Here is a 40,430-nt window from a genome sequence, read left to right as displayed (position 1 = left end):
GGCGCAGGCGGCCCCGCCCCGATCGGCGGAGGCGGCCCAGTCGGCGGGCCGGCGCCAGCAGTCGACCCGGCCCCGGTCGGAGCAGTACCGGTGGGTGGGCCAGCCCCAGCAGGCGGCCCGGTTGCAGCCGGTGGCCAGGCCCCAGCAGGTGGCCCGGCCCCGGTCGGCGGCCAGGCCCCAACAGGCGGGCCAGCCCCGGTCGGCGGCCCAGCGCCAGTAGGTGGCCCAGCCCCGGTGAGCGGCCCAGCGCCAACGGGTGGACCAGCCCCAGCAGGCGGGCCAACCCCGGCCGGCGGGCCGGCTCCTGTCGGCGCACCCGGTGCAGTGGGTGGCCCGGCGCCTGTCGGTGCGACCGGGCCTACTGGCGCGCCCGGGCCGGTAGGCGCACCCAGCACTACGGAGGCATCCGGCGGAAACCCGCCGCCGCACGCCGGTACCACTTCACCCACCGCAGCGCCGACCCCGGTCAGTGCCCCCGCATCCGCACCCACGGGCTCCCCCGCCTCCGCGCCCGAGGGCTCGCCGGCGCCCGCGCCCACCGGATCCCCAGCGCACGCGTCCCCAGGGTCCCCAGCGCCGGGGACCGTGGGCACCCCCACGCCGGCTCCGGTCGGCGCCACCGCGCCCGGCTTGGACACCTCCGGCACCCCCACGCCCGTTCCCGCAGGTCAGACGGCACCCACGCCCGTCCCTGCCGGCAACACCGCAGCACCCCCGGCCCCGGCCGGCAACAACCCTGCGCTCTCAGCCCCGGTCGGCAACAGCGCTCCCCCGGCCGCCAACACGGCACCCACGACCGCGCCCACCCCGGCGGTCCCGCCCGTCGCTGCCCCTCAGGGCCTGCCCGGCTTCGACACCACGGTCGCCGCGCCGTCCGTCGTCACCGCCCCGGCCGACGTGCAGACACCCGCACCCCAGACCTCCTCCGCGCCGGCGCCCGGCACCGTCCAAACGCCACCTCCGGGCCCGGTCGCGGCCCCACCCTCCACAGGCCCGGCCGGCTCGACCACCGCGACCCCGCAAACCCAGACGCCGGCCCCGCTCGACACCCACACCGCGCCGGCCACCACCACCGACCGGAGCACCGCACCACCGCCGGCCGCGATCCAACCGCCCACCAGCCTCTCGGTGAACGCCCCCACATCCCTCGCATCCACGTCACCAACCGCTCCCGGGACGCAGCAGCCCGCGACCCAGCAGCCCGGCGACACGACCGCTGCGACCTCCCGCCCCTCCCCGGCCGACCTGCCCAAGCTCGACACCACGGTCCCGCCGGCGACCGCGGACGTCTCGCCGCTGACCGAGTCCGACCTCGCCGTCGACCTCAGCGACTTCACGGTCTCGCCGGTGGACGCCGAGACCCGGGCAGCCACCGAGGAGAGCCTGGCCCAGACCCGCCCGGCGCCCGCTCCCGACCAGGATGTGCGCATGCCGGGTCAGGGTCCGGCACGGGTGCCGGACCCGGTTTCCGAGCAGGACATCAAGGACCTGCGCACGCAGCAGGCCACCCCGGTGCGGGTCGCCGACACCGCCGCCTACGACGTCGTTGAGCTCGCCCCCGGCGCGCCGGGCCTGCCAGAGGTGGTCGCCCAGTCGTACCAGGCGGCGGAGCTGGACGTGCCGGTCGACGCCGCACCCCGGCCGCAGGTGGGCCACATCGACGGGCTGATCCGCTACGACCACCGAGTCCTGACCACCCCCGACGGGCGCCGGGTGCAGGATTTCACCGTCAAGCTGCACCTCGCGCCGGTGAGCCCGATGACTGACGCCCAGATCAAGCTCGTCCAGGACCGGGTGAAGGCCGGTGTGGCGGCCCTGTACAACCGTGGCTTCAGCATCGGCCCCCGCGGGGACCAGCTCAACGCCAACGTCGAGTTCGTCGGTCCGGCCGATGCGCACGCCGTTGTCGCCCTGCACGACGCTTCGGTCGACGCGGTGCCACCGCCGACCACGCAGACGGTCTGGTCGACCGGCGACAGCGCGATCGAGCTGGCCCACGAGGTCGGCCACTTCTACGCTCTCACCGACGAGTACGCCGACACCGACCTGACCGGCCCGGACGGTCAGGAGATCAAGCGGGTCTTCCACACCGGCCCGGACGCGGCCCGGGTGCACCACGACAACTCGCTCATGGCGACGACCCGGGAGACGGCTGCGCCGGAGGTCCTGCAGCGGCACGTCGATCAGATCGGGCAGACCAGTGAGACAGTGCTCTCCGCCGACCGCGGGGACCTGCCGCCGGCCGTCGCACCCCGGGGTGATACCCGGGACGACTCGGCGCTGGGGACCCGGCCCGCCCCGCAGCCGCCGTTCCGGCCCGTACGGGTGCCCGGCGGCCGGAACAGCGCCTTCGAGGATCTGCTCGGCACCCGTACGCCGGTTGACGCGAGCACCTACCGGGACACCTCCCGGGAGCTGATCGAGCAGCGGGCCGACCTCGCCTTCGTGGTCAACATGATCCTGCCGGTCGGTGAGGTCAACCGGCTCGCGGAGGTCATCGCGGCCGTCCGGCCCCCGGAGACCGCCGGAGACGTCAAGGTCGCCTTCGTGCTGGGCGTCAACTCGATGGACAAGAAGGCGTCCAGACAGCTCAAGCAGGCGGTGGCGGAGGCCCTGGAGATCGCCCGGACGCTCGACGTGCCGATCGCCGTCAACGGGTACGCGGTCGGCGACAACGGCAAGGGCAAGTTCCCGCACGGCCGGGTCCGCAACGCCGTGCTGACCGACCCGGACAACGTCGCCGTCGTGGAGGCGTTCGCCGGCGCGGGCACGTACCCGTACCTCTCGATCCAGGACTTCGACACCGGGGCCCGGACCGTCGCCGACGGTTCGCACGTCTTCGCCGAGGTCCAGCGGATCACCTCGGCCGACCCCGACGGCCGGCTGACCGTCAGCGGCCGGGAGTCGCCTGCCAGCGAGGATTCCCTGTCCGAGGACGAGTCGCCGCCGGACCGGCTCAAGGACACGATGCCGCTGCCCGCCGTGGACCTGCGGACCCCGTCCCGCCCGCTGATGTTCAGCGGCGGCTACCGGGTTGATCCCGACGACGTCGCCACCCTGCGGGCCGACACGGTCCGCCGGATCTCCGCCCACGAGGCAGATTTCAAGCCGGGCAAGAAGATCAAGAACCCGAGCGACTGGGAGACCGAGCGGCAGCGGGATCCGGCGGCGTTCTACGACAACCGGCGGGCCCTGGCCGAGTCGGACGCGTTCCTGGACGACTTCGTGTCCGCCGTGCGGGAGGACATGGAGACCCGCGACCGGCAGGCCGACATCCACGCGATGCTGCCGTACACGCCGGAGCCGAACCTCTTCGTGGACGCCCTGGTGGTGCTCGGCGACGACAACGTGCGCTTCGGCGACACCGGCGCGGAGTTCCCGCAGCTGGCCGAGGGGCTGATGCGGGCGTACCGCAACGAGCTGAACCACGACTATGCCGCGGCGGAGGTGTCCGACGCGACGCGCTCCGCGCAGCTCCGGACGGACTCGCAGAACAACCGGCACCCGCTGCGGGGTTCGGCGTTCCAGAGCTCGTTCAGCGCGACCGCCGTGCCGACCGACCTGTCCCGGCTGGCCGCCGAGTTCGCCGTCACCGGCCGGCTGCCGCAGACGCACACCGTCCTCGGCGCGAGCGTCCAGAAGCGCTTGTTCGCCCCGGTGGGCAAGGATCTCGCCGACACGTCCGCCCAGCTGGAGCGGTACCGCGACGCCGCCCTGGCCGAGTCCGGTGAGCCGCGGTCCACGCCGTACCAGGCCACGTGGGCGCCGGCCGCCGCGCCGAAACCTCCGGCGGACCCGGAGGCGACGCCCGAGCCGACCGGGTGGCCGGGGCTCACCCCCGAGCAGCGCATTCAGCTCGGCGGCGAGCCGCACAACAAGCTGGCCACCACGGTCTCGCTGGAGACGCCCGGCGGACCGGCTTTCGGCCTGGATCCCGACGACCGCCTGGTCGACGCGCATCTGTACGCCATGTCGAGCACCCCCGCCCGGATCCAGGACGAGTTCGACCACGCGGCGGAAGTCGTGGCGACGCTGTCCCACCAGTGGTTCACCGGCCAGCCCGCCGGCACGCTCGCCCCCGGCTCGCTCTACGACGTCGTCTCCCGGCAGGTGCCCGGCACCGGCACGGCCGAGGAGTTCCGCGGTCAGGTCCTCGGGCAGCGCACCGGTGAGGCCAACCTGCGGGTCATCGCCCGGCAGCGCCAGCAGACGCCGTACTACGGCGGTGACTTCGCGCTGGCCGCGGTCGTCCCGCCGACCGCCGGCACGCGGCGGACGCCGGTCACCGACGCCGATCGCGGCCGGATCACCGGCGCGCACAACGCCGTGGCGCAAGCGGTGGCCTACGCGGCCGGCCTCGAGCTGACCGTGCACACCCCGGACGGGGAATCGCAGACGTTCACGCCGGTCGGCAAGCCCGCCCCGCAGAAGCTGGCCGTCACCCGGACCATCGACGCCAACGGCAACGTCAGCTACGCGCCGGGCCGTCCCGCCGCGCCCACGCTCACGTCTTTCCCCGCCTCGACGGGCCCCCGCCGGGACCCCCGCGCGACGCCGCAGCCGGCCCGGGTCGCCGCGGGCCTGATGTACGCCACCCCCACCGACCGAGCCACCCGGGAAACCGCCACCTCCCCGGTGTACGCGGGCCGCACCGACCGCTACCACGTCTTCAGCCACGGCAACCCGCGCGAGCTGGAAGTCGGCTCGAGCCGGGTCACGCCCGCGCAGCTGGCCGCCACGATCCGCGCCGATCCCACCTGGGACGGCCGCCCGGTCGTACTCATCGCCTGTGACACCGGTGTGGACCGCATCGACGGATTCGCCGCCCAGCTCGCCCGGGAACTGCCCGGCGTCCCGGTCATCGCCCCCGCCGGCATCGTCTGGGCCGGCAACCTCGGGCACGCCCTGGTCACCCCGTCCGACGCGCTGGGTCCCGACGGCGAGCCCCGCTACGCCTCCCCGGCGCCGGACAGCCGGTTCATCCAGTTCGAGACGTCGGCCGCGGCGCCCGACCAGGTCATCACCACCGACCTGCCGTTCGTGCTGGATGCCGCGACCCCGCTGGGCGGCTTCGACGCGGACCATCTCGGCGCCGCCGTCGACCAGCTCGCGCTCCAGGCCGGCGAGGTCGCCGACACCATCGCCGCCGAGGCCCGGCCCGCGGTGGACACGATCGCGCCGGCGCTGGCCGACGTGGTTACCGCCGCCGACGCCCAGGTGCTCGCCACGGAGCTGCATCAGGACGCCCGGAACCTGCACGACGACCTCACCGAGGCCCGGGCCGTCAACACCGAACGGGCCGACGACGCACCGCAGCTCGCCCGGGCCGCGCGCGACGCCGGCCGGCTGGCCCCCGACAACAGCACCGGCCGGGCGTACCGGGACCTGGCCACGCACGCCGAGCAGCAGGTGCGGGCCGCCGACGGCCCGGTGCGGGCCGCCCTCGCCGACGCCTCCGCGCACGCTCCGGCCGTCCGTGGTTTCCGGGACTCCGCCGCCCGGGCCGAGGCCGTCGCCCAGCAGGCAGCCGCCGACCTGGACCAGCTGCGCGGCTACCACGACGAGCTCGTGGCGCTGCGCGACGAGAGCCGACAGTGGTCGGACCAGGCCGCCGAGGCCGCCCGGGACGCGGCGGCGGCACGCCTGCTGCCGCCGGGCACCGACCAGCAGATCCAGATCGCCGACGCCTTCCTGCGCTCGTTCCAGGCTCTGCAGGAGATCGGCCGACGACAGGTCCGGACCGACGCGCTGAACCGCCGGATCGACGCGCTGGGCGACCTGCCGGCCACGGTCGGCGCCGTACGGGCCGACGTCCGGGACGCCGGGACGCTGATCGCCGACGCCGCGGCCCGGGAGCCGGCGGCGCTGGCCGCCCACTCCGCCGCGATCGAGCGGCTGAACGCGGCCGACGACCGGCTGCGCCGCACCGAGGAGCTGCTCAACGACGTCTACGACCGGGCCGACCAGCTCGGCATCCCGCCGGCTGCGCCGCAGCCCACGGCCACCGTGGACAGCGACTCGGACGACGACCTGGAACCGCCCGCGGACCTGCTCACCGAAGTCGACCTCGACGCCGACCCGCCGGCGGACCTGCTGGTGGAGGCCGGGCCGACGCTGCGCCCGTTCCGGCCCATGGCCCCGCTCCCGGCGATCGCCGAGGACATCGAGCTGGACGAGCTGGACCCGGCCGGTCCGGCCGATTCGATCATCGGCGTGGCGATCAGCACCGAGGGCGACGTCGCGATGCCGGCCGCCATGGCGCCGCCGAACCTGCGCGACAACCTCCAGGGCTACCTGCGGGACAGCCGGACGCTGGGGGCCGCCGAGCAGACCCGCGCGACCGAGGGCGGCGACCTCACCGACGGGCTGCGCCTGCTGGGCGTGCCGTCGTCGGTCCTCACCGAACTGCGGGCCGACGTGCGCAACGACGTCGACCAGTTCCTCCGCGCCGGGCGGCCGTACCCGGTCACGGTCGGCGGGCGACCCGCCGAGCTGGTCGTGACCGCCCGGCTGGACTGGGACGGGCTGCGGACCGAGCGGGCCGCCACCGACGCCGTCAAGGCCGGCGGCAAGGACGACAGCACCTTCACCCATTCCGTCCGGCACACGCGGGACCTGCACGTGGAGCCCCGGGCTACGGTCACCGCGATGCCGCCGCTGGCCGCCGGGCTCGGCGCGACCGTGCCGACCGTGCCGCTGACCACCGCCGCCACCTCGTACCGGGCCGACTTCAGCACGGTGACCACCGTCAAGCTGGACAACCAGGCCGAGGTCACGGTGCCGATCGTCTTCACCGCCACGCTGCGGGACGCCGACGGGCGGCCGGTCGATCCGCGTCCGGCGGACCAGCGCGACGCCGGGCCGGGCACGGTGACCGCGACCGGTGTCGTGCCGCTGCGGGTGCCCACGCAGCTCACCGACCCGGGGCCGCTGTTCGGCCCGGCACCGCGGAAGCTGGCGGCCCCGCTGCCCACCCGGTTCGGGGTAGAGAGCGTGACCAGCACGCCCGATCCGGAGGCCGGCAGCTACTTCGACCAGGTCGACCGGATGCTGCGGGAGGACGGCCTGGGCGACCTCACCCGGGTCGGCGCTCCCGGACGGTCGGTGCTCCAGCGCTTCCTTTCCGACGGCAACCTCTCCGCCAAGCTGGTGCAGGCGGCCACCCACGACCCGGACGACCCGGACACCGGCTGGATCACCTCCGAGCCGCTGACCCGGGCGCACGAGAGCGCGTGGCGGCGGATCTTCCCCGGCCGCGACCGGGCCCTGCAGCTGCGCCTGGTCGCCCGCCAGGTCCAGGTCGTCGAGACGGTGGCGGCCGCCGAGCACAGCGACGTCACCAAGATGTCCGGTGCGGACACCGACAGCACCACGGCCGACCGTCCCTGGACCGTCTGGGGGATGGCCGGTGGCGGCACCGACGTGGCGCCGGTCTCTTTCCTGGTCGGTCCGCGGGTGTCGGTCTCCCGCAAAGGCCCGAACACGCAGAGCTTCACCGACGGGATCCACGCCCGGGACACCCTCGAGACGACCGGCCCGGCGGTCCGCTACCGGACCGTCTACGACCTTCAGGTACGCCCGCTGGGCCGGCCCGCCCGCACCCTGGCCGGCCCGGTGGAGACGATGCAGTGGACGGCCTCGGACCGGGTGAAGGAGACCGCGCTCGATCCCGGCGCGGCTCCGTGGTCGGGGCGCACGGGGACCGCCCGGACCCACTTCGCGCCGGAGCACATCGAGCAGGGCCGGTCGTTCGGTGGCGCGTACGTGCAGGACCTGAACGGCGGCGACAAGCTGTACCGCGCGGTGGCCGACGCTCTGCGCAGCGTGCCGGGACACCGCGGCTTCAGCTTCCAGAAGGACACGTTCGTCAAGCAGTTCGGCGACGAGACCCTGGCCGACGGGCTGAGCGCCGGGGTGCAGGCGATCCTCGCCCGGGACGCGACGGCGCGTACCCGGCTCTCCGATCGGCAGCTGCGTTTCCTGCTGGACCGGATCGTCGGGCCGGGCCTGGAGATCCCGCTGATGAAGAACGGCGTGCTGCACGACTACAGCACCGTCGTGACGGTCACCGGCGAGCTGTCCGACCTCTCCGACGGCGAGCTGCGGGACAACGGCGAGCAGCGGACCGCGGACAAGCGCACCCGTAAGTCCGCCTTCACCGGCGGTCAGGAGCGCAGCCGCACCGGCGAACTCAGCATCGAAGGCCGGGTGCTCGGCCCCGTCGGCCGGGCGATCTCCACCGTGCTCGGCGGCCCGCGCGTCAGCCACACCTCGGTACGCGGCCACGACCTCACCGTCTCCAAGGCCCACGGCACAGACGTCCGGCACGCGCCCGGCCTGACCGTCGAGGGGAAGCTCGCCGACGTACCGATGCGCGAGTTCGCCGGCACCCTCACGGTCCGGGCCACCAGCCAGTCCAGCGTGCGGCCGAACCAGAACTTCCGGCACCTGGTGCCCGGATCGCCGGGACGCGGCACCCCGGCGCTGATCTCCGGCTCGGTGGTGCCGCCCACCGAGCACAAACTCGAGCTACGGCTGCTGGTGCCCGAGCACCGGGTGAGCCACGCCCCACCCGCGGCGGCCCGGGCGCCGCAACCGCGGGACCAGGAGTGGATGGCGTACGCGCCACCGCTGAGCACCCTCTCCGGCGGCTTCCCGCACGAGCTGGACGGCAGCCGGATCGAGACCTTCCTGGGCGCCGGTCACCTGCGCGACGCGGTCAAGGAGACCCTGGTCCGCGCCGCCGACGACCCGATCTTCGGCTTCCCGGACGGTCCCATCTCCGGCACCGTCGGCAACAGCCTCTCGCCCGAGCGGCTGTCGAACGATCCCGAGCTGTTCAGCACTGCCCTGTCGATCGACCACCTGTCGTACGGCCGCCGCGCCTCCGACGTGACAGCCGGGGTGAAGGTCCGGCTCCGGCCGACCAACCCCCGGATCCTGCCCGCCTCGGAGTTCGAACGGGTCAAGGACGTGCTCGCCGGCGGCTCGGGGAGCAGCGCCAAGCGGGGCAGCGCATGGGAGGCCAGCGCCTCCGTCACGGGTGTCGCCTCGATCGCCGGCATGGCGCAGGACCACGGTGCCTCCAGCACCACCCCGGGCGGCGTGATCATCGCGACCGTCACGCCGTGGCAGCGCACCTGGGGCAGCGTCCGGGAGCAGAGCGTCGCGGGCGTCTCCAAGGTCAAGGTCAGCGGCCGGCCGGAACGCCGGGTGCTGGTGCAGCTCGACGTGGACGCGGAGATCGTCGCCGAGGCCCGTCGCACCGGCAACCTCGACATCCTGGGTGTGCTGCCCGGCGAGCCGGTGCGCCGGGCCGGCCAGCGGCTGACCCTGCCCGACTCGATGCTGATGTGGCTCACCGAGGACCAGGTCCACCGGATCCAGGAACAGGACCTGGCCCGGGGCCGCCGGCAGGCCGAGGTCGAGCTGCAACAGCTGCACGCCGGCCAGGCCGAGGGCCAGCGCGACCGGCACGACGCCCAGCGCGCCGGGCTCGACGCGCAGCACCGCCTCGCATCCGCTCCCGCCGACGTGCGGCAACGCGAGCACGACGACCTGCGGGGGCGGCAGGAGGCCGAACGCCAGGCCATGCTCGACCGGCAGGCCACCGAGCGCCGCCTGGTCACGGACGCGCACACCGAGCGGGCCGCCGCGCTGGACCGATCGCGGCCACCGGTCATCACGCCGCCGGCCACCACCGAGTCACCCGCACCGCCGCTCGGTACGGGCCGCAAGCCCTCACTGGGCATCGGCGGCGTCAGCTCCACCCTGGATCTCAGCAATCGGGTCGGCGCGGTACGCCGGGCCGTCGCCGAGGTCATCGGTGGCAGCCGCGGCGAGCAGGTGGCCGCGGCGCTGCTCCCGGAGTCGGCCGCGGACCAGCCGCATGACAACGTCCGCGCGCTGAACTCGTTCCTGTCCGGGGCACACCACCATGCCAACGCCGCGCTCAACGGTGGGCGCAGTGTGCCGCTGCGGCTGGAGGGGAGGTTCGGCGGGCACACGTACCAGGCAACGCTGAGCGCCGCGATCCTGGGCGATCCGCTGTTCACCGGCCTCGAGCACGTGGACGAGCTGCAGGTCGGCGACAAGACCACGGTGACGGTGACCGAGACCGACTCCCGGGGGCGCACGCTCGGCGCGATCTCGGTGAACCTGCGGGCTCAGGGCACCAACACCGACAGCCAGACAGCGGCGGAGAAGGCGCGGGACACCGGCCACGGCGCGACCTCCGAGACCGTCGGCGGCGGTTACGTGGCCACCGCCAACCTGGGTGTGCGCAGCACCGACGACGTCAGCAAGGACGCGCTCACCTACAGCCAGTCGCTGACCGTCAAGGGACCGGTGGCGACGTACACCGCGGACCTCGCCCTGGACCTCACGGTCACCGGCGACGCCCTGCCTGCGGCCGGCGCCGTGGTCCATGACCAGCGGCCGGTGACCCTGCGCCTGCACCCGAGCCCAGCGCGGATCGAGGGGCCGGCCGGGGTCGCCCAGCCGCCCACCCCGGTGCCGGCCGCCGAGCTCCCCGACGACGCCCGGGCCCGGTGGCGGACCGCCGACGGCCACGACTCGCTGCCGGAGCCCGGCCGGTACGCGGTGGAACACGTCTGGGCCGACGTCGCCGACCTGCACCGCGCCGCCGAGCAGGCGCTGACCGCGTCCGGCGCGACCGTCGACGAGTCCACCCGGGCGGCGCTGCGCGACACGGTGAGCGGCATCGACCTCAAGGCCGCCCATCCGGCCATGCTGAGCACCGGCTTCCCGGTGCCGCTCAACCGCAAGCTGGGCCGCGACCTGGTGCTGGAGGCCCGGCTGGTGGCCCGGCCGCGGTTCGCCGGCGCGGACGCCGACGTCACGATCGCCGGCTCGGTCAAGGACGCCCGGTCCAGCACGGTGACCCAGAAGAGCGGTCACACGTACGCCGTGAAGATGAGCGGGCCGGTGCTGGCGGCGGGCGCGGGTCACCCGGGCGGCGCCGGCAAGATCGGTGACCGCAACGAGTTCGGTGCGGTCTCCGGGTCGACCGTCTACGAGCAGCAGCTGTACGCCACCGACCCGGATCGCCGGCTCAGCAGCACCGCGACGACCGACACCACCGAGCACACCGTGCGCCCGACCGAGCAGACCGACCCGGACGCCCGGCTGACCCAGAGCCTGGCCTACTCCGTGGAGTACCGGTTCGTCGCCCGGACGCTCTCTGCCACCGGCGGCGAGCCCACCCCGGTCGCCGGCACCGAGGTACGCGTGGCGGACGCGATCGCGATCCGGATGAGCGACGCAGCGGCACGCGAACGCACCGGCACGGATCTGCCGGCACCGCTGCGGCAGAGCGCGGTGGACGTCGCCGAGCACGGCGAGACCGTGTCCGCAGCGGTCAGGCGGCGCGACGGCCTGCGCGCCCAGCCGTCGCCGGACGCCGGCCTGCTCGCCGCCGCGGAACAGGCGGTGAACACTGCGGAGACCGCCTGGTGGACCGCCCGGCACGCGCACGATGAGCAGCTGGACGCGTACCGCCGGGATCTGCCGGCCCCCGGCCGGCCCGCGACCGAACCGGTCAGCCCGCCGCCGCCGCTGTCAGAGGTGCCCCCCGCCGCGGTCGCGAAGTCGACGGCCGAGACCCCGACCGTCGGCGACCCGATCGACGTCACCACCGGCCGGATGATCTACACCGAGACCGACCTGCGGCTGCCCGGCCTGACCCTGGCCCGGACCCACCGCTCCGACTACCGCTGGGGCCGGTCCTTCGGCCCGACCTGGGCGTCCACGCTGGACCAGCGCATCATCACCGACGAGCGGCAGGCGTATTTCCTGGCCGCGGACGGGTCGATCAGCACCTACCCGTTGCCCGCCGAGGGCAGGGAGGCGCTGCCGGTCCTCGGCGGCGGAGGCCCGCTGCGCCGTTTGGCCGGGGGCGGCTGGCTGCTGGCCGGGCGGGACGCGATGCTGCTGTTCGCGCCGGGCGGCGACGGTGCGGACGCCTGGCTGTCCGACATCGCGACGGCGGACATCCGGTGGCAGCTCCGGCGGGCCGACGACGGTACGCCGGACCTGCTGCTGTCCTCATCCGGCAGCAGGGTCGAGCTCGACACCGCCGACGGCCTGGTCCTCGGTGCCCGGGTGGTCCTGGGCGACGCCGCCGCCCGGCCGGTCGAACTGCCGACGTTCCGCTACGACAACCGCCGTCACCTGGTGGGGATCCGCAACTCCTCCGGCCTCGAGACGCTGCTGCGCTACGACGAGGCCGGGCGGATCGTGCGGTGGGAGGACCGCAACGGCGAGTGGTTCCGGTACGCCTACGACTCGGCGGGCCGCTGCGTCAGCACCGACGGCAGCGGCGGATACCTGCGCTACTCGTTCCGCTACGACCCCGGCAGCACGACCGTCACGAACTCGCTGGGCCACCCCACCCGGTACGAGCTCAACGAGCGTCTCCAGGTGACCGCGATCGTCGACCCGCTGGGGGCGACCACCCGCCAGGAATGGGACGCGGCCAACCGGCTGCTCTCCCGGACCGACCCGCTCGGCCGGGTCACCCGGTACGGCTACGACTCGCGGCAACGACCGCTGTCGCTGACCCGCCCGGACGGCAGCCGGTTCACGGTGACCTACGCCGACGACGGCCGGGCCGTGGCGCTGGTCGGGCCGGACGGCGTGGCGCGGACCCTCCCCGAGCGCACGGCCGCCCCGGTCGGGTCCTCGGACGGCACAACGACCGAATTCGGCTGGACGGATGAGGGCGATCTCGCATGGCGCACCCGTCCGGACGGCTCCGAACAGTCATGGCACTACGACGGCGAAGGGAACTTGGTGGAAGTCATCGATCCAGGAGGAAGGGCGGTGAAACTCGAGTACGGGCCCTTCGATCTGCCCACAGCGCGGATCGACGAGATGGGTCACCGGACCGAGTTCACCTACGACACGGAGCTGCGGCTCAGCACGGTCGTCAACCCGGCCGGGCAGGTCTGGAGCTACGCGTACGACCCGGCGGGGCGGCTGTGCGAGCAGACCGACTTCGACGGCCGTACCCAGCGCTACCGGCACGACGCGGCGGGTCAGCTGGTCGCGTACACCGACGCGGCCGGCACCACCACCCACTACCGCTACGACGCGCTGGGCCGGGTCGTCGAGCGCCGGGTCGGTGACCGGGTCACCCGGCTCGGGTACGACGCCGCCGGACTCGTCGAGAGCGTGGCCGGCCCGGACGCGACGGTGCGCTTCGAGCGCGACGCCGAGGGCCGGGTGACCGCCGAGACGATCAACGGCCGCACCGTCCGGACCAGCTACGACGGCGCCCGGGTCGCGGCCCGCACCACGCCGTCCGGCCGCCGCAGCCGGTGGACCTACGACGCCCAGGGCCGCCCGGAGAGCCTGGCGACCGGCGCCCACCTGCTGCGCTTCGAGCACGACGCGGCGGGCCGGGAGATCAGCCGGGCCATCGGTGACCTGGTCGCGCTGCGGCAGAGCTTCGACGCGGCCGGCCGGCTCGCGGTGCAGCACATCGCCGACGCCACCGAGCAGGGTTTCAGCTACGACGCGGCCGACCGGATCACGGCGATCGGTGACCGCTCGTTCAGCACCGACGACACCGGTCGCATCCGTACGGTGACCGGCGCCGCCGGCGAGACCGAGCACTACGAGTACGACGAGGCCGGCAACCTCATCGGCACCGGCCGCGACCGCTGGGAACTCGACGGCACCATGCTGGTCCGGTCGGATGACGCCACCTTCGACTACGACGGCAAGGGCCGCCTGGTCCGCCGGGCCGACACCACCGGCACCTGGGAGTTCACCTGGGACGCCGAGGACCGGATGACCGGGGTGACCACCCCGGACGGCGACCGCTGGCACTACCTCTACGACGGCTTCGGCCGCCGCATCACCAAACGCCGGCTCGGCGCGGACGGCCGGGTCCTGGCGGAGGTCCACTTCGCCTGGTCCGGTGATCTCCTGCTGGAGCAGAGCGACGGCACGACCACCACCACCTGGGACTACCGGCCGGACGGCTCCGCGCCGGTGGCGCAGACCGACGACGACGCGCTGCACGCGGTCATCACCGACACCGTCGGCACCCCGACCCACCTGGTGACGCCGGGCGGCGCCCTGAGCTGGTGGTCCCGAGGTGACCTGTGGGGTCGCAGCCGGCAGACCGGCAGCACCCCGTTGCGCTTCCCGGGCCAGTACCACGACGCCGAGACCGGGCTGCACTACAACCGGTTCCGGTACTACGACCCGGCGACGGCACGCTACGTCAGCCCGGACCCGCTCGGCCTGTCCGGCGGCCCGAACCCGACGGCGTACGTCACCAACCCGCTGACCGTGGCGGACCCGCTCGGCCTGACCAGCTGCAAGCCGGCCCAGCCGGCGCTGGACCCGGTCGCCGCGGCCGGCCCGGTCCCGGACCCGTCGTCGGGACCCACCGACCTGCCGGCCAACGCCAACGCGCCGACGCCGGAGTCGCTCTACGGCATGCCGCAGTGGGTGCAGGTAGCGGTCTACGACACCAACGGCAACTTCCTCCGTTACCGCGACGTACTGCGGGAGACGCCGTCCCCGCCGCCGTTGACCACCCCCGCCGGCCAGATGTCGTCCCTGGCGGACCAATGGTTCGACTCCGTCGCGCCCGCGGGGCAGGCTGCGCTCGCCGACCCCTCTTCGTCCGCGAACGCGAGCCTCCAACAGATCCAGCAACAGATGCAGTCGCTCGCCGGACGGCGGCCACACACCGGGCCGCGGAACGCCGACTTCATCGAACCCCTGGTCGGCATCCGGCGGTACCAGAACGCGATGCGGGGCGGACGGGAAGTCCGGGGCATCGGCAACGAGATCTCCGACGAGCCGGACGGCGGCCGGCGAACCGCCCGGCAGATCGCGCGGTACCTGCGCGGTCGCGGCCCCATCTCGGAGATCGGCAGCGCCGCCGGTCGCGAGTTCGCCACCGTCGTGAACTTCAGCGAACGGGCCCGGGGTTACAACTCCGAGGTCAACACCCTGTCGAACACGCTGCTGTTCATCCACGGCGCGACGACGCCGGAGGCCGCGGCCGCCCAGTGGCGGAACGTCGGCGACTGGTTCCGGCCGGCCCAGGCGGGATATGCCGGCGACGAGTACGCGCCGAACCCGCCGGCCCCGCTGTACCAGAACATGCCTCCGCAGCGGGAGACCGCGCCGAGCCGGACCATGCAACCGATCATCGTGACCGCTGAGCCGGCCGAGCGCAGCGATCGGTCGCGCAGTCCTCGTGAGCGCGAGCGCAGCCATCGCAGCAGCCGGCGCTACCGCAGCCGCGACCGGTACGGCTTCCAGGGATCCCAGACCGGCCCGGCGACCGTCCCGGGCACCGCGACACCGGCCACGAACCAGTTCACCACGCCCCTCGCCGACCAGCTCACGGCCCTGGACGGCAACCCGCAGGCGCAGGCCCAGCTGCTCGACTCGTTCCGGGACCAGCTCTCCCAGAACGTCACGCTCAGCGACGGGTCGACGTTGCAGGTGCTGGCGGCCAACGCGCACGGCACGACCGGCAACACCGATGCCGACCTGCAGACCCTCAACACCGTGGACCGCGGCCACCTGCAGCAGATCCACGGCAGCCGTGACCCCGCCAACACCAACGACTGCATCCCGCTCACCCTGGCCGTCGACTCGTACCGGCAGTCCGGGGCCGTCGTCGGCGTACCGGCACAGACCCAGCCGCTGGCGCTGAGCACGCTGATCCAGCGCTACCCCGGCCGGAACGTCAACGAGCTCAACACCATCACCGGCCTGATGGACGCGCTCGGGGCGATGCCGAACGGCACCACCGGCATCGTCGGCCTGCGGTCCGGCGCGCCGGGCACGGTCGGTCACGTGATCAACGTCGCCAAGGATCAGCGGGGCCGCGTGACGTTCGAGGACGCACAGGTCCCCGGCCTCGCCACGCTGTCGCCGATCGGGCCGGACGGCTCGGTCGTGCTCATCCAGACGAGCGACCCGGCGCCCGCCTCGCCGATCGACACCACCATGACCACCGGCAGCGACGTCGCCAGTGACAGCGACGTCGACATGACCTCGGACCGCGCCGGTGACAGCGACGTCGACATGACGTCCGACCACGACAGCGACGCCGACTCCGACGTCCTCATGGGCAGCATGCCCGAGTTCACGCCGACCCCGGCGACGTTCTCGGACGTGGCGCCCGAGGCGGTGGCGAAGACCACCGAGCAGACCCCGGTCGCCGGCGACCCGATCGACCTCACCACCGGCCGGATGCTGCTCACCCACACCGACGCGACGCTGCCGGGTCTCACGCTGGAGCGGACCTACCGGTCCGACTACCGGTGGGGCCGGTCCTTCGGCCGCTCGTGGGCGTCGACCCTGGACCAGCGGGTCATCATCGACCGCGAGCAGGTGCGGTACCTGGCGGCGGACGGTTCGCTGCTGACGTACCCGCTGCCCGCCGAGGGCGAGACGGCGCTGCCCACGACCGGCAAGGCGCTGCCGCTGCGCCGGCTCGTCGGCGGCGGCTGGTGGCTCAGCGACCCGACGACCGGCCGCTCGCTGCTGTTCGCTCCGGCGAACGACACGGAGTCGCTGCTCAGCGACGTGTCCGAGGCCGGCGTGCGCTGGTCGGTCACCCGGGACCGCCGGGGCACCCCGACCGAACTCCGGTCCTCGGCCGGGGCCACGATCGTGTTCGCCTCGTCCGCCGGGCTGGTGACCATGGTGTCCCTGCCGAACGCGGCCGGCGACCTGATGGCGGCGGCGCAGTTCGGCTACGACAGCGACCTCAACCTGGTCGCGGTCACGAACTCCTCCGGCGAGGCCGAGACGTTCGACTACGCCGGTGGGCGCATCGTGCGCTGGGAGGACCGCAACGGCGAGTGGTACACCTACACCTACGACGAGGCCGGCCGCTGTGTCAGCACCGACGGCAAGGGTGGGTACCTGCGGTACCGGTTCGACTACCTGCCGGGTCGCACCGTCGTGACCGACTCGCTCGGCGCGGTGCGGACCTACGAGCTCAACGACCGCTTCCAGGTGGTCGCGGAGACCGACGCGCTCGGGGCGACGACCCGCAACGAGTGGGACGAGGCCTACCGCCTGCGCTCGCACACCGACGCGCTGGGCCGGGTCACTTCTTATGAGTACGACGCGGACGGACGGCCCACGGTGACCGTCCGGGCCGACGGGAAGCGGTCCACGACCACGTACGACAAGCTCGGGCGGGCGATCAGCTGGACCGGCTTCGACGGCAACACCCGCAACCGCCAGTTCGACGAGAACGGCCTCATGATCGCCGAGGTCGACGCCTCCGGTGAGGTCGTCCGGTTCGAGCAGGCGGCCGAGGACGGCCAGGGCACGGTCATCCACGTCGGCCCCACGGCCTACGTCCGCAATCCGGCACAACTGATCACGTCGATGAAGACCGGCGACAGCGAGACCCGGTACGTCTACGACGCGCTCGGCCGGATCTACAGCGTCGAGAACGAGCGGGGTCTCACCGAGTTCGGCTGGACGCTGGAAGGCGACCTGGCCTGGCGGGAGAACCCGGACGGCACGGTCGAGGAGTTCGTCTACGACGGCGAGGGCAACCTCATCGAGGCGGTCGACGCCACCGGTCGCCGCACGATCCGTGAGTACGGGGCGTTCGACCTGGTCACCGCCGAGATCGACGACGACGGCAAGCGCACCGAATACCGGTACGACACCGAGCTGCGGTTGGTCGCCATCATCAACCCGGCCGGTGAGACGTGGCGGTACACGTACGACCCGAACGGCCGGATGGTCTCCGAGACCGACTTCGGCGGCCGCACCCAGCGGTACGCCTACGACGCGGCCGGTCAGCTGATCGCGCACACCGACGCGGCCGGTGAGGTCACGTCCTACACGTACGACATGCTCGGACAGGTCATCGAGCGCCGCACCGGCGCCGCGGTGACGCAGTATGCGTACGACGCGGCGGGCCGGGTGCTCGGCGCCCGCGACGCGGACTCGGAGATCCGCCTGGAACGCGACGCCGCGGGCCGGGTGATCGCCGAGACGGTCAACGGCAACACGGTGGCCACCACGTACAGCGAACAGCTGGGCGCGGTGACCGCGCGGACCCGACCCTCGGGTGCGGTGACGCAGTGGTCGTACGACGAGTCCGGCCGGCCGGCGGCACTGGCCGCCGGCGGCCAACAGGTCCGGTTCGCCTACGACGGCAACCGGGAGGTGGCCCGCAGCTCGGACGCCGGCCTCTCCCTGCAGCAGGCGTTCGACGAGTTCGGCCGGCTGTCCGCGCAGCGCATCGCCGGGGTCACCGACCGGCGGTTCGACTACGACACCACGGGCCGGCTGACCGCCGTCCAGGACGTGGTGCAGGGCGACCGTAAGGTCCACGAGGAGCAGCCGGGCGACGTCCGGTACGCCTACGACGCGCTGGGCCGGCCGGTCACCCGGTCGGACGCGGCCGGCGACTGGCAGCTCGAGTGGGATCACCTGGATCGGCTCGCCGGGGTCACCACCCCCACGGGGGACCGCTGGCGCTACCGGTACGACGCGTTCGGCCGGCGGATCGCCAAGCAGCGTCTCGGCGCGAAGAACGCGGTGCTCGAGGAGACCGTGTTCGTCTGGTCCGGCAACCTGCTCGTCGAGCAGCACCACCGGACCCGGGCCGGCGTGAGCACCACCGCGTGGGAGTACCACCCGGCGGCGGCGCACCCGATTGCCCAGGTCACCGACGGTACGCTGCACACCGTCGTGACCGACGGGGCCGGCGTCCCGATGGACGTCGTCGGCATCGACGGCACCCGCACCGGCGACGCGGCGGCGATCCCGCTGCGCGTCGGCGGGCGCTACCTCGACGCCGAGACCGGTCTGCAGTACGACCGGTCGCGCTCCTACTACGACGCCGCCGCGGCCCGGTTCCTGCCGGAGCCACGGACGGCGCCGGTTCCCGCACAGCGGTGACCCTCCTGCCCGCCCCGGCCGCCACGGTGGCCGGGGCGGGCAGCCCCCGGACCGACAAGGAAGGAACACCGCATGAACGCCGACGACGCCCGCGCGCGGGCGACCGCCGTGCTGGGTGAGCTCGAGGACCCCGGCCAGCCGCTGGCGCTGGTCGACCAGCCGCCGGGCGAATACCCGTGGTGCTGGGTCTTCGCCTACAACTCCGCCAAGGCCATCCAGACGGGGAGCTTCCTGGACTCGCTGGTGACCGGCCCGCTGGTCGTGCCGAAGAGCGGCGCCGAGCCGTGGGTGGCCCCGTCGAGCCCGCCGCTGGAGCGGTGGCTCAACGAGTACGCCGAGCGCGCGGGCCTGCCCGCGGTGCCGGTCCCCGCGGCACCGAATCCGTTCGCCTGATCGTCCCCGGGACGGGCGGCGGCTGCCGCGGCCCGTCCCGGGTACGAACGGGTGCCGCTGCGAGGGCGCAGGGGCATCCGGGGTCCGACGACTGTGCCCCGCCGCTAGCGCCATGGTCGAATGCGGTGAACGACAGCCGGGAGAGCGCACGCGAGGATGACGATGAGCGAGCAGGACGAGCTGCACGCCGCCCTGCTGACCAGGGCCGGACGGGTGCCGGACGCCGTGCTGGCCGCGGCCCGGCTCCGGCTGGCCGAGACCGGCACAGTGGACGTTCCCGAACCGGTGGTGGAGCTGGAGTTCGCCTTCCGCCCCGCCCTGCCGGATCCGCGCACCTTCCAGCACAACGTGCCGCCGCTGCTCGACCTGGCGGGCCGCGACCTCGGCGACGAGATCGACCGCGCGGCCATCGCGGCAGCGCAGCGCCGGCCGGACGCGGTCGCCCTCTGGCGCGCGTGGCGAATCGCGCCGCAGTGGGCAGCCGGGACTATCCCCCCGGGCCGGGTGTACGTGCTGGAGGCGAACGGGCCGCAGGCGGAGACCACCGCGGCGATGATGCGCGAGCTGAGCGCCGCCGGGCTGGACCTGCCGCAGGTCGAGGTCTACCTGTCGGGCGCCGAGCTGCCCGCGTACACGCTGACGGCCCGCAATTCCGGCGCGCTGCTGTGGCTCGACGGCGCGGCTCCGCCGATCCGGCTGGCCCGGGTCTTCGACGCGATCACCGAAACCGGCGCCCGGTTCCGGCCCGAGCACGAGATCCTGACCGGCGACGACCTGGAACAGGTGGCCGGCTACCTGGAGGCCGGGACGCCGGTGCTGGCCACCACCGGACGGCTGCCCGACGTCGTCGAGCCGGAGCGCGGCGAGGTGGTACCGATGAGCTACCGCACCGACGGGCGCTGGCTGTGGACCGACTCGGTGACCTACTACCTGCGGACGTACGGTCTGGCCCCCGAGCCGGAGCTGCTCGCGGTCGCCCGGACCGCCGGGTTCCTGACGCCCGCGCCCGGCCCGGCCGAACAGCACCGCGCGCTGGCCCTGCTCTTCCAGTCCGCGGCGATCGTCCCGGCCCCGGCGGGCTGACCCCGTGACCACACCGGTGGAGAGCTTCATCCTGCTCGCCGACCCCGAGTGGGAGCCGGCCGAGGCCGGAGCGGAGCCGCCCTTCGCGGCCGTGGTCGGCATGTGGCCGCTCGCCGAGGACGGCAGCGCCGGCGAATTCCGCCCCAACCCGGACTACCGGCCCCGGTACGGTGCCGGGCCCACCGACCCGCTCGACGCGCTGCTGCGGCTCGCGCTGCGCGGCGACGCCGAGATCGACCAGGTGCTGGCCGTGCTGCGCGGCTCGACGGTCGACCTGGCCCTCAACGGCGACGGCCGCCCGCTGGTGCGGCGCGCCGACGACGGAGTGCTGTGCGCGATGGTCGCTACCAGCCCGGCCCAGCGGAAGACGCTCTTCGCTCCCGACTGGCGGAGGGTGACCGCGACCGAGCTGGCCGGCATCCTCACCGACGACACGGACGTGCTGGTCAACTCGGGCAGCCCGGCCGCGCTGCGGCTGAGTGCCGAGCTCATCCGGGCCACTGTGGCATGACCCACCCGTACCGGCTCATCCCGTTCCCCCCGGTCGTGCTGCTGACCGATCCCGCACCGGACGAGGTCGTGGTCGACGACTCCGCGCCGGTCGACGGTTACGACCGCACGCTGCTGGACGCCTTGGACCTGGGCCGCACCACGGGAGTGTGGCGAGCCTGGCGGATCGACCTCGCGGTGGACGGGACGGCCTCAGCCACCCGTGTCTACCTGGTGGAGTCGGCGCAGCCCGCCGAGGAACTGCCGGCACTGGCCGAACGGGCACGGCAGGCAATAGCAGCCAGCGGACACGCCGCCGCGGTCGACGTCCACCAGCCGGAGACGCCGCTGATCCCGTACCGGTGGACGGCCCGGGCGAATTTCGCGCTGCTCTGGGCCGCGGCCCCGGCGATGGGGTTTCGCCACCCCGATCCGGACGGCGCCCACGAGCCGCTCGACGGCGACGAGATGCTGGATGCGCTGGCCTACCTGGAGGGCGCGCCGCTGGTCACGGACACGATGCACACCGACGGAACCTGGATCTGGCCGGCGGCCGCCACGGACCGGCTACGCCGACTGGGCGCACTCCCCGATCCCGCCTTCGCCGCGCACATCCGGGACGCGGGCCGTGACCCGGCGCCGGTCGGCGCGGTGACGCTGCACCGGGCACTGGCCGACCTGGTACGGACCCGGGTGGCACCGCGATGACCATCATGGTGTCGGTGGCCGCGTACCGGGACCCGGAACTGGTGCCGACGGTGCTCGACTGCCTGGCCAAGGCCCGGAACCCGGACGAGCTGCGCATCGTGGTCTGCTGGCAGCACCTGGGCGACGAGGACATCTCCGCGATCGCCGACGACCCTCGGGTCGAGGTGCTCGACTACGACGCGCGGCAGAGCCGGGGGGCCTGCTGGGCCCGAGCCGAGGTGATGCGCCACTACCGCGGCGAGGAATGGTTTCTGCAGGTCGACAGCCACACCCGCTTCGCCGCGGGCTGGGACGCCAAACTGATCGCCACGGCCGCCGCCACCGGAGCCCGGAAACCGATCATCACCTGCTACCCGCCGCAGTACGAACCCGGAGCGGAATACACGGGCAACGGCGAACCGACCGAGATCATCGTGGCGGGCTGGACCTACGACGGCATCCCGTTCCTGTCCCAGCGCAGCCTGGCGGAGAGATCCGGCCGGCCGGTGCCCGCGAACTTCGTGGCCGGCGGCTTCCTCTTCGCGCCGGGCAGCCTCGTCACCGAGGTGCCGTACGACCCGAACATCTACTTCCAGGGCGAGGAACTGACGGTCTCACTGCGGGCGTACACCTGGGATTACGACCTCTTCCACCCGACCGAGGTGCTGGCCTGGCACTACTACATCCGGCCGGAGAGCCCCCGGCACTGGAACGACCACCTCGGCGAGGACGGCGCGCTGACCTGGCACCAACGAGACCGGGCCAGCCGGCGCCGGATCAACAACCTGCTCCGCTACCCCCGGCCCGGGCGGTACGGCATCGGCACGGTACGTACCCTGGCGGACTACCAGGCGTACACGGGCCTGAATTTCGCCCAGCGCACCTGGGCCGACGCCCGGGACGGCCAATGAGTCGTCATCCGGCTGTGTGATGCCGTCGAGCAGCTCCTCTCCCACCCGGTCGGCGTTGAGCGGCACACCGAGCATCGGCGCATGCACAGCGGCATGAGCATGAACCGCCGTGGGTGACGGTCACCCCGGGAGGGTTGACCGGTCGTACGGATGACGGCCCGGCCGGAAACCGTGGGCCTCGACGCCGTGGACAGGCCGGTGCCGACGGCGTCCGGGACGTGGGCGTCGGGCGTACCGCTGCAGACTTCGACGCCGTCGACAAGCGCCCGCACCGGCTGCCCCTCGAAGCCGTTCTTCGTACGCCGGGCGGTGATCTGCACGAACGACACGGCGTGCGGTGCGAGCTCCACTCGCCAGGGCAATGAGTTGTGGCTGCGGTTGGAACTTCATCCGTGAATCGATGGAGTAGCCGACGATCCGGTTCGACCACACATCCTTGATCGCGCACAGGTAGAGCTTGCCCTCGCCGGTGCGGTGCTCGGTGATGTCGGCCAGCCATAACTGGTTCGGCCCGGCGGCGGTGAAGTCCCGCTTCACGAGATCGTCGTGCACCGGCGGGCCCGGCCTACCGCCCTTGCCCCGCCGTCGTTTGCGGCCGAACGCGCTCCACCAACCCATGCCGGAGCAGATCTTCCAAGCGGTGCGCTCGACCATGGCCTGTCCGGCAGCACCGGCCTCATCGGCCAGGAACCGATAGCCGAACTCCGGGTCCGTCACGGTGGGCGTCGAACAACGCGTCCGCCCGATACGCCTCGGCCAGTTCAGCGTCGGTGACCGGCCGGGCCAGCCACCGGTAATAGGGCTGTCGAGCGATATGCAGTACGGGAATCCCGTCGGCGGCGAGCTCGCTCACGAGCGGGTAGAGCCTTTTCCCGGCAGGTTCGCCTGCGATAGATACGCCGCGGCCCGGCGCAGGACCTCGTTCTCCTGCTCGAGCAGCTTGATCCGCTTACGGGCCTCGCGCAGATCGGCCGAGTCGCTACCGCTCACGCCGGGCTTGACAACGTCGCCGGTGTCGGCCTGGCGCAGCCACTTGAACAGTGTCATCGGGTGGACCCCGAAGTCCTTAGCGATCTGCTCGACCGTCACGCCGGGGTCCCGGTCACGAGCGACGCGCACAACGTCGTCGCGGAACTCGCGGGGGTAGGGCTTGGCACAGCAACATCCTTCCAGCTCGCCGTCACGGCAAGCCATCTCAGATGTCACCTATCGGTGCAGCAAACCCCGCCTCCACTCAGCGCACACGACAAGCTGCGGTTGGAAAAAGTGTTCGAAAGTGTCTTCCCCTACGGTGTCGCGTCAGCGTACCCGCAGGAGGAGGAGCGATGCCCGGCAAGCCCGTGCGCCAGACCCGACCCTCCTGGTCCGGCGATGGTCAGATCGCCGGGCCCGACGACGTGCGCCGGCTGCTGAGCGACGCCAACGCCGCCCGGCCCCGTCAGGCAGCATCGTCGCGAACATGACCTCGACCGGATCAAGGTGCCTGACCACGCCACGATCGGCGAGTAGGCGCGTTATCTGCGACAGCCGAGTACTCCGGACCGAGGCGTCCCCGTGACTTCTCCTCAACGATGGGCAGAACATTCTGGCCGCGCCGATTCTTGTCGCACCGGGCAGCTAGTCTCAGCACGTCCATCGAGGGCTCTTGATTCACGGGGGATTTTCGACATGAAGCGCTGGCGTCTGCGCGCGCTCGTCACCGTCCTGGCCGTTGCCGCCGCGGGCACCTTCACCGGCACCCCGGCGACAGCCGCACCGATTCTCGACATCAGTTCGATCAGCTTCGACCGCACCACGGTCGACGTCACCCAACAGCCTGAATCGGTCTATCTGTCGTGGACCGTCATTGACCGGGACGCCCGGGCCCGGCGGATCAACGGCGTGGTCGAGCTGCGCCAGTTCACTGGCGACACGCCGATCGGCCAGCCGCGCACGGTCAGTTACGACTTCGAGCCGGGCCGCGCCCAGGTCGGTGGCTCCGGCACGCCCCAGGAATCCAGCTACGTCTACGAGTTCGTGGTGCCGCGGTATGCGCCGGCGGCCGCGACTGAGTGGCGGGTCACCAAGGTGACCATCGCCGACGACACCGCCCACGCCCGAACGGTGCGTGATCCCGGTCCGGCCACCATGGCCGTCACCCAGCTCGTCGACAGCGAGGCGCCGGCCGTGCAACGGGTCGCCTTCGACGACGGCCAGCCTCGCGGCTTCTACGACGACGGCTCCGGGGTGACGCTGCGCTACCGGGTTCAGATCACCGACGAGACCGCCCTCAAGAACGGCAAGCTCACCATCGCGGGCCCGGGCGGCCGCCGGGCGTCGGCCACGTTCAAGCTGACTCAGACCGCGCCGTACTGGTATTGCAACGGCGCGCAGACGTACACCCCGGCCCTGGCGGACTGCCCCGTCGGGGTCACCGTGCCGTCCGGTTCGCCGTCCGGTTCGTGGCGGGTCACGCGGGTCGAGCTGACCGACAGCTGGGGGCACACCCGGGTCGACACCGCGCCCGAGGGAGCGGCGCCGGTGCACGTCAGCCGCAACGATGTGGTCAGCGCGACGAGCTTTGCGCTGACCGAGCCGCAGGTGAACAACTGGCGCCGCCCGACCACTACGGCGCTTACCTTCACCCCGCACGGCCTGGTAGACGGCCTTGCCTCGGTCGACGTCGATGTGTCCTCGTGCTCGCCGCAGACGCGGACGCCCGAGGTGCGCGCCGACGGCACGGTCGCGATCGAACTGCTCGTCCCGACGGGCAGCGCCGACACCTGCACCATCGACGGGGTCAAGCTGACTGACGGCGCGGGCAACGTCGCGTTTTACGGCACCGCGTACGGCAATGCGAACCTCAGCCTGACCGTCACGCCCCTGCCCGACGAGAAGGCGCCGGTCGTGCTCGGGGCCAGCCTGCCCAAGGCCACCTGGACATCGCAGGAGACCGAGGACGCGTGGGGCGTCAACTTCGACGTCACGGTCGAGGTCGACGACTTCGCTCCCGTCGCGCAGTACGACGCGACCCTCTACGACAGCACGGGCGCCTCGCGCGGCAGCATGTACGGCGGCGTCCAGGAGGACAACGGCACCCTGCACTTGGCCGTCTCCACCGACCGCCTCGAGCCCGGCCAGTACACGATCGGTATCACGCTGATCGACCTGGCCCGCAACACCAGCCGCTGGGGCTACCCCGGCAACAGCAGCACCCCGCTCCCAGACGGTCCGCTGACGCTGACCGTAGTCGCCGACTAAGCCTCCGGCCGGGCCCGGTACGCGACCGGGCCCGGCTGGTTCTGGGCACGAGTGAGTGAGGGTCCCGGATGACCGCTTGTTTCGGCCTCATCCGTCGCTTGTCGATTTCTGTGTGCGCGTGTTGGGGGCCCACCCTGCCCAGGCCGCCCGTAGCACCGCAGTGCTGCAGATCCTGAGCCGTGGTCAGGCGGGGTCGCGGTGGCGAGAGTTCCGTGACTGAAGAAAAGATTGCAGCAGCCGTGGAAGCCTTCGGCGGGTTACTCGGTCTGCTTCGACAGGCAGAGCCGCATGACCGCCGGACTGAGCATCAGAAAGATCGACGACGAGAAATTCGGCTTCTCGATCGTGCCGGACAACACAGGTGGCGAGGTCGCCGTACCCGGAACAAACGCCTACCAGGACCGGCCAGCTGCCGCTGCGCTCGAACACGCCATACTCGACGCCGCCGCGAACGCAACCCGCGCCGGGCAGCTCGTCCTGGATAAGACACCCTCCGGCAAGCCGTTCCCGACGGATTATCCGACTCCAGTGACTCCTTGATGCTGTCGGGATGCTCGCCAGATCGTTACGCCGGTTCGACGGGCAGCCAGAGCTCACAGGTCGCGGTGCTGAAGTCATTCGTCGGCTCAAGCACCGCGACGATCTCCGGGCCTGGCCGCAGACGCCACGGGTTGGACGGGAACCACTCGGCTGCGGCCGTGGCCCAGGTCTTCTGCAGGGTCTGCGGATGCGGCCCCGCGGTCCGGATGACCACCCATCTACCGGCCGGGACGTCGATGATGTCGAGGCCGCCGGGGACCGGCGTACCCGGGGACACGGCGACCCCGTGAAGGTAGGTCAGCTCGCTGCCCTCGGCGTAGTCGGGGTCGAGGTCGTCGCTGACCGCGAGCAGGCCGCTCGGCTCAGTATTGCCGAGGGCCTTCAAACGCAGGTGCTCCTCAGTCGGCAGTGCGGTGATGTGCTGCTGGATGTGCGGGTTGATGCCTTGATGGACCAGCAGGACGCGGGCAGCATGCCCCACGAGCCGGAACCCGGGATGGTCGACGATACGGGTCTCCACGCCTTCGCCCCCTTCGGCGGTCAGACGGAGTGCCAAGATCATCGAGCCTCCGTCGAACATCCACCTTGGTCGCAGCGCACCGGTGGGCACCCGACTAAAGCGGCGCGAAAAATGTCGGGTGATCGAGATCGGCGCCGTCGCACGATGGGGGCATGGATGACACGACTTTGGTATCCCGATTTCTTCGCGACGGCTTCGTAAAGCTGGAGGGCGCCGTCGCGCCGCGCGTGGCAGCGGACTGCGCGCGGCTGCTATGGCGGGAGACGGACTGCGACCCGGACGACCCAGCGACGTGGACGCAGCCTGTGCACTGGGTGCCCGGAATGGCGCAGGGTCCGTTCGCCGCCGCTCCCAACTCCCCGTTCCTCCATCACGCGTACGACCTGCTCGTCGGCACGGGACGCTGGGAGCCGCGCTACTCACTGGGCACGTTCCCGCTGCGCTTCCCGCACGAAAATGAGCCGGACGACGCGGGCTGGCACATCGAGGGCAGCTATCTGCCGGACGGCGAGAGCTGGTACTTCACCAATGTGCGCTCCCGGGGCCGGGCGCTGCTGATGCTGTTCCTGTTCAGCGAGGTCGGTGAGAAGGACGCCCCGACCCGGATCCGGGTCGGCTCCCACCTCGACGTGCCACAGGTGCTGGAGAAATACGGGGAGGACGGAGCCAGCGGGCTGGCCCTGGCGCCCGACCTGATGGCGGCCTCCGACCACCGGCCACTCGCCCTCGCCACCGGATCCCCGGGCGATGTCTTCCTGTGCCATCCGTTCCTGGTGCACGCGGCGCAACCGCACCACGGGGCGCGGCCGCGTTTCATGGCCCAGCCGCCGCTGATGCCGGCCGTGCCGTACGAACTGGAGCGGGCCGACGGCGCGTACTCACCCGTAGAGATCGCGATCCGTCGAGGCCTCGGACAGGACACCCCCGGTCAGGACGGGAATGGTACTCACCCCAGCGCCGATAGGCCCCGCGCCAGCGGGGCTCGGGCTGCTCGCGGTGGCACCCCGCCTGACCGCGGCCAACGCGGTCAAGTTCGTGCGATCCTGGCTGGCCCTTAGCCTCGATCCGTGGGTTGGATCGGTTCGCATTGACTGAAGACTGGGTGCAGATAAGGTGAGAATGCCCTCTGAGCTGGGATAATCGGGTTTGTCTAGGACCCTGATCAGACCGGCTTGGAAGGACACTCTCGGTGCAAGGATCTCATGCCTGGCGTACGGATAGCGCGGTGTTCGACGAGGACAATCTCGTGTCGCACGCGGGTCTGGTTCCGCTGCTGGCGTTGGCCGAACGCACCGGCCTGTCCGAGCTGTTGGACGAGCACGTGCGGTTCGCCTGCGAGCGGGTCAAGTCCGGGGCGGCGAACCCGACACCGAAGCTGACCTCGATCATCGCCGGAATGGCCTGCGGGGCCGACAGCATCGATGACCTCGACGTCATCCGCGCCGGTGGAATGAAGCGCCTGTTCGACGGAGTCTACGCCGCGACCACGTTGGGGATCCTGCTGCGCGAGTTCACCCACGGCCACACCCGGCAACTGTCGGCGGTGCTGCGTCGGCACCTGGTCGCGCTCACCGAACAGACCCGGGTCCTTCATGGCATCACCGATCGCTGCTTCATCGACATCGACTCGCTGCTACGCCCGGTCTACGGCCGCGCCAAGCAGGGCGCGTCGTTCGGTCACACGAAGATCTCCGGCAAGACCGTGCTGCGGCGTGGCCTGTCACCCCTGGCCGTCACGATCAGCACCGAGACCGCCGCCCCGATGCTGGCCGGGGTCCGGTTGAGGGCCGGGCGGGCGGCCTCCTCACGAGGCGCGGCGAGCATGGTCACCGAAGCGCTCAACACCGCGATCACGGCCGGCGCCACCCCACAGAACATCCTCATCCGCGGTGACTCCGCCTACTGCGCCGGCACGATCGTCACCGCGATCGTCACCGCCGGCGCCCGGTTCTCGATCACGATCGCTCGCAATCCGGCCGTCGACGCCGCGATCGCCGACAACCGCCACCGCATCACCGGCCGACTCATCGTGCGCCGCGTGCTCGACGCGAACACCCAAGACCCACTGTTCCCGGTCTGGCGCTACCACCCGTTCTTCACCAACACCACCGAACCGGTCGACCAGGCCGACATCACCCACCGCCGCCACGCCATCTGCGAAACCGTCTGGTCCGACCTCATCGACGGACCCTGGGCACACCAGCCCTCCGGCATGTTCACCGCCAACACCGCCTGGTGCATCCTCGCCGCGATCTGCCACAACCTGCTCCGCGCCGCCGGCACCCTCACCGACACCACCCGCTACACGGTGGCCCGAGGCGCGACCCTGCGCACCCACCTGATCAACATCCCGGCCCGGCTCGCCCGACCCCAACACCACCCGACACTGCACCTACCCACCCACTGGCCCCGCGCCCACGCCTGGCTCACCCTCTGGACCGCCGCGTTCACCACCTGACCGGACCAGACCCAGCCACACGCACCACACGACACCGGCCACCGACCCGACGAAGCAACCGAGCACGCTGGACCCCCGGCCAGCAGAACAGCCACGCCCTCAACCCGCGCAAGCCACCTCGACCTCGGCCCGGCAATCACACCCGAGCCGATCCACGGATCAGGGCTAAGTACGCGTGGCAGTTGGTTCTCGCCGTGATCCTAGCCGTGGCCGCGATGGTGCTGTGCCGGAGCGGGATCGGCTCGATATGGATTCCGTCGGGCTACCCTGCCAGACCGTCAGCTGCGCGGTGCGCTACCGGGTGGACCCACGGCCCGGCCCGCGCAGTCGCGGAGATGGGGCGGGGTGACCCGGGTGCTGGCCGGGCTGCTCGCCTACCGGCTCCCGTCCGCCGCGCCGAGCAGCGACATCGCCTCCGACATCGGCACCGGGCGGCGTGACACCGCGTTGAGATCCTTGCCCTCGCGGCTCCACGGCGGCGGGAACAGCTCGATGGCCTGATCGAGCCGGCAGGCCGCAACCTCCTCGGCCCATCCCCGCCACCGCAGCTCCGCGTAGAACTCGGGCAACGCGCCCCCGAGCATGGCCGCGAGCCAGTCGCCGTAGCCCTGCTCGCAGTCCTCCCACGCAGCGTGTCCGGGGCGAAGTATTCGATGGTCGGCCCGCCGGAGCCGGCCACCCAGGCGAACTGACCGCCCAGCACGTCCTGCGCCACGATGATCCCGCCGGTGACGGTCGCGTTGGCCTCGCTGAGGCCGGCCAGGTGCCGGCCGTGGCTGCCGGACCCCAGCACCCGTAGCCACCCGTGATCGAGCACGAGCCCACCGGTGGCGTACACCACCGCACCGAGCCAGGACCGCGTCGTCACCTGAGCCCGGTGCAGTTCCTCACGGGCCCGCCGGCGGTCGGCGGTGAGCACCTCGACCGGAAACGGCGCGGCGGCGATGGCGGCCTGGATGCCCGGCCAGGCGGGATCAGCGGTGTCGATCAGCTCGTCGAGGGCACGCACACCGGCACCCTACTCATCCCTCGACCGGCACCAGGCCTGCCCGGATGCGGCCCGCTCCGTACGATGGCGCAGGTGTCGACAACGGTGCAGACCCGATCGCGGCGGCAGGCCGGTCTCACCGCGCTCTATCTGGGGCTGTTCGCGACCGTCTGGTTCAGCGTCCCCAGTGCCGGCGGGTTGCTGCGCACGCTGTTCGTCGTGGCGAGCGTGGCGGCGCTGCTCACGGCGATCGCCGGGTTCGTCGTTGTGGCCCGGGCCGGGCGGGCCGGACCAGCGGGGCGCGACCGGGCCGCGCACCGGCGGTACCTGCTGATCGTCGTGGCCGAGTTCGCCTCGGCCGGGATCGGGGCCGTGCTGCTGTCGGCCGCCGACCGGCCGGAATACGTTCCGGTGCTGGTCGCGACCGTGGTGGGAGTCCACTTCTTCCCGCTCGTACACGTTCTGCACGAGCCGCATCTGCGATTGCTCGGCGTCGTCGTCTGCGCCGTCGCCCTGGCCGGTCTGATCACCGGACTCACCACCGGGGTGGCGGCCGGCCTGGTGGCCGCCACCGGGACCGGCCTGGCCCTGCTCGGCTATGCCGTCACCACGCTGGCCGGGTCGCTGCGTCGCGGTTGATGAGCGCTTCGGGACTCCCTGGACCCAGCTCGGTCCTGCTATGCCCGGCACCGTGCTGTTCCGCTGTGCGCGCGAGCCGGAGGGCCTCTTCGTCGTTTGCCTCCTGAACGGGGTCAGATCATGTACCACGTCCGCGTCCGAGTGATCCGCTTCGTGGACGACGCGTGGCCGGGCTGGGTGGAGGCGCACCTGCACGAGGTGGACGACAGCGTCGTGTCGCTGATCGACAAGGTTCCCGTGCTGGACGCCGGCGGCCGGTTGGCAGCCGGCGGGGAGCTGCCGGTCGAGCTCGAGCTTTCATGCGATCTGCTGGACCGGACCGTGGATCCGGCCGGCCGACCGACGGCGGTCATCCGGTTGCACCACGGCGTGGCGGATCAGGCGGGCCGGAACGTCTTCCGGGTCGCGGAGCCGGACCTGCGGGGGCAGTCGTAGCGCCGGCCGGGGTGGGGTCACACGGGGAGGTCGGCTCGCTCCTTGCGTCGGGTGACCAGGTAGCCGAAAACGGCGGCGGTGAAGAACATGACGATGCCGTACACCGCGGCCGGGATCGCCATCTCGGTGCTGTTCAGCAGGGCCGGACTGAGCGCGATGGTGATCGCCAGGGTGCTGTTGTGGATGCCGATCTCCATGCCGGCGGCGATCGATTCGCGGCGGCCGACGCCGGCCAGTCTCGGTGCGCCGTAGCCGATGGCCAGGCTGGCCACGTTGAAGATCAGGACCGCGATCCCCACGGCGACGAAGTAGTCCGCGATGTTCTCGCGCTCCTTCAGCACCGCGCCGGCGATCACCGCGACCAGGACGACGACCGACAGGATCTTGACGGGCCGGCCCAGGCGGTCGGCGAGCTGCGGGAAACGCGCCCGCACGGCCATGCCGACGGCGACCGGCACCAGGACGATCGCGAAGACCTGCAGCACCTTGTCGAACTGCAGGCCGATGGATTCGCCGTCGCCGAGGAAGTACCCGGCCGAGAAGTTGACGACGATCGGCAGCGTGACGACCGCGAGCACCGAGTTGACCGCGGTGAGGGTCACGTTGAGCGCCACCTGTCCGCCGAAGAGATGGCTGTACAGGTTCGCCGTCGTGCCGCCGGGCGACGCCGCGAGCAGCATCATGCCGACCGCCAGAGCCGGCGGCAGGTCCAGCGCGACGACCAGTCCGAAGCAGAGCGCCGGCAGCAGCAGCGCCTGGCAGCCGAGCGCGATCAGGACCGGCTTGGGATAGCTCACGACGCGGCGGAAGTCGGCCACGGTCAGGCCGAGACCGAGGCCGAGCATGATGATGCCGAGCGCGATCGGCAGACCGACAGCCGTCAATGACGAGTCCATGGCGCGGTATTCTGCCCCGGCCCGCAGAAATGAGGAATCCTCATTTCGGGCGGCCACGAGAGGCGCCGGTGACCGGTAGGGTCGGCCCATGTCCGCCCCAGGAGACGTACGGCCGGAGATCCTGGACAGGCTGCGAGCGAGCTGCCGCGGGCTGCCGGAGACCTATGAGGAACCGGCCTGGATCGGCGTCCGCTGGCGGATCCGTCAGCGCACGGTCGCCCACGTCTACACGGCCGAGCCGGAGCGCAGTCTCGCCTATCCCCGGCACCTGGTCACCGACGAGCCGCCCACCCTCATGACGTTCCGCGTGCCCGCCGACGACCTGCTCGGCCTGACCAGCAGCGGCTTCCCGTTCTTCCGCGCGGGCTGGGGCGCCAACGTCGTCGGCGTCTTCCTCGGCGACCACACCGACTGGAGCGAGATCGCCGAGCTCCTCACCGACAGCTATCGCGAGATGGCCCCGCGGTTCCTCGCCGCCCGCGTCCCGCTTCCGCCGGAGTAGCCGACCGTCTTTCCGGGGCCATGTCGATCCGCGGGTCGCTCGTACGACGCGTTGGTGCGCGGGCCGGGAGGCGGCCCCGGCGGACGAGGAGCACACGATGCTGGTGCGTACCCAACTGATGGACCGGGCCTGCGCGGCGGGCGGCCGGGGCGCTACGTGCTGCAGGCGGCGATCGCCGCGCTGTACGCCCCGGCGCCCACCTACGCGCAGACGGACTGGCCGCAGCTCGTGACCCGCTACGACACGCTGCTGACGGTGTGGCCGTCACCGGTCGTGGCCCTGAACCGCCACGGTCGCCCTGGCTGAGGTACACGGACCGGAACGCGCGTTGGCCGAGGTCGTGGCGCTGGAACAGGACGGCCGGCTGGCCGCGTACCAGTATCTGCCGCGATTAAGGCGGAGCTCCTGCACCGGCTGGGCCGGACGGCGGAGGTCGGCGACACCTGGTACGAGGCGAGGCGGACCACCCACCAGCAGCCCTGACCGGTCAGATCTCGGCGATCAAGGCCGCCGTAGGCGGTGCTGAAACGGCGGAGCTCGGACCAGATGGGTGAGTGATGACCTTCAGGGACTCATGGCTTCCGTGTGACCGAGCGTCCGCCGGTCCTTTCACGATCGCTTCTGCGCAGGTCAGCGGCAATATCAATGATCGAAGTACAGCGGTGTAGTTCGGCCGCGTACCGAGCGTAGGCTCAGCGCAAGCGGCACGGTCCGGGCGACATAGCGCAGCCGGCGGCTACGGCCGTCGATGCGGCCGAGCAGTAGCACCCGCGGGTCCTCGATGGCGCCGACGATCGTGCGGATCTTCCCGTCGTCCCTGGCGGCCACTGAGACTACTCGGCTCGATGTCAGCGCTCGATTCTCACTTCGGTGTCAGTAGCCTTCTCACTTCTGACGGGCCGGAAGTAGTAGGAGTTGTCCGGTGACAGCGCGGATCTTGCTCATTGCCAGTGAGGTATCGCGGATCAGCGGCTGACGATGCTGTGAAACAGAGCGACGGCTCCGCCCGCGGCACCCCCTCCCCAGAGCGCCGCTCCGGGCAGGGATTTGTCGACCTGATACGACAGGACGCCGGCCACGACACCGACCACCGCGGCGAGCAGCAGGATCACCGCCGCGCGGACGGTCAGCAGCGGGGCGTCGGGCGAGGGCGGCATGATGAACCTCCAGCGAGATTGTTCGATCAAACGCTCTTGGTAGGTGTCCAAGCGCAGCTCACCCCACGGATCCCGGCTGGCTGAAAACGTGCGAAGAAAGTCGAGAAATTCCGTGGGGTGGCCGCCGCCGCGGCACTTAGGAAAGGTCATTACGCGGCGTCACCGAACGGATCCTGGAGGAACTGCGCGAGCAGATCCGTTTGGCCGAGGGCCGTGACGCCGAGCCGTCGGCCGGGGTGATCGACTCGCAGTCGGTCAAGGCGGCTGACACCGTTGGGCGTGACACCCGCGGCTACGACGCGGGCAAGAAGGTCAACGGGCGTAAGCGATTTATCGTCACCGACACTCTCGGCCTGCTGGTCAGCGTCACGGTGCTGGCCGCGTCGTGGCAGGACCGCGACGGCGCCAAGACGGCTCTGCTGAGCGTCTTCTTGTTCACGCCGATCCGCTACGTGTTCGCCGACCAAAGCTTCGCCGGCCGGCTGCTCGACTGGGCCGCCCGCACCTTGAACATGGTGATCGACATCGTGCGTAAGCCCGCCGATCAGCGCGGGTTCGAGGTACACCCCAAGCGATGGTGGTGGAACGGACCCTGGCCTGGCTGACCGCCCACCGCCGCCTGGCCCGAGACTATGAACGTGACCCCGAGGTCTCCGAGGAACTGATCCGTTGGGCCGCGATCAACCAGATGCTCCGGCGCCTTGCCCGCGGTGAACCGGCTCGCCGCCAGCAACGACGACAAGCCCGAACCACAACCCTCTAAAACACCCACTAGCCAGAACGTTGGACTGGCCGGGTCGACCGGGATGCGCCATGTCGGCGCGGCCCCGAACGCGGCTCACACATTTCCACGACTATCGCGGGCCCGAGGGTCGCCAGGACTCGACGTCGTCAGGCGCCAAGTCCGGGCGAAGGCGAAGATGCCGCACCGGATGGCGGTACCGGCCTCGCTCATACGCCTGGTCGACCACAATCTCGACCACCAGCAGCGGCGCGACCTGAACGTAGGGCTGCGGCTCGCGCCGGTCGAGCTGGCCGCTCCAAGCCGCCGGTAGCGGCTGCGGCCACGGGGGCGCATCATCGGCCGCGGCGAGCATCCGACCGAACTCCTGTCGTTGGCTCAGCGTGAGCGGCACGGTCCGGGCAACGTAGCACAGCAGCCTGCCCCGGTCGTCGAGACGGCCGAGCAGCAGCATCCGCGGGTCATCGACCGCGCCGATGATCCCGCCGATGATCGCCTCGGTGGTGACGCGCCGCTGCTGGTGAAGTGCCGGTATTCCGCACCTGCGGTATTCACTGTGTGATTGAGTTCAGCGATGCTGGCGTTCAGGTGAGGCATCGCGGGGCGCGCAGCCCGAGGGTGCGACGGCTCGCCTCGATCAGGTATCGGCGTAGCACGTCGTCGTCGAGGCCGCTCGATCGTGCGCTCATCCCGCCGGCGATCCCGGCCATGACCATGTCGGCTTTGATCCACCCGCCCACGCCGGGGTCGAGGTCGGCGAGCAGCATGATCATACGGTTGACCAGGTCGCTCACCTCCGTGCGGGAGCGCAGCATCTCGATAGGCCCGGGATCGCCGACCAGCATCGGAACCAGCAGGCGGTTTCTCACCGCGAGGTCGACGAAGCCGGTGAGCATGCGCTCGGCGCGGGCCCGCCGGCCGCGTTTTCCCTCGGCCGCCTCGACGGCCCTCCGCACCTCGCCGAGCAGCGGCTCGACTACGGCGTTCAGCAGTTCCTCGCGGGTGCGGAAGTGGTGGTGCACGGCCGACTTCGTGACGCCCACTTCGTCGGCGATCATCTGCAGCGACGTGCCGGCGAAGCTATGCCGGGTGAACAAGCCGATCGCGGCATCGATGAATCGCTGCCGGCTATCGGCCGCCCTGACTGCCGTTACGGCCATGAGCGCTCCTGACTGAATCCGTCTATGCCCGGAGCCTAGCTGGCCGATCGTCCACCAGCCAACTGCACGTCCGTAAAGTTCCCCACTGCACGTTCGTAAAGTAAGAAACCTCACGATCGTACAGTCAGTCGCTGTACGATCGGCTAGCTTGCGGAGACACAGATCTTCCGGAGGAGTCCCGAGATGGCGTCGTTCTTGTACCGGCTGGGCCGGTTCGCGTTCCGTCGGCGATGGCTGGTCGTCGGGTTGTGGCTGGCGGTCCTCGCGGCCGGGGTGACCGGCGCCGTGACCTTGTCCGGTCCGACTTCCGACGCGTCCCGGATTCCCGGCACGCCCTCGCAGCAGGCAATCGACCTGCTGCAGCAACGGTTCCCGCAGGCCTCCGCGGACGGCGCCACCGCCCGGGTGGTTTTCGCCGCAACGGCCGGACAGCAGCTCACCGGCGCGGCCACCAAGGCGGCCGTCGAGCAGGTCGTCGCCGAGTTGCGCCAAGCACCGCAGGTGGCTTCGGTGAACGACCCATTCCAGTCCGGCGCCGTGAATCAGGCCGGGACCGTCGGCTTCGCCCAGGCGACCTACCGCGTGGCCGCGCAGGAGCTGACCGCCGGTGACCGTGTCGCGCTCACCGGCATCGCCGAGCGGGCCCGCGCGAAGGGCCTGACCGTCGAGGTCGGCGGTGACGCGCTGCAGCCGCAGGCCGAGCAGGGCCTCGGCGAGGTGATCGGTGTCGCGGTGGCCGCCGTGGTTCTGGTGATCACGTTCGGTTCGATGGTGGCCGCCGGGCTGCCGCTGCTGACCGCACTGTTCGGCATCGGTATCGGTATCAGCCTGATCACCGCCGCCACCGGTTTCATCGATCTGTCCTCGAACACGCCGATCCTCGCACTGATGCTCGGGCTCGCCGTCTCCATCGACTACGCCCTGTTCATCGTCTCCCGCTACCGCCACGAACTCGCCGACGGCCGCGAACCCGAGGAAGCTTCCGGCCGGGCGGTCGGCACCGCCGGCTCAGCGGTCGTGTTCGCCGGGCTGACCGTCGTGATCGCGCTGGCCGCGCTCTCCGTGGTCGGCGTGCCGTTCCTGACTCAGATGGGCCTGGCCGCCGCGCTCACCGTGGCCATCGCCGTGGTCATCGCCCTGACTTTGCTGCCCGCGATGCTCGGCTTCGCCGGCCGCCGGGTCCTCGGCAAACGGGCCCGCACTCAGCGCACCCGTGACCCCGAGGCCGGCCGAATCACCTTCGGCACCCGCTGGGCCCGTGCGATCGCCCGCCGTCCGGTCGCCACACTGCTGATCGCCGTGGCCGCGCTCGGCATCGTCGCGACCCCGACCCTGGACCTGCAGTTGGGCATCCAGGACGACGCAACCGCAGCACCCGACTCCACCCAACGCAAGGCCTACGATCTATTGGCCGCGGGCTTCGGCGCCGGCTTCAACGGGCCGCTCATCGTCGTGGTCGACACCCCGGCCGGCGCCGCGAAGACCACCGCCGAGCAGGTCGTGCAGAAGATCACCGCTGTTCCCGGCGTCACCACAGCGGCCACCGCCGCCGTCAACCCCGCCGGGGACACCGCCCTGCTCACCGTGATCCCCACCAGCGGACCCGGCGACACCGCCACCAAAGATCTCGTACGCGCCATCCGCGACCTCGACGGCACCATCACCGGCGCGAGCATCGGCGTCACCGGCCTGACCGCCGTCAGCATCGACGTCTCCACCAAACTCACCGACGCCCTCCTGCCGTACCTGGCGGTGGTCGTGGGTCTGGCGTTCCTGCTGCTCATGCTGGTGTTCCGGTCGGTGCTGGTACCGATCAAGGCCACCCTGGGCTTCCTGCTCAGCCTCGCCGCCACCTTCGGCGCCCTGGTGGCACTCTTCCAATGGGGCTGGGGCGCCGACCTGCTCGGCGTCGAGCAGACCGGGCCGATCATCAGCTCCCTACCCATCGTCGTGATCGGGATCGTGTTCGGCCTGGCCATGGACTACCAGGTCTTCCTGGTCACCCGGATGCGCGAGGACTACGTACACGGCGCCGCACCCCGCGAGGCCGTGATCACCGGCTTCGGCCACGGCGCCCGGGTGGTCACCGCCGCCGCGCTGATCATGATCAGCGTCTTCGCCGGATTCATCATCGCCCCCGACACGTTCATCAAATCGATCGGCTTCGCGCTGGCCGCGGCCGTGCTCTTCGACGCGTTCGTCGTGCGGATGACCATCGTGCCGGCCGTGATGATCCTGCTCGGCAAGGCCGCCTGGTGGCTACCCCGATGGCTGGACCGGCTGTTGCCCAACGTCGACGTCGAAGGCGAGAAACTGCGCCACCAACTCGACGACGCACCGGCCGACCCGGCCGTGAACATCCCCGCGCGGGTGCAGGCATGAAGCTGCTCGTATACGGCGCCGGGGTCCTCGGCAGCCTGCTCGCGGCCCGCATGCACGACGCCGGGCACGACGTCGCGCTCCTCGCCCGGGGCGAGCGCCTGGCCTGCCTGCGCCGGCACGGCATTCAACTCGCCGAGGAAGACAGCCCGGTCATCCGGGAAGTGCCGGTGCCGGTGGTCGAGAACCCAGCAGGCGGGTACGACCTGATCGCCGTCCTGGTCCGCGCCCATCAGGTGGACCCCGTCCTGGAATCGATCGCCGGCCTCGACGGTGACGTGTTGTTCCTGCACGCGTGGGCGGCCGGCGCCGAACCGCTGGGCGCGGTGATCGGCCACGAGCGGGTGCTGCTCGGCTTCCCCACCGGCGGCGGCACGATGGACGGCGACGTGGTCCGCCACCGCGCGACCAGCTTCGTGACCCGCCGCGTCCCGATGCCGATCGGCGAACCCGGCGGGCTCGACAGCCCTCGACTGCAGCGGATCGTGCGGATGTTCCGCACCGCCGGGATCAACGCCAAGGCCGAGCCGCGGATGGATGCCTGGCTCAAGACGCACGCCGCAATGGTGGTGCCCCTCGGGCAGGCAGTGCTCGCGGCGGGCGGCCCGGCGGCGCTCGCCGGCGACCCGGACGCGGTCCGCGACATGATCCGCCGCCTGCGGCAGAGCCTGGCCGACCTGCCGACACCACCGGTCCCGCGCGGCTTCGCCGCAGTGCTGACCCTGCCGGACGCAGTGCTCGTACCCGCCATCCGGCGGTTCCTGCGCAGCCCGACGGCCACACACAGCGGGCTCAGCAACACCTCACCCGCGACAGAAGCGGCCGAACTCGAACGGCTGGCCGACCAACTCCGCGCCCAGAAGAGGGCCCGGTAGGCGATCCCCCCGTTTTCATGGAGCTTCATGAACGTTTTCCTGGAGCTTCATGAACATGGTCGGATGACCACCGGGAGGAAGTTCTGTGGCACGACCGAAGAAGTATCCCGACGAGCTGCGTGAGCGTGCTGGGGTGCTTGTATCGCGAGTCGGATCCGGGGCCGGTGATCCGGCGGCTGGCCGAGCAGTTGAACGTGCATCACGAGGCATTGCGGAACCGGATCCGCCAGGCCGAGGCCGAGGCCGACGCGGGCGAGCGTCGATGTCGAGGTCGTCAAGCGCAGCGACACGAAGCCGGGGTTGTTGCCACTGCGACGGATCCCGGGTGAGGGCAAGGCGCGCAAGGTCCGCCGCGTCGAACAGCGCCTGCACCTCGTCATACGTCAACGGTCGCCGAGCCGGCTGGCCCTCGTAATCACTCGTGTGCGCGACGGTGTTCCACTCTCCGAGCACCTGCTGCGGCGCTGCCCCGAAGCGCTCCGCGCACACTGCGGGCCATCCGTAGCGACCATCAGTGAGGTAGCCGAGAAACATCTGAAGATCAGCCAAATAGCCACGCGCAGTCGACACTACGATCGGCCGTGGGCCGGTCCGCAGGCAATCGATGAACGCCTCGACCTCGGCCGCGGTTCCACTGCCACGGATATAAGTTCGACAAGCGGAACATCCTGCGCACCAATTCCTGTCGGCGCTCGATCGTCTCGGTCTTCAGAAACCGGACTCGCTGCTGGCGACCCCAACCGTCCATCATCGCCTCGAACGTGGACGCCGCCGGGTCAAGGAATGCCACCTGGTCGGACCATTGCCACGTTGTGGCACAAATTCAGATATTGATCCCCAGCCGTGGGCATCATCAACGACCGCGGCCAGTGGTTGATTGCTCACGGTCCTGACGGCCTGGCCTTGGCGAGGCCGCGTTCACGCTGTCGTTCAATGCGCTGGTGTCGTCCCGGTAGTTTCCAGGACGGCTGCGGCGCTCCAGCGTGCCGGCCCTGTCACCCGGACGGTCCGGTCGCAGGTGTCATGCGGTTCGTTTGAGGCTCGCGGTGGGAGCTTGGTGCGCCACGGGCAGGGGGCGGACGGCGCCGGCTATGAGTGCCGCCACGCTGAGGAGTGCGGCGACGGTGACCAGGCCGCGTAGCACGGTGAGGTGGTTGCCGAGGATGCCGATGGTGGGCGGTCCGGCCAGAGCCGCGCAGAGCCGATTGAGGCGATGACGCTGACACGGGCGGCGGCACGGCGTGGATCGTCGCCGCCGGCGCTCATACCGACCGGGAAGCCGAGTGAGACCCCGAGCCCCCAGAGCAGGCAGCCGGCGAAGGCGTAGGGCAACGTGGGTGCGAATACGAACAGCATGACTCCGGCGATGCCGATCAGGGCTAGGTGTGATGTCCGGACAG

Annotated in this window: 26 protein-coding genes and 2 pseudogenes; 19 read left to right on the top strand and 9 right to left on the bottom strand. The window is 71.6% G+C overall.

The features are described 5' to 3' along the window. The 7 genes from Aau02nite_RS38715 to Aau02nite_RS38685 form a co-directional block, all read left to right on the top strand. Nucleotides 1–220, top strand: a 220-nt coding sequence (locus tag Aau02nite_RS38715) for a hypothetical protein (protein ID WP_212993624.1), incomplete at its 5' end; no start/stop codon positions are given. A gap of 365 nt (nt 221–585) precedes the next feature. Continuing rightward, on the top strand, nt 586–18,936 hold the full coding sequence (locus Aau02nite_RS38710; RefSeq protein WP_212993623.1) for a DUF6531 domain-containing protein: 18,351 nt from the start codon (nt 586–588) through the stop codon (nt 18,934–18,936). A 72-nt stretch (nt 18,937–19,008) separates the two neighbouring features. Further along, a complete protein-coding gene (locus tag Aau02nite_RS38705) occupies nt 19,009–19,329 on the top strand; it encodes a YrhB domain-containing protein (RefSeq protein ID WP_212993622.1) in 321 nt (106 codons plus the stop codon). Nucleotides 19,330–19,491: 162 nt separating this feature from the next. Next, nucleotides 19,492–20,412, top strand: a complete 921-nt coding sequence (locus tag Aau02nite_RS38700; protein ID WP_212993621.1) for a hypothetical protein — start codon at nt 19,492–19,494, stop codon at nt 20,410–20,412. Between the two features lie 4 nt (nt 20,413–20,416). Continuing rightward, nucleotides 20,417–20,923 carry a type VII secretion system-associated protein gene (locus Aau02nite_RS38695; RefSeq protein WP_212993620.1) on the top strand — a complete coding sequence of 169 codons (507 nt, stop codon included), beginning with the start codon at nt 20,417–20,419 and terminating at the stop codon, nt 20,921–20,923. Beyond that, nucleotides 20,920–21,609, top strand: coding sequence for a hypothetical protein (locus Aau02nite_RS38690; protein ID WP_212993619.1), 690 nt, complete (start codon nt 20,920–20,922; stop codon nt 21,607–21,609). Before Aau02nite_RS38695 ends, Aau02nite_RS38690 begins: the two co-directional genes overlap by 4 nt. Then, on the top strand, nt 21,606–22,499 hold the full coding sequence (locus Aau02nite_RS38685) for a GlcNAc-transferase family protein (RefSeq protein WP_212993618.1): 894 nt from the start codon (nt 21,606–21,608) through the stop codon (nt 22,497–22,499). Before Aau02nite_RS38690 ends, Aau02nite_RS38685 begins: the two co-directional genes overlap by 4 nt. Nucleotides 22,500–22,619: 120 nt before the next feature. Here Aau02nite_RS38685 and Aau02nite_RS38680 read toward each other — a convergent pair whose 3' ends face one another. Together Aau02nite_RS38680 and Aau02nite_RS38675 are read right to left on the bottom strand one after the other, a co-directional pair. Next, nucleotides 22,620–23,216 (bottom strand): DDE-type integrase/transposase/recombinase, encoded by a 597-nt coding sequence (locus Aau02nite_RS38680; RefSeq protein WP_212993617.1) that lies wholly within the window; start codon nt 23,214–23,216, stop codon nt 22,620–22,622. A 132-nt stretch (nt 23,217–23,348) separates the two neighbouring features. Next, nucleotides 23,349–23,693, bottom strand: a complete 345-nt coding sequence (locus Aau02nite_RS38675; RefSeq protein ID WP_212993616.1) for a transposase — start codon at nt 23,691–23,693, stop codon at nt 23,349–23,351. Between the two features lie 474 nt (nt 23,694–24,167). Between Aau02nite_RS38675 and Aau02nite_RS38670 the strand changes: the two genes are divergently transcribed. Both Aau02nite_RS38670 and Aau02nite_RS38665 read left to right on the top strand, forming a co-directional pair. Continuing rightward, entirely contained in the window at nt 24,168–25,739 is a 1,572-nt protein-coding gene (locus tag Aau02nite_RS38670) for a hypothetical protein (protein WP_212993615.1), read from the top strand. A 288-nt stretch (nt 25,740–26,027) separates the two neighbouring features. Beyond that, nucleotides 26,028–26,279 carry a hypothetical protein gene (locus Aau02nite_RS38665; protein ID WP_212993614.1) on the top strand — a complete coding sequence of 84 codons (252 nt, stop codon included), beginning with the start codon at nt 26,028–26,030 and terminating at the stop codon, nt 26,277–26,279. Between the two features lie 25 nt (nt 26,280–26,304). Here the strand turns inward: Aau02nite_RS38665 and Aau02nite_RS38660 are convergent, their stop codons facing one another. Continuing rightward, nucleotides 26,305–26,841 carry a GyrI-like domain-containing protein gene (locus tag Aau02nite_RS38660; RefSeq protein ID WP_246595771.1) on the bottom strand — a complete coding sequence of 179 codons (537 nt, stop codon included), beginning with the start codon at nt 26,839–26,841 and terminating at the stop codon, nt 26,305–26,307. 110 nt (nt 26,842–26,951) lie between these two features. Here Aau02nite_RS38660 and Aau02nite_RS38655 point away from each other — a divergent pair, with 110 nt between their 5' ends. Continuing rightward, nucleotides 26,952–27,857, top strand: coding sequence for a phytanoyl-CoA dioxygenase family protein (locus Aau02nite_RS38655; RefSeq protein ID WP_246595770.1), 906 nt, complete (start codon nt 26,952–26,954; stop codon nt 27,855–27,857). A 131-nt stretch (nt 27,858–27,988) separates the two neighbouring features. Next, nucleotides 27,989–29,257, top strand: a complete 1,269-nt coding sequence (locus Aau02nite_RS38650) for a transposase (protein ID WP_212993612.1) — start codon at nt 27,989–27,991, stop codon at nt 29,255–29,257. A 374-nt stretch (nt 29,258–29,631) separates the two neighbouring features. Here Aau02nite_RS38650 and Aau02nite_RS38645 read toward each other — a convergent pair. Beyond that, nucleotides 29,632–30,266, bottom strand: a pseudogene (locus Aau02nite_RS38645) (DUF2625 family protein). Nucleotides 30,267–30,338: 72 nt separating this feature from the next. Between Aau02nite_RS38645 and Aau02nite_RS38640 the strand changes: the two are divergent. After that, nucleotides 30,339–30,884 carry a hypothetical protein gene (locus Aau02nite_RS38640; RefSeq protein WP_212993611.1) on the top strand — a complete coding sequence of 182 codons (546 nt, stop codon included), beginning with the start codon at nt 30,339–30,341 and terminating at the stop codon, nt 30,882–30,884. 120 nt (nt 30,885–31,004) lie between these two features. Next, nucleotides 31,005–31,319: a hypothetical protein gene (locus Aau02nite_RS38635; RefSeq protein ID WP_212993610.1), complete on the top strand. Its 315-nt coding sequence runs from the start codon at nt 31,005–31,007 to the stop codon at nt 31,317–31,319. A gap of 17 nt (nt 31,320–31,336) precedes the next feature. Here Aau02nite_RS38635 and Aau02nite_RS38630 read toward each other — a convergent pair whose 3' ends face one another. Next, on the bottom strand, nt 31,337–32,215 hold the full coding sequence (locus Aau02nite_RS38630) for a bile acid:sodium symporter family protein (RefSeq protein ID WP_212993625.1): 879 nt from the start codon (nt 32,213–32,215) through the stop codon (nt 31,337–31,339). An 88-nt stretch (nt 32,216–32,303) separates the two neighbouring features. On the opposite strand from Aau02nite_RS38630, the gene Aau02nite_RS38625 reads away from it, so the two are divergent. Next, on the top strand, nt 32,304–32,717 hold the full coding sequence (locus tag Aau02nite_RS38625) for an MmcQ/YjbR family DNA-binding protein (RefSeq protein WP_212993609.1): 414 nt from the start codon (nt 32,304–32,306) through the stop codon (nt 32,715–32,717). A gap of 156 nt (nt 32,718–32,873) precedes the next feature. Continuing rightward, nucleotides 32,874–33,023, top strand: a complete 150-nt coding sequence (locus Aau02nite_RS48135) for a hypothetical protein (RefSeq protein ID WP_212993608.1) — start codon at nt 32,874–32,876, stop codon at nt 33,021–33,023. Between the two features lie 336 nt (nt 33,024–33,359). On the opposite strand, the gene Aau02nite_RS38615 is transcribed toward Aau02nite_RS48135, so the two are convergent. Together Aau02nite_RS38615 and Aau02nite_RS38610 are read right to left on the bottom strand one after the other, a co-directional pair. Then, complete coding sequence (locus Aau02nite_RS38615) at nt 33,360–33,545, bottom strand: hypothetical protein (protein WP_212993607.1); 186 nt, start codon at nt 33,543–33,545, stop codon at nt 33,360–33,362. 137 nt (nt 33,546–33,682) lie between these two features. Then, the gene (locus Aau02nite_RS38610) at nt 33,683–33,925 is read right to left on the bottom strand and encodes a hypothetical protein (protein ID WP_212993606.1); all 243 of its coding nucleotides are present in this window, start codon (nt 33,923–33,925) and stop codon (nt 33,683–33,685) included. A gap of 101 nt (nt 33,926–34,026) precedes the next feature. Here Aau02nite_RS38610 and Aau02nite_RS38605 point away from each other — a divergent pair. After that, nucleotides 34,027–34,637: pseudogene (locus Aau02nite_RS38605) on the top strand (transposase); the annotation flags it as partial. Between the two features lie 91 nt (nt 34,638–34,728). Here Aau02nite_RS38605 and Aau02nite_RS38595 read toward each other — a convergent pair. Both Aau02nite_RS38595 and Aau02nite_RS38590 read right to left on the bottom strand, forming a co-directional pair. Then, nucleotides 34,729–35,070 (bottom strand): hypothetical protein, encoded by a 342-nt coding sequence (locus tag Aau02nite_RS38595; RefSeq protein ID WP_212993603.1) that lies wholly within the window; start codon nt 35,068–35,070, stop codon nt 34,729–34,731. Between the two features lie 130 nt (nt 35,071–35,200). Then, the gene (locus Aau02nite_RS38590; RefSeq protein ID WP_212993602.1) at nt 35,201–35,890 is read right to left on the bottom strand and encodes a TetR/AcrR family transcriptional regulator; all 690 of its coding nucleotides are present in this window, start codon (nt 35,888–35,890) and stop codon (nt 35,201–35,203) included. Between the two features lie 69 nt (nt 35,891–35,959). Here Aau02nite_RS38590 and Aau02nite_RS38585 point away from each other — a divergent pair, with 69 nt between their 5' ends. The 3 genes from Aau02nite_RS38585 (at nt 35,960) to Aau02nite_RS38575 (ending at nt 39,359) form a co-directional block, all read left to right on the top strand. Beyond that, nucleotides 35,960–38,158, top strand: coding sequence for an MMPL family transporter (locus Aau02nite_RS38585; RefSeq protein WP_212993601.1), 2,199 nt, complete (start codon nt 35,960–35,962; stop codon nt 38,156–38,158). Then, nucleotides 38,155–39,030 (top strand): ketopantoate reductase family protein, encoded by an 876-nt coding sequence (locus Aau02nite_RS38580; protein ID WP_212993600.1) that lies wholly within the window; start codon nt 38,155–38,157, stop codon nt 39,028–39,030. The genes Aau02nite_RS38585 and Aau02nite_RS38580 overlap by 4 nt, the downstream gene beginning before the upstream one ends. A 119-nt stretch (nt 39,031–39,149) precedes the next feature. Continuing rightward, nucleotides 39,150–39,359, top strand: coding sequence for a hypothetical protein (locus Aau02nite_RS38575; protein ID WP_212993599.1), 210 nt, complete (start codon nt 39,150–39,152; stop codon nt 39,357–39,359). The last annotated feature ends 1,071 nt before the right edge of the window (nt 39,360–40,430 follow it).

The sequence above is a fragment of the Actinoplanes auranticolor genome, from assembly GCF_018332655.1.
Classification (GTDB): domain Bacteria; phylum Actinomycetota; class Actinomycetes; order Mycobacteriales; family Micromonosporaceae; genus Actinoplanes; species Actinoplanes auranticolor.
Note: the sequence above shows the minus strand (reverse complement) of the source record. Positions and strands in the feature narration are given on the sequence as shown.

Coding starts and splice junctions, on each gene's coding strand:
- Aau02nite_RS38705 (WP_212993622.1), top strand. CDS start 19,009: ATGAACGCCGACGACGCCCGCGCGCGGGCGACCGCCGTGCTGGGTGAG.
- Aau02nite_RS38700 (WP_212993621.1), top strand. CDS start 19,492: ATGAGCGAGCAGGACGAGCTGCACGCCGCCCTGCTGACCAGGGCCGGA.
- Aau02nite_RS38690 (WP_212993619.1), top strand. CDS start 20,920: ATGACCCACCCGTACCGGCTCATCCCGTTCCCCCCGGTCGTGCTGCTG.
- Aau02nite_RS38685 (WP_212993618.1), top strand. CDS start 21,606: ATGACCATCATGGTGTCGGTGGCCGCGTACCGGGACCCGGAACTGGTG.
- Aau02nite_RS38675 (WP_212993616.1), bottom strand. CDS start 23,693: ATGGCTTGCCGTGACGGCGAGCTGGAAGGATGTTGCTGTGCCAAGCCC.
- Aau02nite_RS38670 (WP_212993615.1), top strand. CDS start 24,168: ATGAAGCGCTGGCGTCTGCGCGCGCTCGTCACCGTCCTGGCCGTTGCC.
- Aau02nite_RS38665 (WP_212993614.1), top strand. CDS start 26,028: ATGACCGCCGGACTGAGCATCAGAAAGATCGACGACGAGAAATTCGGC.
- Aau02nite_RS38660 (WP_246595771.1), bottom strand. CDS start 26,841: ATGATCTTGGCACTCCGTCTGACCGCCGAAGGGGGCGAAGGCGTGGAG.
- Aau02nite_RS38655 (WP_246595770.1), top strand. CDS start 26,952: ATGGATGACACGACTTTGGTATCCCGATTTCTTCGCGACGGCTTCGTA.
- Aau02nite_RS38635 (WP_212993610.1), top strand. CDS start 31,005: ATGTACCACGTCCGCGTCCGAGTGATCCGCTTCGTGGACGACGCGTGG.
- Aau02nite_RS38630 (WP_212993625.1), bottom strand. CDS start 32,215: ATGGACTCGTCATTGACGGCTGTCGGTCTGCCGATCGCGCTCGGCATC.
- Aau02nite_RS38625 (WP_212993609.1), top strand. CDS start 32,304: ATGTCCGCCCCAGGAGACGTACGGCCGGAGATCCTGGACAGGCTGCGA.
- Aau02nite_RS38595 (WP_212993603.1), bottom strand. CDS start 35,070: ATGCTGCTGCTCGGCCGTCTCGACGACCGGGGCAGGCTGCTGTGCTAC.
- Aau02nite_RS38585 (WP_212993601.1), top strand. CDS start 35,960: ATGGCGTCGTTCTTGTACCGGCTGGGCCGGTTCGCGTTCCGTCGGCGA.
- Aau02nite_RS38580 (WP_212993600.1), top strand. CDS start 38,155: ATGAAGCTGCTCGTATACGGCGCCGGGGTCCTCGGCAGCCTGCTCGCG.